We start from the raw sequence: 56,234 nt of genomic DNA on the forward strand, positions 1-56,234 counted from the left end.
AACAGTTTGGCAGGTGGCGGTTGGACCGATCATCCCTCTGCACGCAGATCAAATTCTTCATCCGGGAAGTACTTGGCGAGACGGACATCAGCCGCCCTTGCATGCCCCTCCATCCCTTCCACGCGCGAAATTCTGGCTGTGGCCAGGGCTATGGGTTTTGAACCTTCCCGAGTCGCTCGCTGCCATGTCACGATTTTCATGTATTTGTGGACGCTCAGCCCGCCCGTGTAGCTGGCCGCCCCCGATGTCGGGAGTACGTGGTTGGTTCCCGTCGCCTTGTCCCCGTAAGATACCGTGGTCTCTTCCCCCAGAAACAACGAGCCGTAGCAGGTCAGACGGTCCAGCCACCATTCCAAGTCATCGGCCTGAACGGTTAGGTGTTCCGGCGCGTAGTCATCGGAGCAGGCGGCCATCTCTTCGCGATCCGAACAAACGATGACCTCGGCATAGTCGCGCCATGCAGCAGCCGCGTTTTCTCGGTTCAGGTCAGGAAGATCTGCGATCAGTTCGGGCACCAGTGTCATGACATTCTGCGCAAGCGCCCGGTCATCTGTCACCAGCCAGACAGGAGAATTGTAGCCGTGTTCCGCCTGGCTGACGAGATCGGTCGCCACTACAAGCGGATCTGCACTGCTGTCGGCGAGGACCAGACTATCGGTCGGACCTGCGATCATGTCGATGCCAACTTCACCGTAGAGGATGCGCTTGGCCTCGGCGACGAACTGGTTCCCCGGCCCCACAAGGATATTTGCGCGTGGCAGGCCGAACAGACCGTATCGCATCGCGGCGACACCCTGCACCCCTCCCATTGCCAGAATACTGTCGGCCCCACAGATATGCGCCGCATAAACTACTGCAGGCGCAACGCCTTCATCTGATTTCGGAGGAGAACACGCGATGATGTGGCGGCATCCGGCAACTTTGGCTGTCGTCACGGTCATGATTGCACTGGCGATATGGCTGTACCGGCCGCCGGGCACATAGCAGCCCGCCGCATCCACAGGGATCGCCTTTTGACCAGCGATCACGCCGGGCACGATCTCGGTCTGTACGTCGGTCATCGTGGCCTTCTGCGCCTCGGCAAAATGGCGGACGTTGTTATGGGCGAAACGGATATCCGCCTTAAGCTTTTCAGGCACAAGCGTAATGGCGGCGTCAATCTCGTCCTGCGTCATCAGAACGTTGCCGTCGAACCTGTCGAACTTGGCTGCATATTCCAGCGCCTTCGCGTCGCCGCCGGCTTCAATCTCGGCCAGGATGGTCTTGACCGTATCGTGAACCTCGGGCGCATCAGATTGCGCCGTCAGCATCGCCTTTTTGAGATAGTCGCGCGCCATAGTCAGCCCCTGCTCCCGGTTCTTGCCCGGCCACTCTGTCAGAGGCGAAATCGCCTTTGCAAGCGTTTGTGGAGCCTCAGACGAAACTCTTTTCGATCTTCTAACCCCATTTAAGAAAAGACAAATTTTGGGATTGGGAAAGCTGAAACTCGGCCTCGCAAGACGACCTCGGCGCCGTTGTTGCCTACGGATTCAGCGGGACCTACGACCCTCTTCAAGGCGTGAGGTAACCGGTCGAACTAGGCGATTCGCAGATTCACTTGAGCAAAAGAAAACGCCCCTGACGAAGGTCAGAGGCGGTTCCAAAAGTATTTTCAGAGGGCGGTTAGCCGCGCTCTTCGATGATTTCAACCAGATGCGGGATCTTGTTGACCATGCCGCGAACCGAAGGCGTATCCTCCAGCTCACGGGTGCGGTGCATCTTGTTCAGGCCCAGGCCGATCAGGGTTGCGCGCTGTTCGGCGGGGCGACGGATCGGAGAACCGATCTGCTTTACGACGATGGTTTTTGCCATTGCTCGCTACTCCTTACGCTTCGGCTTCAGCCGGTGCTTCGTCCCGCTTGGGCAGGATGTCGGCAACTTTTTTACCACGACGCGCGGCAACCGAACGCGGGCTCTGCTCTTTCTGCAGGCCGTTGATGGTGGCGCGGATCATGTTGTACGGGTTCTGCGAGCCCAGCGACTTGGAAACAACGTCCTTAACGCCCAGCATTTCGAACACAGCACGCATCGGACCACCGGCGATGATACCAGTACCTTCAGGTGCGGTGCGCATAACCACTTTACCAGCGCCGTGACGGCCCTCGATGTCGTGGTGCAGAGTACGACCTTCGCGCAGTTGCACGCGGATCATCTGACGCTTGGCTTGCTCAGTCGCCTTACGGATGGCTTCAGGTACTTCTTTCGCTTTACCTTTGCCAAAGCCGACGCGGCCTTTCTGATCGCCGACAACCACCAGAGCGGCGAAGCCAAAGCGCTTACCACCTTTTACGGTTTTCGACACGCGGTTGATTGCGACCAGGCGATCTGCAAATTCCGGTGCTTCTTCACGGTCGCGGCCACGGCCCCGACGGTTTTCACGTTCTGCCATTTGGCATCCCTTTTCTCATGTGGCGCATACGGCGCCGTTTGCTTCAATCCCAGTGAGCCCCGACTGTTGCCGAGGCCCCCGGATCATCGGGGCGGATCGAAACCCGCCCGCAAGTCTTAGATCTTCAGACCACCTTCACGCGCGGCGTCGGCAACTGCCTTCACCTTGCCGTGGAACAGGAAGCCACCACGATCGAAATAGGCCTCTTCGACGCCTGCCTTCTTGGCACGCTCGGCGATGGCCGCGCCCACTTTGGTGGCCGCTTCGACGTTGTTCTTGCCAACAACACCCAGATCTTTTTCCAGGGTCGAGGCCGATGCCAGGGTCACACCACGAACGTCGTCGATCAGCTGAACGCTGATGTTCTTGTTCGAACGGTGAACCGACAGGCGTACACGGCCGGCGTTGACTTTGCGAAGTTTGTTCCGAACGCGCAGGCGGCGCTTCAGAAACAGGGTTCTTTTGCTGTTTGCCATTGTTTGCGTCCTTACTTCTTCTTGCCTTCCTTGCGGAAGATGAACTCGCCCTTGTAGCGGATGCCCTTGCCTTTGTACGGCTCGGGACGGCGCCATTCGCGGATTTTGGCCGCGACTTCGCCCACCTGCTGCTGGTCGATACCTTCCACAACGATCTCGGTCTGCTTCGGCGCGGTGATGGTGACACCTTCCGGAGCAATGAAATCAACATCGTGGCTGTAACCCAGGTTCAGCTTCAGGGTGTTGCCCTGCATCTGAGCCCGGTAACCAACACCCTGGATCTCCAGCTCTTTTTTGAAGCCTTCGGTCACACCAGTTACCAAGTTGGCAACCATGGTGCGGCTCATGCCCCACTGCTGGCGGGCACGCTTGGACATGCCACGGGGGTCGATCTTGACCACGTTGTCTTCAACCGACAGCGTCACGTCGTCGGTGGCGGTGAAGCTGCGGGTGCCTTTCGGACCTTTAACTTCGATGGTCTGGCCAGACACAGAGGCGGTAACGCCGCTGGGCAGCTCGACCGGTTTTTTACCAATACGAGACATTGCAGACCTCCTTAGAAGACGGTGCAGAGCACTTCGCCGCCAACATTGTTGGAGCGAGCGTTTGCGTCCGACATCACACCTTTCGGAGTGCTGACAATCGACACGCCCAGACCCTGACGGACCTGCGGGATGTCATTGACGCCCATGTAGACGCGACGACCGGGTTTCGAAACCCGCTTCAGCTCGCGAATAACAGGGGTGCCTTCGTAGTACTTCAGGCTGATTTCGATGGCCGGATGACCGTTTGCACCGGTCGTCTTTTCATAGCCACGGATGTAGCCTTCGTCCGCCAGCACGTCCAGAACCCAACCGCGCAGCTTGGAAGCCGGGGTGGAAACGGTGGACTTGCCGCGCATTTGCGCGTTGCGGATACGGGTGAGCATATCGCCGATAGGATCATTCATATCTATGTCTCCCTTACCAGCTCGATTTCACCATGCCGGGGATCTGACCAGCAGAACCCAGCTCGCGCAGCGCGATACGGCTGACCTTCAGCTTACGGTAGTAAGCGTGGGGACGACCGGTCAGCTGACAACGGTTGTGCAGACGGGTAGCCGAGCTGTTGCGCGGCAGTTTCGCCAGTTTCAGACGCGCTTTGAAACGCTCTTCCATCGGGCGGCTTTCGTCATTCGCGATTTCTTTCAGCTCGGCACGCTTTGCGGCATATTTGGCCACCAGGCGTTCGCGCTTCTTCTCGCGTTCGATCATTGCTTTTTTAGCCATGTCTCAATCCTCCCGGCGCTTACGCGTTGAACGGCATGTTGAATGCTTTCAACAGGCTCTTCGCTTCAGCGTCGGTTTTCGCTGTGGTGGCAATTACGATATCCAGGCCCCAGACCTCGTCGACCTTGTCGAAATCGATTTCCGGGAACACGATGTGCTCTTTCATGCCCATGGCAAAGTTGCCCTGACCATCGAAAGAAGGCTTAACACCGCGGAAGTCACGAACGCGCGGCAGCGCGATGGTGATCAGGCGATCCAGGAATTCGTACATCCGATCACCGCGCAGGGTCACTTTCGCGCCCAGCGGCATGTCTTCACGGACGCGGAAACCCGCGATCGACTTCTTCGCCTTGGTTGCAACGGCCTTTTGACCAGCAATCGCAGTCAGATCTTCGACAGCAGCTTTGGCTTTCTTCGAGTCTTTGACCGCCTCAGCACCACAACCGATGTTCAGAACGATTTTGTCCAGCTTGGGCAGCTGCATGTCGTTCTTGTAGCCGAACTCTTCTTTCAGAGCGGCACGGATGGTTTCAACGTACTGAGCTTTCAGACGCGGGGTGTAGGTTGCGGAATCAAGCATCGATCACGTCCCCTGTGGTCTTGGCGAAGCGGACCTTCTTGTCACCTTCCATGCGGAAGCCAACGCGGGTTGCTTTACCGTTCTTGTCCAGCAGCGCCAGGTTCGACAGCTCGATCGGGTTTGCCTGAGGCAGGCGACCACCTTGCGAGGTTTGCGACTGACGTGTGTGACGGATGGCAATGTTGATGCCTTCGACAACAGCTTTACCGGCTTTGGGGTCAACCGAGGAAATGGTTCCCTCTTTGCCCTTGTCCTTGCCGGCCAGCACGACGACCTTGTCGCCTTTGCGGAGTTTAGCAGCCATGATTACAGCACCTCCGGAGCCAGCGAGATGATTTTCATGAAGTTCTTGCCGCGCAGTTCACGAACAACGGGGCCAAAGATACGTGTACCGACTGGCTCGTTGTTGTTGTTCAGGATGACGGCGGCGTTGCGATCAAAACGGATCGCGGTGCCGTCTTCGCGACGGACTTCCTTGGCGGTGCGTACGACGACGGCCTTACGGACGTCACCTTTCTTTACGCGGCCGCGCGGGATGGCTTCCTTCACCGAGACGACAATGATGTCGCCAACGGAGGCGTATTTACGCTTGGAACCACCCAGGACCTTGATGCACTGAACTCGGCGAGCGCCGGAGTTGTCAGCGACATCCAGATTGGTCTGCATCTGGATCATGTGGTTTCTCCCGACCTGTGGGGGCTGGTCTCGTTAGATCCCCCAGGGTTTCGACAAATGGGAAAATCCCGGAGGCTTACGCTTCCAGAACTTCCCAACGTTTCGTCTTCGATTTCGGCGCGCATTCGATGATGCGGACTGTGTCACCGACCTTGAAGGCGTTCTTTTCGTCGTGAGCCCGGTATTTCTTGGACTTACGAACGGTTTTGTGCAGCAGCGGGTGCTTGAAACGACGCTCAACCGAAACGGTTACGGTTTGCTCGTTGGCGTCGCTGGTGACCACGCCGGACAGGATACGCTTGGGCATAGGATTACTCCTCCGATGCCGCGGCAGCGGCCTTTTCGTTCAGAATGGTTTTGACGCGGGCAGCGTTGCGGCGAGCCGCTTTGATGCCAGCAGTGTTTTCCAGCTGACCGGTTGCCTGTTGAAAGCGCAGGTTAAAGCTTTCTTTCTTCAGGTTGGCCAGTTCCTCGCGGAGCTGGTCCGGGGTCTTGTCACGCAGTTCTTGGGCGTTCATCGCCTTTTTCCTTTGCTCAAAACACCAGAAGGCCCCCTGACAGGGTCACCTTGGACCTGGTGGATGAATGATAGACATGCGAATCCCCCGACTCGGCCGGGGGACTTGCAGGATGCCGCCGTATAAGGGTTTAAGCGGTGGGTGGCAAGAGGAAGTTGAAACGCACCCGCAAGACATAGAAACAAGACTAGTTCAAAGTCTGCCTACAAGCTTCCATCGCCTGGAAGACAACATAAAGTGTCGCGCCCAAAGTCGCGGCCAAAACCATTAGTTCAAGCACCGATTTATTGGCAAGCCCGCGAAATCCAAAAATCTCCAAAACAGTTTCGCGAATATCCCAATCTGTTCGATAGAATGTCAGAAAAGTAAGCAATGCAACTCCACCCCAAAGAACAGGGGTCGAAGCTTCGACAGCGTATTTTACGCAAGGATTAATCCCACTTGTAGTTAAAGCTAACACTGATCCGCTCTTCTTCCGCCATGTTCATCGGCACCTCGTGACGCAGCCAGCTTTCCCACAGCAACACATCCCCCACCTGCGGCTTCATATAGATGAACGGCTGCAAATCGCGCCGTCCGCCTTTGATCCGCGTCGGCGCGGCCATCATGCGGCCTGAGCGGGGGTCCTCCAGCTTCAGCGCGCTCGCCCCTTCGGGCATGGCCACATAGGTTGTGCCCGAGATCACACTGTGCGGGTGCAAATGGCTGGAGTGCATCCCACCCTCCGGTAGGATATTGATCCAAAGGTCCTCCAGCTTCAGCTCCCCCTCGCCCAGATCGAACTCCAGATCCTTGGCAAAGGCCGCGACGTGCTGATCCAGCGCCTTTACCAGATCGTTAAAGATCGGGAAGCGCCAGGGCAAATCGGTCAGCGAGGCGTAGCTGGTGTAGCCGGGATAGCCATTCTCTTCACACCATTCCTGCCCGGCTTCATCATCCTCGGCGATAACAAGACAGGAGTTTTCCAGCTCGCCCGCGTCGATCTTGGGATCGAACTCGGACAAAGCTGCGCGATAGAGACGGGTAACGAAGAGTGATTCAATCTGTGCCATGCCCCGGCTATATCCCAGCCGAAGCACAAGGGCGAGAGCAGCCGCCTCAGAAAAGCGGCTGCTCGGGTGCGATCTTTCGTTTGGCGCTTTAGTAGAAGTAGCGCAGCCAGAGATAGACGTTGGCGATCATCAGGGTCAGGATCATGATCGGGAACGCCATGAGCGCGAATTTGACAAAGCCAATCGGCTGCTTGGCCTTTTCGGCAAAGGCCGCAACCGTCAGGTTGGCGCTTGCACCCAGCAAGGTACCGTTACCGCCCAGACAGGCGCCCAGAGCCAGCGACCACCACAGAGGCTCGATCGCGTCAGGCCCGCCAAACGTGTCGGCAGTGGACTCGATCAGAGGGATCATCGTCGCCACGAAGGGGATGTTGTCCAGAATGGCCGACAAGATGCCCGAGGCCCAGAAGATGAAGAACGCGGTCCACATCATGTCGCCTTCGGTCAGCTCCAGTACTTTCTCGCCGAAGAATTCAAGCAGGCCGACATGCTCGACACCTGCAACGATGACAAACAGACCGCCGAAGAAGAAGATGGTGATCCACTCAACCTCGCCAAAGATGTGGTGAACGGATTCGGACTGTTCTTCTCCGTGCTGGTGCCCATAGGCCAACAGCATCAGCAGCGCGGCGCCAGCCAGCGCCGAGGTGCCCGGCTGGATGCCGTAGCCATGGCCAAGCGTGAAACCAAGCAGGGTCAGCGCCAGAACCGACAGGGATTTGATCATCAGACCGACATCGGTGATCGCTTCGTTTTCATTGAAACGCATGATCTTTTCGCAGGCCGATTTGGGGATGGCGGCCAGCGTGCGGCGGTTCATCAGGTAAATGATGCCAGTCAGCACCACCAGACAGATGGCCGAGATCGGCGCAAGATTGACCACGAAGTCATTGAAGCTGAGGCCCGCGGCCGAGCCGATGATGATGTTCGGCGGGTCACCAATCAAAGTGGCCGTACCGCCCACATTCGAGGCCAGAATCTCGGCGAAGAAGAACGGGTAAACGCGCGTTTCCAGTGCGTCCGTAATCAGCAGGGTAATCGGTGCGATCAGCAGAACAGTAGTCACGTTGTCCAGCAGAGCCGAGAACACCGCCGTGATCAGCGTCAGCATGATCAGGATGCCAGTCGGATTGGCCTTGACCACCTTTGCGGCCTTGATGGCGACGAATTGGAACAACCCACATTTACTGGTGATCCCGACGATCACCATCATGCCGATCAGCAGTGCCAAGGTGTTGGCATCAACGCCCGCGACGGCCTGTTCCTGGTTGATGATGCCGAACAGCACCATCAGCGATGCCCCCAGCATGGCCAAAATGGCGCGGTTTACTTTTTCGGTCACCAGGACGGCATAAACTGCAATCAGGATACCGGTGGCGACCCACAGAGGGTCAATCCCCAATAGCTGAGGAACGGAGAACGCGTGTTCTCCATGCGAAACGGAATGGTCGGTCAATGGTCTGATCCGGTCTTTAGGGGTTAGCTCAGCGCGTGATCAATCAACGAGTTCGGGCTGACAGAGCCGACGAAGCGATTGGTCTCGGGTTCCACGAGGAAAACGTGGCGTTTGAATTTGTGGATCAGGAAAATACCCTCCATCACCGGGGTATCGGGTGCGAGAACCGGGATGTTGGCTGGGTTCGACATGTGATCTCCGACCCGCTCTTCGTGCAAGCGCTTGATCTGTTCACTGATGTCTTCCTTGGTCAAATCCATAAAGCTGAGATGGCTGATTGCAACGCGCGACGTCTCATCGCTGACACCAATACGGGCCGCACGCGGCAGGATCATCTTGATCAGCGTGGGCGCGGTGAAAACGCCTTGGAAGCTACCGTCATCCCCCACCACCGGCAAGAACCGGGCGCGGCTGTCGCGGATGATCTCAAACGCCTTGGCGACTGTGTCATCGGGATGAATTGTCTTCTGTTTTTCAGGGGGGACCATGACGTCCCGGCAAGTAAGGCCCATACGTGTCCTCGGTCTTTCAGCGGGGTTTCAGAGCCAAGGCACGGTTCGTGCTCAAGCCGTATCGTAGGATGATCGACCCAAGCTCTGATTGAGAAGGTTTTGCGAGCGCTTCTTTTCACCAGATGAGAGAATATGCCACCCCTGAGCCCCATCTTTTTTGCAATGCCGGTATTGAATCTCGGAATTGGGCGCCTAACGGGTTTGCGAGAGGCCATAAACGAAAAAGCCCCCACCGATTGCTCGGCGGGGGCAATTCTGTTCGGGTTTCCCCGGACTGATTACCAGTCTTCGCGAACCACGACGCGAGTCTTGATCGGCAGCTTCATCGCGGCCAGGCGCAGGGCCTCGCGGGCGATGTCGTCATTGACGCCGTCGATCTCGAACATCACGCGACCAGGCTTGACTTTGCATGCCCAGCGGTCGACCGAACCTTTACCTTTACCCATACGAACTTCGATCGGCTTGGCCGTGACCGGAGTGTCGGGGAAGATGCGGATCCAGACGCGACCCTGACGCTTCATGTGACGCGTCATGGCACGACGTGCAGCTTCGATCTGGCGTGCAGTTACACGCTCAGGCTCAAGAGCTTTCAGGCCGTAGGTGCCAAAGTTCAGATCAGAGCCGCCCTTGGCGAGACCCTTGATCCGGCCTTTGTGCATCTTGCGGAATTTAGTACGCTTTGGTTGAAGCATATCTTTCCCTCCTTAGCGACGACCGCCACCAGCACCACGAGGTGCAGGGCCGTCCTGGAGTTCCTGTGCTTTACGGTCACGTGCCTGCGGATCGTGCTCCATGATCTCACCTTTGAAGATCCAGACCTTGATCCCGATGATCCCGTAGGGGGTCATCGCTTCGGCATGTGCGTAATCGATGTCGGCACGCAGAGTGTGCAGAGGCACGCGGCCTTCACGGTACCACTCGGTCCGTGCGATTTCGGCGCCGCCCAGACGACCAGCGACGTTCACCCGGATACCCAGGGCGCCCATGCGCATGGCGTTCTGAACCGAGCGCTTCATTGCGCGACGGAACGAAACACGACGTTCCAGCTGCTGAGCGATGGACTCGGCAACCAGCTGCGCGTCAAGCTCGGGCTTGCGCACTTCGACGATGTTCAGGTGCAGTTCGCTGTCGGTCATGCGAGCAAGCTTTTTGCGCAGAACTTCGATGTCTGCACCTTTCTTGCCGATGATGACACCGGGACGTGCTGTGTGGATCGTAACGCGGCACTTCTTGTGCGGACGTTCGATGATCACACGGGCAACACCGGCCTGCTTGCACTCTTTGTTGATGAACTCACGGATCTTGAGGTCTTCCAGCAGAAGATCACCGTAGTCCTTGGTGTCGGCGTACCAGCGGCTGTCCCAGGTGCGGTTGACCTGCAGGCGCATGCCGATCGGATTTACTTTATGACCCATTAGGCTTGCTCCTCAACTTGACGCACCTTGATGGTGATCTCCGAGAACGGCTTCATGATCTTGCCGAAACGGCCACGGGCACGCGGACGACCGCGCTTCATGACCAGGTTCTTGCCAACCCATGCTTCGGCGACGATCAGCTCGTCAACGTCCAGGTTGTGGTTGTTTTCGGCATTCGCGATTGCGGACTGCAGGCACTTCTTAACGTCCTGCGCGACACGCTTGTTGCTGAAAGTCAGGTCGGTCAGAGCCTTCTCGACTTTCTTGCCGCGGATCATTTGCGCAACCAGGTTCAGTTTCTGCGGGCTGGTGCGAAGCATGCGCGTTTTCGCCATTGCTTCGTTTTCAGCCACGCGGCGGGGGTTCTTTTCCTTGCCCATGACTTACTTCCGCTTCGCTTTTTTGTCTGCGGCGTGGCCATAATAGGTGCGGGTCGGCGAGTATTCACCGAACTTCTGACCGATCATGTCTTCCGAGACGTTGACGGGAATGTGCTTCTGGCCGTTGTACACACCAAAGGTCAGACCCACGAACTGGGGCAGAATGGTGGAACGACGCGACCAGATTTTGATGACTTCGTTGCGGCCCGACTCGCGCGCTGCTTCGGCTTTTTTCAGCACGTAAGCATCGACGAAAGGACCCTTCCAAACAGAGCGAGACATAGATTAACGTCCCTTCTTCTTGGCGTGCCGCGAGCGGATGATCAGCTTCTGGGACGCTTTGTTCTTGTTACGGGTACGCTTACCCTTGGTGTCCTTACCCCACGGCGTAACCGGCGTTCGGCCACCCGAGGTACGACCTTCACCACCACCGTGCGGGTGATCGATCGGGTTCATTGCAACACCACGAACCGACGGACGAACGCCCTTGTGGCGCATACGACCGGCTTTACCGAGGTTTTGGTTCGAGTTGTCGGGGTTGGACACAGCACCGATGGTGGCCATGCATTCCTGACGGACCATGCGAAGCTCGCCCGAGCTCAGACGGATCTGAGCGTAGCCGCCATCGCGACCAACGAATTGCGCGTAAGTACCGGCCGCACGTGCGATCTGACCGCCTTTGCCAGGCTTCATCTCGATGTTGTGGACGATGGTACCGATGGGCATACCCGAGAACGGCATTGCGTTGCCCGGCTTGATGTCGGCCTTGGCGGATGCCACGACTTTGTCACCAACAGCCAGACGCTGCGGAGCCAGGATATATGCCTGCTCGCCGTCTTCGTATTTCACCAGTGCGATGAATGCGGTCCGGTTCGGGTCATATTCGATCCGCTCGACGGTTGCCGCGACATCAAATTTGTTCCGTTTGAAGTCAACGATCCGGTAGAGACGCTTTGCGCCACCGCCGCGGCGGCGTGAAGTGATCCGTCCGGTGTTGTTCCGGCCGCCCGATTTGGTCAAACCCTCAGTGAGAGACTTGACCGGACGTCCTTTCCAAAGCTCCGAACGGTCGATCAGCACCAGCCCGCGCTGGCCCGGCGTCGTCGGCTTGTACGACTTGAGTGCCATGCTTTCTGTCTTCCGTTTAGCAAGTGCAGGGGCTTTCCCTGCTATGTGATAGGCCCCCGTAGGTGCCCGAGGTGAAGGGCCCCGAAGGTCCCCGGTTACAAATATCAGAGGCCCCGGAACGAATCCGAGGCCGCAAGATTGGGAGCGTGTAACAGGGTTGGGGGTGGGTGTCTATAGGTGGTTCCAGATTAAAACTTGTATTGAAGATCCAAACTCAGTGGGCTGACGCTTTACTAAGCAACAACACTGTTTGGTAGTCGCGAACGACAGCCCTCAAGAATACTTCACTACAACGAATTTCTGGCTTCAGACCGTTACTTTGACTGGCACTTTTTATTTAGCTTTGCCAACATCGACAAGCATTCGACTTTTTTGAATTACAAAGGGCAAGACCACCGTGGATAAAGTCTTCCATGTCTTCGTAAGTTCGACATATCTCGATCTTGTAGATGAGCGCAAAAAGGTAAGCGAAGCAGTAGCCAAAGCTGGATACGTAGCCGAGGGAATGGAAATATTCCCAGCCTCAAGTCAGAAACAGATGGACTTCATAAAACGTGTAATCGACCGGTGCGACTATTACATTCTGATTGTTGCTGGCAGGTACGGTTCGCGAGATGATGATGGGTTGAGCTATACCGAAAAAGAGTTTCGGTACGCCTCAAGCAAAGGAATTCCGGTATTAACCTTCCTTCGCAGTGACTGCGAAACTTTGCCATCGAACATGGTTGACACAAGCGCGGAACAAATTCTGGCACTTCAGAACTTCAAAGAGTATCTGCAATCAAACTCTGTTGTTGACTACTGGTCCGGTTCGGATGAATTGGCTACTAAATCTCTTGCGGCTTTGTCTCAAGCGAGAGTTTCACACGAGGGAACTGGCTGGATTCGTGCCAATCGCGCCGCAGGAGAAGAGCTACTGGAAGAAGTTAACAATCTCCGAAAACAAAACTCTGAGATGGAAAAGAAGTTGCTCGAGTTCGAGGCGAAGCCGAATCTGGATGGGATCAACCTTGCAGGGTTGGACGATGACTTTACATTCGAGTTTCTCGCAAAACACTCTCGTTATGCAAACTTAAAACAAACCGTTACAATGCCATGGAGAGCAATCTTGGGGGCGATTGGCCCCAGCTTTCGCACGCCATCAAATACCAGTGGCATTAAGTATCAATTTGATAAAAAAGTTCTTGAGTACTCCGGGCTTTCAGATGGCTACTCGCCTGTTATCGACATAACAATCAAACAACAAATCCTAATGCAAATGGAAGCGCTTGGGTTGATGTCAGCTGCCGAGTATCAGTTGAAAAACGGCGGCAGCGCGATCTTTCACAAACTTACTCCTCAGGGCTTGCAAACGATGTTAGCAGAAAACGTAGCTGTAGTGTCTACCAAAGCCTAGCCACTAAGTTAACAAAAAACCCAGCTTTCGCGGGGGCCCTTATCTCTCTCCAAAGATGGGTTCGATCAGCCGCCAATGGACAAGTCAATGGTGCTGCCCTCATCCAGGGTCACATATGCTTCATTGACGTCGGGAACTTCCCAAGCACGGAATAAAGCCGCCGCGCCAGCGACTGCCCGTCCCGGCGGGCTGGCGCTTTGGGGACGTTTGCGCCTCGCTAGGAATTCGGATGTCTTTGGCAACATAAAGCGCACTGATCACGCGTTGCAGCGCCATCCCACGGGCAGTCTCCGGCGCGGCTTGCGCGCTTATCCGAGGGACCGCCTGCGGCAAAGCGGCTCGGACTCCACCGCGATCCTCTGCTTGAGCTTGATATGCCCCAGCACCTCGCGAAAGGCGCGGTGTTTGGGTTTGCCTTCCAGATAATCCGCCAGTTTGAGCAGGTTGATTGGGTGCTTCGCAATCAGCGCCTCGATCCGCCGCACCGCGTCGTCCAACTCATAGTGATCCACGTACTGACAGGCCACCTGCGTGGGCGTCAGCAGGCAGTAATCTTGCGGGCGTTTCTCGGTATAGCGCGCGATGTCGAAAGGCGACGCGCCGAGGGCGTGGAACTTGGGGATGTGCACGCGCATATCGGCCTCGGCGTGCTCCAGCACCGTACCAGAAGTCTGACGAAACCCCAGCGCACCAAGCTTGCCAACCACATGCTTGCGCATCGCCGGAGAGATCATATCCACATCCGCCCGGTCATATTTCAGATCATCGAAAACCGACAGCAGCCCCAGCTTTTCATCAGCGATCTGAAAATAAGGCTCAGCACTGAACGCCCGCATCTTCTCCAGCACCTGCGCACGCACAGTTTCAGGGTCTGAAACGAAATCGGCCCCGGCGGGTTGAACCGCCGAGGCCGTGAATAGTCGCAGTAAGCGTCGGATCAAAGACCGGTGCTCACGTCGATTGTGTTACCCTCTTCCAGGGTCACATATGCTTTTTTGACGTCTTTCCGACGGCCCAGCTGGCCGCGGAACCGCTTGACCTTGCCTTTGGTCACGGTGGTGTTCACCGCTTTGACCTTCACACCAAACAGCGCCTCAACGGCCTCTTTGATTTGCGGCTTGTTGCTGTCGATCGCCACCTCAAAAACAACCGCGCCGTTTTCGGACGCCATGGTCGACTTTTCGGTGATGATCGGCTTGCGGATCACGTCGTAGTGTTCTGCCTTCGCGCTCATTTCAGACGAGCCTCCAGTGCTTCGACAGCCGCTTTGGTGAGCACCAGAGTGTCACGCTTGAGGATGTCATAGACGTTTGCGCCCATCGTCGGCAGGATATCCAGACCTTCGATGTTCTTGGACGCTTTCAGGAACCCTTCGTTCACGGTCGCGCCGTCGATGACCAGAGCACGTTTCCAGCCCAGGTTTGCAACCTGTTTGGCCAGAGCAGCAGTCTTGCCTTCGGCTTCGGCGTTCTCGATCACAACCAGTTCACCTGCCTTGGCTTTGGCCGACAGAGCGTGGCGCAGGCCAAGCTTGCGGAACTTCTTGGGCAGATCGTGGCCGTGCGAACGCACGACGGGGCCTTTGTAGATACCACCACCACGGAAGATCGGCGCGTTGCGGTCACCATGGCGTGCGCCACCGGTGCCCTTCTGGCGATAGATCTTCTTGGTCGAGTAGCTGGTTTCCGAGCGGGTCTTGACCTTGTGGGTGCCGGCCTGCGCGTTGTTGCGCTGCCAACGGACCACACGGTGCAGGATGTCCGCACGCGGCTCGAGACCGAACAGATCGGCGTTCAGCTCGATGTCGCCGGCTTTGCCGCCGTCCAGTTTGATTACATCAAGTTTCATGCTTCACCACCTTCCGCGGGAGCTTCTTCCGCAGGTGCTTCGGTTGCAGCCGATTTCACAGCAGCTGGGAAAGGCAGGCCTTCCGGTGCTTTCTTCTTCACGGCGTCCTTGACGGTGACCCAGCCCGATTTCGGTCCGGGAACGGCGCCTTTGATGAAGACCAGGTTCCGGTCGGCGTCGGTTTTGACGACTTCCAGGTTCTGGGTGGTTACACGAGCAGCACCCATGTGACCGGCCATCTTCTTGCCTTTGAAAACCTTGCCCGGGTCCTGACACTGACCGGTTGAACCGTGCGAACGGTGGCTGATCGAAACACCGTGCGAGGCGCGCAGACCACCAAAGTTCCAACGCTTCATCGCACCGGCAAAGCCTTTACCGATCGAGGTACCCGAAACGTCAACTTTCTGACCTTCCAGGAAGTGTTCTGCCGAAATCTCGGCACCTACTTCGATCAGGCCATCTTCGGAGACGCGGAACTCGGCCAGCTTACGCTTGGGCTCAACCTTTGCAGCGGCATAGTGACCGCGCATGGCTTTCGAGGTGCGTTTTGCCTTGGCGGCGCCGGCGCCCAGCTGAACGGCGGTGTAGCCGTCTTTGTCAGCGGTACGCTGTGCAACGACCTGCAGGTTTTCCAGGTGAAGAACGGTCACAGGGATCTGCTTGCCGTCTTCCATGAACAGGCGGGTCATGCCGACTTTTTTTGCGATAATACCAGAGCGCATAATCTATACCCTCCGATCTTACGACTGCAGCTTGATCTCGACGTCCACACCAGCAGCGAGGTCGAGCTTCATCAGCGCGTCAACGGTCTGGGGGGTCGGATCAACGATGTCGAGCAGACGCTTGTGCGTACGGATCTCGAACTGGTCGCGGGATTTCTTGTCAACGTGAGGGCCACGGAGAACCGTGAACTTCTCAATCTTGTTCGGCAGCGGGATCGGGCCGCGCACGTTCGCGCCGGTCCGCTTGGCAGTGTTGACGATCTCTTGCGTGCTGGCATCCAGAACGCGATAGTCAAATGCCTTCAGCCGAATACGGATGTTTTGGCTTTGCATATTAACAGCCTTTTTTAGGCGTTGAGGTTGAGAGGAGGACAGACGCGCATCGCCAACCCTCTTCGAACCCAAAAGGCGGGAATCACCCCGCCTAGACGTTCTTATCGAGAACTCGCGCGTATTAGTGGGGTTGGTGGGGTTTGGCAAGGGGTTTGTTGGCTTTGTCCCACCTCAAAGAGCGACACGACCCAGCACCAAGAACTGACCTTCAGGACCAACTTCGCAACAAGAACGCGCTAAAGAATTATGGGCGAGGTGTAAAGCCAACACGCGACAATTGAGCATTCAGAGAAAACCGACTTGGTCTGGAAGGTTTTCACCCCACGCTACAGTGAATACGCTGGTTGACGACACAGGTTCTGGACGTGCTTTAGCGCTTCAGATTCTGTTAGGCTGCTCGGCAAGCCGGACGTTGAACCGCTTACGCTCGCGGCTAAACTCACTGATATCACAGTCGACTTCCTGGTCGTCGTCACTAAGGATCGCAGCACGCATGTCCTCCAGATCCTTGCTGTGAAGGATTTGTGTTCCATAGTTCAAGAATTCAAAACCTAACATGATTTCCTCCTGATCGCGTCAGCGGATCGGCCTGCGCACGCCCCGCTTTTTGTTTCAGATCACATGTGGGTTTCCTGTCTTTGGGTGAAGTGGAGTTTGGATTAAGAAACCTCAATCCGTTTTGCCCTTAACGACGGCGAACTTTCCAAGCGTCATCTCGGTTCGAACACGTTTTGGCCCACCCCGGAACCGTATAGCTCAAACGAAAAAGGGCGTCCCGAGGGACGCCCTTTCCGTCTGATCATTCGCTTGCGCGACTTATTCAGTGATTTTCGACACAACGCCGGCGCCGACGGTGCGGCCGCCTTCGCGGATCGCGAAACGCAGGCCCTGCTCCATCGCGATCGGCGCGATCAGCTCAACGCCGAACGACACGTTGTCGCCGGGCATGACCATCTCGGTGCCTTCCGCCAGGGTCACGGTGCCGGTCACGTCAGTTGTACGGAAGTAGAACTGAGGACGGTAGTTCGCGAAGAACGGAGTGTGACGACCGCCTTCTTCCTTGGTCAGGATGTAGGCTTCGGCTTCGAACTTGGTGTGCGGTGTAACCGAACCCGGCTTACACAGAACCTGGCCACGCTCAACGCCGTCACGGTCAACACCACGCAGCAGCGCGCCGATGTTGTCGCCTGCTTCACCGCGGTCCAGCAGCTTGCGGAACATTTCAACGCCGGTGCAGGTGGTTTTCGAAGTGTCGCGGATGCCGACGATTTCGATCTCGTCACCAACGTTGATCACGCCACGCTCAACACGGCCGGTCACAACGGTACCACGACCCGAGATCGAGAACACGTCTTCGATCGGCATCAGGAACGGCTGGTCAACAGCACGCTCAGGGGTGTCGATGTACTCATCAACAGCCGCCATCAGTTCCTTGATCTTCTCTTCACCGATCTCAGGCTTGTTGCCTTCCATCGCGGCCAGAGCCGAACCTGCGATGATCGGAATATCGTCGCCAGGGTATTCGTAGCTGGACAGCAGTTCGCGAACTTCCATCTCAACCAGTTCCAGCAGCTCTTCGTCGTCAACCTGGTCAACTTTGTTCAGGAACACGACCATCTTCGGGATGCCAACCTGGCGGCCCAGCAGGATGTGCTCGCGGGTCTGCGGCATCGGGCCGTCAGCGGCGTTCACAACCAGGATCGCGCCGTCCATCTGAGCAGCACCAGTGATCATGTTCTTGACGTAGTCGGCGTGGCCGGGGCAGTCAACGTGCGCGTAGTGGCGGTTCTCGGTCTCGTATTCCACGTGGGCGGTCGAGATGGTGATGCCGCGCGCTTTCTCTTCCGGCGCACCGTCAATCTGGTCATACGCTTTGAAGTCACCAAAATACTTGGTGATCGCTGCGGTCAGCGTCGTCTTACCATGGTCAACGTGCCCAATCGTGCCGATGTTGACGTGCGGTTTTGTACGCTCAAACTTTTCCTTTGCCATGATGGCCTCCTTTTTCGGTAATGAAGGGAGCGTGATACCCACGCTCCCTCAAATCTTTGGTTATGCGTATTTCGCCTGGATCTCGTCCGAGATGTTCTGCGGAACCGGATCGTAGTGGTCGAACTGCATTGTGAACTGGGCACGGCCCGACGACATCGAACGCAGAGTGTTGATGTAGCCGAACATGTTCGCCAGCGGAACGAACGCATCGATCGCGATCGCGTTGCCGCGCGGTTCCTGACCAGACACTTGGCCACGACGCGAGGTCAGGTCGCCGATGATACCGCCGGTGTATTCTTCCGGGGTGATCACTTCGACCTTCATGATCGGTTCCAGCAGTTTCGCGCCAGCTTTGCGCATGCCTTCACGCATACACATACGGGCTGCGATTTCGAACGCCAGAACGCTCGAGTCAACGTCGTGGAACTTACCGTCCAGCAGGGCAACCTTGAAGTCGATCACAGGGAAGCCAGCCAGAGGGCCGCTGTCCATAACCGACTGGATGCCCTTTTCGACACCCGGGATGTATTCCTTCGGAACGGCACCACCAACGATGCGGCTTTCGAACGAATAACCTTCGCCCGGCTCGGTCGGGGTGATCTCGAGTTTAACCTCACCGAACTGACCCGAACCACCCGACTGTTTCTTGTGGGTGTAGGTGTGCTCGACCGGCATCGAGATGGTTTCACGATAGGCCACCTGCGGTGCACCAATGTTCGCTTCAACCTTGAACTCGCGCTTCAGACGGTCAACCAGGATGTCCAGGTGAAGTTCGCCCATGCCCTTCATGATGGTCTGACCCGATTCCAGGTCGGTTTCCACACGGAAGGACGGGTCTTCGGCGGCCAGACGGGCCAGACCCTGGGACATCTTCTCTTGGTCGCCCTTGGTTTTGGGCTCAACCGCGATCTCGATCACCGGATCGGGGAAGGTCATGGTTTCCAGAACCACCGGCTCTTTCGCGTCACACAGGGTGTCACCGGTGGTGGTGTCTTTCAGACCCGCCAGCGCGATAATGTCTCCTGCAAACGCTTCTTCGATCTCTTCCCGGTTGTTCGAGTGCATCATCATCATACGACCGATGCGCTCTTTCTTACCTTTGGTCGAGTTCAGGATCGAGTCACCTTTGTTCATGGTGCCCGAGTAGATCCGAGTGAAGGTCAGCGAGCCAACAAAGGGGTCGTTCATGATTTTGAACGCCAGACCCGAGAAGGCCATGTCGTCGTCTGCACGACGGGCGATGTCACGAACTTCTTCTTCGTCGCCGGGTTTGAAGCCCATGTAATCAACAACGTCCAGCGGGCTGGGCAGATAGTCGATCACCGCGTTGAGCAGAGGCTGAACGCCTTTGTTCTTGAACGCCGAACCACCCAGAACCGGAACGAACGCGATGTCCAGCGTACCTTTGCGCAGCAGGGCGCGCAGGGTCGGAACGTCGGGCTCATTGCCTTCCAGGTATTCCATCATCGCGTCGTCGTCCATTTCGACGGCCGCTTCGATCATCTTGCCGCGCCATTCGTCAGCCATGTCTTTCAGGCTGTCGCGGATTGGAGCTTTGATCCAGCTTGCGCCCAGATCTTCGCCCTGCCACAGCCACTCTTCCATGGTGACCAGGTCGATCAGACCTTCCAGCTCAGACTCGGCGCCGATCGGAATACCAACCGGAACAGCGCGTGCGCCGGTGCGGTCTTCGATCATGCGGACACAGTTGAAGAAGTCTGCGCCGATCTTATCCATCTTGTTGACGAAAACCATACGCGGAACTTTGTAGCGGTCAGCCTGACGCCACACGGTTTCGGTCTGGGGCTCAACACCTGCGTTTGCGTCCAGAACGCAGACGGCACCGTCGAGAACCGCCAGCGAACGCTCAACTTCGATGGTGAAGTCAACGTGGCCGGGGGTGTCGATGATGTTCAGGCGGTGCTTGGGGGTATCGGCGGTTTGACCGTCCTCGGTGCGCTCCCAGAAAGTGGTGGTCGCAGCCGAAGTGATGGTGATGCCGCGTTCCTGCTCCTGCTCCATCCAGTCCATGGTGGCTGCACCATCGTGCACCTCACCGATGTTGTGGGATTTACCAGTGTAATACAGGATACGCTCCGAGCAGGTGGTCTTACCTGCGTCGATGTGCGCCATGATACCGAAGTTACGGTATAGTTCGAGCGGATATTCGCGTGCCATTTTTGATAAGCCTCTGAATTACCAACGGTAGTGGCTGAAGGCTTTGTTCGCCTCGGCCATCTTGTGGGTGTCTTCGCGCTTCTTCACGGCGGTACCGCGGGACTGTACAGCGTCCAGCAGCTCGCCGGCGAGGCGTTCTTCCATGGTGTTTTCGTTGCGGCCACGCGCAGCAGTGATCAGCCAGCGGATGGCCAGTGCTTCGCGGCGCTCGGGGCGCACTTCGACCGGAACCTGATAGGTTGCACCACCAACCCGGCGCGAGCGAACCTCAACCGACGGTTTGATGTTGTCGAGCGCCTCGTGGAACACTTCGACAGGTGCGCGCTTGATCTTGTTCTCAACGCGGTCAAAGGCGTTGTAAACGATGCGCTCTGCAACCGACTTCTTGCCGTCGATCATCAGGTTGTTCATGAATTTGGTCAGTACCTTATCGCCAAATTTGGCGTCAGGCAGGACTTCGCGTTTTTCGGCGGCGTGACGACGTGACATATCAGCCTCTCCTTCTTACTTGGGACGCTTCGCGCCGTATTTCGAACGACGTTGCTTACGATCTTTGACGCCCTGAGTATCCAGAACACCGCGCAGGATGTGGTAACGCACACCGGGAAGGTCTTTTACACGGCCACCACGGATCAGAACAACCGAGTGTTCCTGCAGGTTGTGGCTTTCACCGGGGATGTACGAGATGACCTCGAAACCGTTGGTCAGGCGCACCTTGGCAACCTTACGCATAGCCGAGTTCGGCTTCTTCGGTGTGGTTGTATATACACGTGTGCAGACGCCGCGTTTCTGCGGGCACTGCTCCAGGTGCATGGACTTCGAGCGTTTTACTTTGGGCTGCCGCGGCTTGCGGATCAGCTGTTGAATAGTTGGCATTCCGGTTTCTTCCCCGTTTTGCAACACACATGACATGCACGCGCATTGCGTGCGGTTAAATTTGCTGCACTTATGCGTCCACAAGCGCAAAATCCGCGAGCGTTCCCATTCCGAGGTGAACGTCGCGGTTGGTTATCAGAGGACGCGAACTGCAAAATTGTCCGGGTCTTGACCAGTTCATTACTGAAATCGGTTTTGGGGCGGCCCCCGGTACCGAGATGACGCGCGTAATAGGGGGAGTCGGCCCAAGTGTCAACAGCACTTACCCCAGTGCGCAAAACTGGCCGGATTGCGCTGTGATATCAACGATTGCGGACACCGGCCAGCCTCTTCCGGCGTTGCGGGTACAGGGATAGCCCGGCATAGTGCGCGCAGAACAATTATGCGATGGATGACAGATGCAGGTAATCGGCCTTTGCCGCTTTTCCTTTCCGGCCCTTGGCAGCTTTCAGACCGAACATGAAACCCTTGATGATCGGCGTCGTCACCTCTACAGCCCTGCCCGTCTGGAAGAGAGATTCCGGCTGTTCGAATCCTCGACCCTGCCCTGTTTTCGCGAACACACCGACGAGGATTTCGAGCTGCTGGTGGTGACCGGAGACTGCCTGCCGAAAGATGCCTATGACCGGCTGCACGACCTGACAGCAGATGTGAAACAGGTCCGGATCGTTCAGGAATCGCCTCGGGCCGACAAATCGCATCGCCATATCATGAAAGATATCCTGAACGCGGCCCGCAAGGACCCGGCTCAGCCTTGCATCCAATTCCGCCACGACGATGACGACGCGGTATCCGTGGATTTCGTTGAACGTCTGCGCGAATCCGCCCACGACAGCAAGGGCCTGATGGAGCGCAACACCATTGTCGGCATTGATTTCAACCAAGGCTTCTTCGCCCGGCTGAATGCCGATGGGATCACGGCGAAACCGACGCATAAACCGCTTTTGGGCGTGGGTCTTGGGATGCATATCGCAGGCGGCTGCAAACAGACGATCATCAGCTTTACCCATCATCGCATGGGCCGCTTCATGCCCATCGTCAGCTATACCGATGCACCAATGTGGGTGCGTTCGCTCAACGGGTTCAACGACTCACGCGGGGCTCGCAACTATGACCGCGAACTCTCGGCCCTCAGCCCCGAGCTTGAGGGAGAGTTCATCGCCCGTTTTGCCATTGATCAAAGCATCGTCCGGCAGGTTCACGGCGCGCCCTGAGTTGTCCTTTCGCGGAACAGGGTAAACAAGCCAGCCCCGACAACCAGCCCGGCGCCGAACAAGGTCACCGCATCAGGCCATTCGCCAAACACCACCCAGCCCAGCCCCAAGGCCCAAATCAGGCTGGAGTATCGGAAAGGGGCGATAAACCCAACCTCGCCTTCTCGCATCACCATCACGCTGCATAGATATCCGATCAGGACAAATGCAGCCGCCGAGGCCACCAGAACAGCATTGCCGCCGGACAGGTTGACCCAGCCCTCAAACGTCGACACCAAACCCGCCGCGACCGAGATCGACAGCGAAGTGGCAAGGGTCACCACCAGTGATGGAACCTGCGGTGACATGCGCCGGGTGATCAAGTCTCGGATCGTCACCGAGACCACGGCCAGCAACGCATAGATCGCATAGACGCTGAACCCGTCGGGCCCGGGCCGTACGATCAGCAGCATGCCCATGAACCCGACAACAATCGCCATGATGCGACGCCAGCCGATATGTTCCGAAAAAAACAGGACCGCCCCCAGCGTCACGGTCAACGGCAATACCTGAAGAACCGCAGTCACATTCGCCAACGGCATGTTCTTGAGAGCGGTCAGGAAGAAGAATGTCGCGGAAAGCTCGGCAACACAGCGAATTGAGACCAACCATTTGTCGTGCCGCGAAAAATTCAGATGCAACGCTCCAAGATGGCGCGCCAACCCGTAAACAAGCAGAGTCGCCAAAGCCCCTCGGATCGCAACCAACTGAAACAAGGGCAGTTCTCGCAGCGCGATTTTTACCAGCGTGTCATTCACTGTAAATGCGGCCATGCTGGCCATCATCAGCAGCGCGCCTTTAACATTCGGACTCATTCAAACAATACTCGGCCTTCAAACAATGGCGGTATTCACGCTTCAATCGGGCGCAAAGTCAATTCGCGCGTCTCAATCCAAAAAATTTTTTCACGAAGAGCAACTGTAACCGGTTGTTTTCCAGTCGCTTCAGTCCGTCATCTGAGCCGATGGCGTCGATTTGGAGATCGCGATCTCCTCATCTGTCATCTCTTCCTCCACCCCTTCGAACAACGGGGTCGAAAGATACCGTTCACCGGTATCTGGAAGCATCACCAGCATCACCGATCCGTCCGGCGCGGTCTCAGCCAGTTTCATAGCCACCGCAAATGTGGACCCGCCCGATATGCCGGTGAAAATCCCCTCTTCCGCAGCCAAACGGCGCGACCAGGCAATACCGTCTGCGCCGGGCACAGGGATCAACTCATCATAGAAGCCGTTGTCTATGGCCTCCTGCAGGACCCAAGGAATGAAATCAGGCGTCCAACCCTGGATCGGATGCGGTTCGAAATTTGGATGGCTTTCGGTCGGCTGGTGCGTGTCGTTGCGGGTATTCACATAGCCTGACGAGACAATGGCCGCATTCGCAGGTTCCGTCAGGATAATCTTTGTCTCCGGGCGTTCTTTTCTTAGAACCCGCGCCACGCCGGAGACGGTCCCGCCGGTGCCATAGCCCGTCACCCAATAGTCGAGCCTTTGCCCGTCGAAATCCGCCAGAATCTCTCGCGCGGTGGTGTTTTCATGAATGTCGGCATTGGCCGCGGTTTCAAACTGGCTGGCGAGGAACCAGCCATTCTGTTCGGCCAGTTCCTTGGCTTTGGTATACATGCCGAACCCTTTCTGGGCGCGCGGTGTCAAGACAACCTTGGCCCCCAGGAACCGCATCAGCTTGCGCCGCTCGACCGAGAAACTGTCGGCCATGGTCACAACCAATGGATAACCCTTGGCCGCGCAGACCATCGCCAACCCGATCCCGGTATTGCCCGAGGTTGCCTCGACAACCGTTTGACCCGGTTTCAGCCGACCGTCTCGCTCGGCCGCTTCTATGATGTTCAGCGCCAGGCGGTCCTTGACGGAACTGGCCGGGTTGAAGGCTTCGAACTTCACGTAAACAGTCACGTTTGAGGGCGCGATTCTGTTGATGCGCACGCAGGGCGTGTCTCCGACAGTGTCCAGAATGCTGTCATACAGGCGCTTGCGCCCTTGCGTTTGCCGAGTTGTCATGGCGGCCGCCTCCTCTGCTTTGCGCAACCATGCCACAAACCGGGTCACATTGATAATTTTCTTTGCGACAGCGCACTTCGGGGGGCGCAAACAAAAAGGCCCCGCGAAATCGCAGGGCCTTTTCTATCTCTCAGATCCGAGGGTTACTCGCGGCTTTCCGGTGTTTCCACCAGAACGTCCAGCTCATCCCCGACCATGTCGTCGTCAAAGCTAGGCGCGGCCAGAGCAGCGGCTGCTTCGGCCTCTTCCCGGCGGGCTTCGATAACCACGTTGTCACGCGACTGCGCGATGTGGCGAACGGCCTGAGTTGCACCACCTGTACCGGCAGGGATCAGGCGACCAACGATGACGTTCTCTTTCAGGCCAACCAGCTTGTCTTTCTTGCCCTGAACCGAAGCTTCGGTCAGCACGCGGGTGGTTTCCTGGAACGACGCCGCCGAGATGAACGAACGCGTCTGCAGCGAGGCTTTGGTGATGCCCAGAAGGATCGGCTCGCCCTGTGCCGGACGACCACCGCGGGCGATGGTCTTCTCGTTGGCTGCGTCGAACTCTTGCTTGTCGACATGTTCGCCTTTCAGCAGAGTGGTGTCGCCTGAATCCAGGATCTCCCACTTCTGCAGCATCTGGCGCACGATGACCTCGATGTGCTTGTCGTTGATCTTCACGCCCTGCAGACGATACACGTCCTGCACCTCGTCGATCATGTAATCCGCCAGCGCTTCGACACCCATGATGGACAGGATGTCATGCGGAGCCGGGTTACCGTCCATCAGGTATTCACCCTTCTGGATGAAGTCCCCTTCGGCGACCGGGATGTGCTTGCCCTTGGGCACCATGTACTCGATGGTCTCCATGGACTCGTCAGCCGGTTCGATGCTGATGCGGCGCTTGTTCTTGTAGTCGCGACCGAAGCGCACGTACCCATCGGCTTCTGCGATGATCGCGTGATCTTTCGGACGACGCGCTTCGAACAGTTCGGCCACACGCGGCAGACCACCGGTGATGTCCTTAGTCTTGGCACCTTCGCGCGGGATACGCGCAACAACGTCACCGGCTTCGACCTTCTGACCGTCTTCGACCGACAGGATCGCATCCACCGACATCGGATAGTGAACCGGGTTGCCTGCATCGTTGCGGACCGGTTCGCCATCTTCGCCGACCAGAATGATCTCGGGCTTGAGGTCGCTGCCTTTGGGGGCCGCGCGCCAATCGATCACGATCTTCTGAGTCATGCCGGTTGCTTCGTCGGTCTCGTCGCGGACAGCAAGGCCCGAAACAAGGTCGACATATTTCGCAGTACCGGCTTTCTCGGCGATGATCGGCAGGGTGTAGGGATCCCACTCGAACAGCTTGTCGCCACGGGCCACCTTGGTGCCGTCCTTGACGAACAGTTTGGAGCCATAGCCCAGCTTGAAGCTGGCCCGCTCTTCGCCGTGTTCGTCGTTGATCACCAGCTTCATGTTCCGGCCCATGACCAGGCTTTCACCTGCGGCATTGACCAGGATCTGCGGGTTCTCGAACGCGACAACACCTTCCTGGTTGGCTTCCTGGAACGACTGCTGACCACCCTGCGCAACACCACCGATGTGGAATGTCCGCATGGTCAGCTGTGTACCGGGTTCACCGATCGACTGCGCGGCGATGATACCGACAGCTTCACCTGTGTTCACCATAGTACCGCGGGCAAGGTCACGGCCGTAGCAGGTTGCGCAGACGCCTTCCTCGGACTCGCAGGTCAGAGGCGAGCGGATGCGCATCGAGGCAACACCGGCCTCATCAATGGTGTCGGCCATACGTTCGTCGATCAGCTGACCTGCAGCCACGATCACCTCATCGGTGCCCGGACGCAGAACATCGTCAGCAGCGACACGGCCCAGCACACGTTCGGCCAGCGAGGCGACAACCTCACCGTCGTTCACGGCAGCTTCGGCAGTGATCGCACGCTCGGTGCCACAGTCGATCTCACGAACGATACAGTCTTGTGCCACGTCCACCAGACGACGGGTCAGGTAACCCGAGTTCGCCGTCTTCAGAGCGGTATCCGACAGACCCTTACGGGCACCGTGGGTCGAGTTGAAGTACTCGAGAACGGTCAGACCTTCTTTAAAGTTCGAGATGATCGGCGTCTCAATGATGTCACCGTTCGGCTTGGCCATCAGACCACGCATACCTCCCAGCTGTTTCATCTGAGTGACCGAGCCACGCGCACCGGAGTGGGCCATCATGTAGACCGAGTTCGGTTCCTGCTCGGAGCCGTCCTCAGCCCGATCCGACGACGAGATCGTGCTCATCATCGCTTCGGTCACGCGGTCGTTACACTTCGACCAGGCATCGACAACTTTGTTGTACTTTTCGCCCTGAGTGATCAGGCCGTCCATGTACTGCTGTTCAAAGTCCTTCACCTGACCACGGGTGTCATCAACGATGCCCCACTTGTCGTCCGGAATGACCATGTCGTCCTTACCGAACGAGATGCCCGCCTTGAACGCTTCTTTGAAGCCCATCGACATGATCTGGTCACAGAAGATGACCGACTCTTTCTGACCGCAATAACGGTAGACGGTGTCGATCACCTGCTGCACTTCTTTCTTCCGCAGCAGGCGGTTGACCAGATCGAACGGCGCTTTGTTGTTCATCGGCAGCAGAGCACCCAGGCGTAGACGGCCCGGAGTGGTCTCATAGCGCTTCTGAACTTCGTTGCCTTCGTCGTCGATCTGCGTGATCCGCGCGGTGATTTTCGAGTGCAGATGCACTTCGCCGGAATCCAGCGCGTGCTGAACTTCGTTGATCGACCCGAACACCTTGCCTTCGCCCGGCATGCCTTCACGTTCCAGGGTCACATAGTAGAGACCCAGGATCATATCCTGCGACGGAACGATGATCGGCGCGCCGTTTGCAGGCGACAGAACGTTGTTCGTCGACATCATCAGAACACGGGCTTCCAGCTGGGCCTCAAGGCTCAGCGGGACGTGCACGGCCATCTGGTCCCCGTCGAAGTCGGCGTTAAAGGCCGAGCAGACCAGCGGGTGCAGCTGGATGGCTTTGCCTTCGATCAGGACCGGTTCAAACGCCTGAATGCCAAGACGGTGCAGCGTCGGCGCACGGTTCAGCATGACAGGGTGTTCGCGGATCACCTCGTCGAGGATATCCCACACTTCGGGACGCTCTTTCTCGACCAGCTTCTTCGCCTGTTTCACGGTCGAAGACAGACCCTTGGCTTCAAGGCGCGAGTAGATGAACGGCTTGAACAGTTCCAACGCCATCTTCTTGGGCAGACCGCATTGGTGCAGCTTCAGCTCGGGGCCGGTCACAATGACCGAACGGCCCGAGAAGTCGACGCGCTTACCCAGAAGGTTCTGACGGAAACGACCCTGCTTGCCTTTCAGCATGTCCGACAGCGATTTCAACGGGCGCTTGTTGGCGCCGGTGATCACGCGGCCACGACGGCCGTTGTCGAACAGAGCATCCACGGATTCCTGCAGCATCCGCTTTTCGTTACGGACGATGATGTCAGGTGCGCGCAGTTCGATCAGACGCTTCAGACGGTTGTTCCGGTTGATGACGCGGCGATACAGATCGTTCAGATCCGAGGTCGCGAAACGGCCACCATCCAGCGGAACCAGCGGACGCAGTTCCGGCGGAATGACCGGGATCACGGTCATCACCATCCACTCGGGCCGGTTGCCCGACTCGAGGAAGGATTCAACAACCTTCAGACGCTTGATGATTTTCTTGGGCTTCAGCTCGCCGGTTGCTTCGGCCAGATCAGCGCGCAGCTGCTCGGCTTCGGCTTCCAGATCGATCTGGGCCAGCATCTCACGGATGGCTTCGGCACCGATATTGGCGGTGAACGCGTCCATGCCGTAAGCATCCTGCGCATCCATGTACTCTTCTTCGGTCAGCATCTGGCCATAGGTCAGGTCGGTCAGACCGGGCTCGATGACGACATAGTTTTCAAAGTACAGAACGCGTTCCAGATCACGCAGCGTCATGTCCAGCATCAGACCGATGCGGGACGGCAGCGATTTCAGGAACCAGATATGCGCGACGGGCGCGGCCAGCTCGATATGGCCCATACGCTCGCGGCGGACTTTCTGCAGGGTGACTTCCACACCGCATTTCTCGCAGACAACGCCACGATACTTCATCCGCTTATATTTGCCGCACAGACATTCGTAATCTTTGATCGGGCCAAAGATACGCGCGCAGAACAGACCGTCACGCTCGGGCTTGAACGTCCGGTAGTTGATGGTTTCGGGTTTCTTGATCTCACCGTAGGACCAAGACAGAATCCGCTCGGGCGACGCCAGCGAGACCTTGATCTCGTCGAAAACCTTCGGGGGCGTCAGCGGGTTGAACGGGTTGTTGGTGATTTCCTGGTTCATTTGTTACCTCAAATCTTGCGGAAGGGGGGACGGGAGAAAGGGCAGCGCTCTTACTCCTCAACCTCCGCATCCAGGAGTTCCATATTCAGGCCGAGGCCACGGACTTCTTTCACCAGAACGTTGAACGATTCCGGTACGCCCGCTTCAAAGTTATCCTCGCCCTTGACGATCGACTCATAGACCTTGGTCCGGCCGGCGACGTCATCCGATTTCACCGTCAGCATCTCCTGCAGGGTGTAGGCGGCGCCGTAAGCCTCCAGAGCCCAGACCTCCATCTCACCAAAGCGCTGACCACCGAACTGCGCCTTACCACCCAGCGGCTGCTGGGTCACCAGGCTGTACGGCCCGGTCGAACGCGCGTGGATTTTGTCGTCCACAAGGTGGTGCAGTTTCAGCAGGTACTTGATGCCCACGGTCACCGGACGTGCAAATTGCTCTCCAGTACGACCGTCGAACAGAACCGACTGACCGCTTTCCGAGAAGCCCGCACGCACCAGCGCGTCGTTGACGTCGGCCTCTTTGGCACCGTCGAAGACCGGGGTTGCGATCGGAACACCGCGGGTCACGTTGCCCGCAGCCTCGATCAGGCCATCCTCGTCCAGACCGGTGATGCCTTCTTCGTAGACATCTTCGCCATAAGCCAGCTTCATCGCTTCGCGCACCGGGGTCAGATCGCCGGAGCGGCGGTATTCACCCAGAGCGTCGTCGATGTTCAGACCCAGACCGCGTGCGGCCCAACCCATGTGGGTTTCAAGAATCTGACCAACGTTCATACGCGAAGGCACGCCCAGCGGGTTCAGACAGAAGTCGACCGGAGTACCATCGGCCAGGAACGGCATGTCTTCCATCGGAACAACCTTGGAAATCACACCTTTGTTCCCGTGACGACCGGCCATCTTATCGCCCGGCTGCAGCTTACGCTTCACGGCGATGAAGACTTTGACCATCTTCATCACACCCGGCGGCAAGTCGTCGCCACGGCGGACTTTCTCGACCTTGTCTTCGAAACGGGCGTCCAGAGCACGCTTTTGCACTTCGTATTGCTCGTTCAGAGCCTCAACGATCTGTGCGTCCTGCTCGCCTTCCAGTGCCAGCTGCCACCACTGACCACGGGTCAGGGTTTCCAGTAACTCCTCGGTGATCACCGACCCTGCCTTGACGCCTTTCGGGCCTTTGACAGCGGTTTTACCCAGGATCAGGCCCTGGAGACGCGCATAGATGTTGCGGTCGAGGATCGCCAGTTCGTCGTCCCGGTCACGGGCCAGACGTTCGACTTCCTCACGCTCGATCTGCAGCGCACGCTCGTCTTTTTCAACACCGTGACGGTTGAAGACGCGGACCTCAACGACCGTACCGTAATCGCCCGGCTTCACGCGCAGCGAGGTGTCGCGCACATCAGATGCTTTTTCACCAAAGATGGCGCGCAGCAGCTTTTCTTCCGGGGTCATCGGGCTTTCGCCCTTCGGAGTGATCTTGCCGACCAGAATATCGCCCGGCTCAACATCCGCACCGATGTAAACGATGCCCGCCTCGTCGAGGTTGCGCAGCGCTTCTTCACCGACGTTCGGGATGTCGCGAGTGATCTCTTCCGGGCCCAGCTTGGTGTCACGGGCGGCGACTTCAAACTCCTCGATATGAACCGAGGTGAAGACGTCATCACGCGCGATACGTTCCGAGATCAGGATCGAGTCTTCGTAGTTGTAACCGTTCCACGGCATGAACGCGACGACCACGTTCTTACCAAGCGCCAGTTCACCCATATCGGTCGACGGACCATCGGCAATGACCTCGCCCTTCTGGACGGTGTCACCCACCTTGATCAGCGGACGCTGGTTGATGCAGGTGTTCTGGTTCGAACGCTGGAATTTGCGTAGACGATAGATGTCAACGCCAGCATCGCCCAGTTCCAGATCTTCGGTGGCGCGGATAACGATACGCTGGGCATCGACCTGGTCGATGATACCGGCGCGTTTCGCCTGAATCGCAGCGCCCGAGTCAATAGCAACCTTTTCCTCGATCCCGGTGCCGACCAGCGGCGCCTCGGCGCGCAGCAGCGGAACCGCCTGACGTTGCATGTTCGAGCCCATCAGAGCGCGGTTAGCGTCGTCATTTTCAAGGAACGGGATCAGCGATGCAGCAACCGAGACCAGCTGTTTTGGCGACACGTCGATCAGGTCCACATTCTCGCGCGGGGCAAGCGTGTAGTCACCGGCCTGACGGGTCGACACCAGATCGTTGATGAACTTGCCATCAGCGTCCAGCGTCGCGTTCGCCTGCGCCACGGTGTGACGCATTTCCTCGGTCGCAGACATGTAGTGAACCTCATCGGTCACCTCGGCGTCTTTCACGACGCGGTACGGTGTTTCGATGAAGCCATACTTGTTCACGCGGGCAAAGGTGGCCAGCGAGTTGATCAGACCGATGTTCGGACCTTCCGGCGTTTCAATCGGGCACATCCGGCCATAGTGGGTCGGGTGTACGTCGCGCACCTCAAAGCCCGCACGCTCACGTGTCAGACCACCCGGGCCAAGCGCCGAGAGGCGGCGTTTGTGGGTAACTTCCGACAGTGGGTTGGTCTGGTCCATGAACTGCGACAGCTGCGACGAACCAAAGAATTCGCGAACAGCAGCCGCAGCCGGTTTCGCGTTGATCAGGTCCTGAGGCATGACGGTGTCGATCTCGACCGACGACATACGCTCTTTGATCGCGCGCTCCATGCGCAGCAGGCCAACGCGGTACTGGTTTTCCATCAGTTCGCCGACCGAACGCACACGACGGTTGCCGAGGTGGTCGATATCGTCGATGTCGCCTTTGCCGTCACGAAGTTCCACCAGCGCCTTGATGCAGGCCACGATGTCTTCGCGGCGCAGGGTGCGCAGGGTGTCCGGCGCATCCAGAGCCAGACGCATGTTCATCTTCACGCGACCAACAGCGGACAGGTCATAACGCTCGCTGTCGAAGAACAGGGCGTCAAACAGGGCCGACGCAGCTTCGACGGTGGGCGGCTCGCCCGGACGCATGACGCGGTAGATGTCCATGAGCGCGCTTTCGCGGTTCATGTTCTTGTCCTGCGCCATGGTGTTGCGCATGTACGGACCAACATTGACGTTGTCGATGTCCAGAACCGGAATGTCGGTGATACCCGCGTCGATCAACTCTTTAGCGGTGCCGCCGATCAGATCGCCGTCCTTGTCATATTCCAGCGTCAGCTCATCACCGGCTTCGACATAGATCGCACCGGTTTCTTCGTTGATGATGTCCTTGGCGACATATTTGCCAACGATGTGATCGAACGGAACCAGCAGGTCGGTAACGGTGCCCTCGTCGATCAGCTTCTTGACCGCGCGCGGAGTGACTTTCTTGCCCGCTTCGGCAATCACTTCACCGGATTTGGCATCAACCAGATCATAGGTCGGACGGGTGCCGCGTACACGCTCGGGGAAGAACGGCGTGACCCAGCCCTTCTTCTTGTCCAGCTTGTAGGACACGGTGTTGTAATATGCGTCCATGATCGCTTCCTGATCCAGACCCAGCGCGTATAGCAGGGTTGTCACAGGCAGTTTGCGGCGACGGTCGATACGGGCGAAAACGATGTCTTTGGCGTCGAACTCAAAGTCCAACCAGCTGCCGCGATACGGGATGATGCGGCAGGCAAAAAGCAACTTGCCCGAGGAATGGGTTTTGCCCTTGTCGTGGTCAAAGAACACACCGGGCGAGCGGTGCATCTGGGACACGATCACACGCTCGGTGCCGTTCACGATGAACGTCCCGTTCGGTGTCATCAGGGGCATATCGCCCATGAACACGTCCTGTTCTTTGATGTCTTTGACCGATTTCGCGCCGGTGTCCTCATCGACATCAAATACGATCAGACGCAGAGTGACCTTCAGCGGGGCGCTGTAGGTCATGTCGCGCTGCATGCACTCTTCGACGTCGTATTTCGGTTTCTCCAGATCGTATTTCACGAACTCCAGAACGGACGTTTCGTTGAAATCCTTGATCGGGAAGACCGACTGGAACACACCGTTGATGCCTTCGCCGTCTGTGGGCTGTTCTGCATCGCCGGAGCGCAGGAAAAGATCATACGAAGATTTCTGTACCTCAATGAGGTTCGGCATCTCCAGCACTTCGCGGATTTTGCCGTAATATTTACGAAGACGTTTCTGGCCAAGGAACGTTTGAGCCATGTCAGATGTCACCTTTCGATGTTCTCAGCGGGCAAAGACACCGTCGGGCCCCGGCATCTTGCACATTCGAGACGACACGCCCGGATCAATTCGTGGCCACCGTCCCGAAGGCGGCCTCCCGATCCGAAAACCGTGTCTTAGAAAACGCCCCACGGCATGAGGCCCTTTCTAAGACAGGTTCGGCTGGACCCGGATTTCTCCGGACCCAGCCAAATTTTTCAGCACATCAGCGATGCGCCAGAGACTAAGCTTAGGCCAGCTCGACTTCGGCGCCAGCTGCTTCCAGCTTGGCTTTGACGTCTTCTGCTTCTGCTTTGTCTACGCCTTCTTTGATCTTGCCGCCGGCTTCGACCAGTTCCTTGGCTTCTTTCAGGCCCAGGCCGGTGATGCCGCGAACTTCTTTGATGACGTTGATTTTCGATGCGCCGGCGTTCTTCAGAACGACGTCGAATTCGGTTTTTTCTTCCTCAGCTGCGCCACCGGCGTCGCCACCAGCTGCAACCATGACGGCGCCGCCAGCTGCGGGCTCGATGCCGTATTCGTCTTTGAGGATGGTTTTCAGTTCTTGTGCTTCCAGCAGGGTCAGACCCACGATGCTTTCTGCGAGTGCTTTCAGATCAGCCATTTTATCAGCTCTTTCCGTTTACAGTGTGTGTTCCAACGTCAGGGGGTATCCCCTACGCAGATCATTCAGTGCCAACCGCTTACGCAGCTTCCGCCTTCTCTTCGATGGTGGAAAGGATGCTTGCGATGTTGCTTGCAGGTGCGCCAATTGCACCGGCGATGTTCGAAGCAGGCGCGCCAAGCATACCAGCGATCGTAGCAATAAGCTCTTCACGCGACGGCATTTTCGACACGGCTGTAACACCAGCCCGGTCCAGAGCGTTCTCGCCCATTGCACCGCCAAGGATTTCGAACTTTTGGTTCTCTTTGGCGAAGTCCTCGGCCACCTTGGCTGCTGCCACGGGGTCCTCGGAATAGGTCAGAACGGTCATCCCTGTCAGCAGGTCGGCCATGCTTTCACACGGCTTACCCTCAAGGGCGATTTTGGCGAGCCTGTTCTTGGCAACACGCACGGAGCCGCCCGCGTCACGAGCACGTGCGCGAAGGTCCTGCATCTCGGCAACTGTCAGACCGGCGTAGTGAGCAACCACTACGACGCCAGAGCTTTCGAAGATTTGGCCGAGTTCCTCGACCACTTTCTCTTTCTGGGCTCTATCCACAGTTCTCTCCAAGTTTGGGGCGATCACTCACCCCGGCTCATATTTGCCGAGGGGTTAACCCCGGCGTTCAGGTCCGTTGTTACGGGATTGGCCAAAATGCGCCCGAGGGTGGGACCCTCAGAATTCTTTGGTCTTACCCGTCTCAGGCAGGGAATTAAGGGGCCATATGGCACCACCCACCGTCTTGGACGAAACGAAATAAAGCGCACGACGAATCGCACGCTTTACTTCGCAGCCCTACTTAGGGCAGATGGAGGGGGTTTCCAAGGGGTAAATTGCCCTATTTGCACTTGCGGCTTTATGGCGGAATACGCCTTTTGTATGCTGGACGATCTACCCAGTGGTCAATGGACGCCAGCAATGTCATTGACAGTGCGTTTCAGCTACGGTCACCTCCGGTATGAATGCCCGATATCACTCCGGGCTTGAGGCAAAATGACAGCGGTTACTCTGGAAGAATTCGATAAGGCCAGCGCCTGCGCCGATGAGCTGGCGCAGTCCTGTTTGGACATGCCCATCACACAGATCCGCTTTCACTGTCGATCCCACGCCTTTCCCGATACCCGTCTGGTTTGGAAGGTCGAAACATCGAACCGTTCCTATGCACTGAAGCTTGATACCTTGTCACCGGAAACGGGACGCCTCCGCAAAGAGTTCGACCTGCTGGAGCAACTGACCGACCACTTCAAGACGTCCAAAAACAACCGGGTCGTCCGCCCTGTCTACATGTCGCCAAGCGGCGCGTTCATGGTGACCGAGTTTGTTGCGCGCCCGACCGCAACGGATATCATATACAATAGCGACGATGACAATCAGGTGGCACAAGTCTATCGACGGGCGGGGTCGTGGCTGCATGACCTGCACGGGGTTCAAAACGCCACGGACTACGCATTTCGGCCGCGTTGGATGATCGACAGCATACGCGAGCAGTCCACCCAAGTTCCCTCGCATATCTCGGACATCAGCCAGCCCTTGGTCGAGGAATTTCTGGCCGAAGCTGCATCCTTGAAAAACCGCCCCGACCTGCGTGTGTTTTCACATGGGGATTTTCACGGCCTGAACCTGATCATGGGCCAAGGCACCGCCATCGGGCTGGATTTCACCGAGGCCCGCGACAAACTTGCCGTATATGATATCGTCGACTTTCTGAAAGCGGACATCTTCCGGGACGGGGCGGACAAAGACGTTGACCGAAGCGGCGCTCTGACCCGCAACAAGGAGATGTTCTTCCGCCAGTATCGCCACCCGGTCGACACTCAGATTCTCGATTGCTGCCTGCAAGGCCGATTGCTGAAGGACTGGCTGCGTCTCTGGCAACCCGACATCACCTGCAGCGAGTTCGAACTACGCAAACGCGACCGGCTGCAAGTGCGACTGCAACAAGCCTTTCGCTAAGACAGCAAAAAACCCGAGCAGCTTGCGCCACTCGGGTTTCAAAGATTTCTACGTCTGCTTTAAGGCTTATTCGCCTGCTGCAGCCGCCACGTCCAGGGTCACACCCGGGCCCATGGTCGAGCTGAGCGCGATCTTCTTCATGTAGGTGCCTTTGGCGCCCGACGGCTTGGCTTTCGCAACAGCCGAGATGAAGGCACGGACGTTTTCAGCCAGCTTGGCTTCGTCGAATGACGCTTTGCCAACGCCTGCGTGCACAACGCCACCTTTTTCAGCTTTGAACTGAACTTCACCACCTTTGGCTGCTTCCACGGCCGCTTTCACGTCCATGGTCACGGTGCCAACTTTGGGGTTCGGCATCAGGTTGCGCGGGCCCAGAACTTTACCCAGACGACCAACGATCGGCATCATGTCCGGGGTGGCGATGCAGCGATCGAATTCGATGGTGCCGCCCTGGATGGTTTCCATCAGGTCTTCTGCGCCAACGATATCTGCGCCAGCTTCTTTCGCTTCGTCCGCCTTGGGGCCGCGAGCGAAAACAGCAACGCGCATCGCTTTACCGGTGCCGTTCGGCAGGCCGACTACGCCACGAACCATCTGGTCCGCGTGACGGGTGTCAACACCCAGGTTCATCGCGATTTCGATGGTCTCGTCGAATTTCGAGGTCGCGTTGCCTTTTACAAGGGCAACTGCTTCTTCAACAGACAGGTTTTCCTTGCCGGCGACAGCTTCGCGCGCAGCGCGGGTACGTTTACCGAGTTTTGCCATCTTACTTCACCTCGATGCCCATGGAGCGGGCCGAGCCCAGGATGATCTGCATTGCGCCTTCGACGTCGTTGGCATTCAGATCTTTCATTTTGGCTTCGGCGATTTCGCGAACCTGCTTGGTGGTCACGGTGGCCACGGTCTCACGACCGGGGTTTTCCGCGCCACGAGGACGGTTGCGCTTGCCGACCGGCTTCAGACCAGCTGCTTTTTTCAGGTAATAAGACGCGGGCGGCGTCTTGATGTCCATGGTGAAGGACTTGTCCTGATAATAGGTGATCACGGTCGGGCAAGGAGCACCTTGCTCCATGTCTGCGGTCTTGGCGTTGAACGCCTTGCAGAATTCCATGATGTTGATGCCGCGCTGACCCAGCGCCGGACCAACTGGAGGCGACGGGTTCGCCTGACCTGCAGGAACCTGCAGTTTCATCGTACCAGCAAGCTTCTTAGCCATTTGGTTTTCCTTTCAACGTAGGTGAAACGCGTTCCACCCGGTTTATGTTGCGTGGTCCGATCCGGGATCGCGATCCCTGAAACCTCCCACGAGAGAATCTCGCCTGAAGACGATAGAGGCGGCGTTTATAGGGGATTGGTGGGGTTGGCAAGTGGCTGGCTATGCAATTTGGAACGACCAGTTATGGTCCACTCTGGTCGCTACAACCCGCCACAAGATCGTCGAGTACAGGCCAATTAAAGACAAATCTGCTTATCGAGGTGCAGGCCTGATTTTCTGCCGCAGTAGTTTCAACCAACCCACCAAGTCTGTTTGGACGGTCGGAAGCGGTCCAGACATTCCAACATTCACGGGAGGCAATTCTCCATTCACCGACGCCCTCGCCAACTGATTGGAAGAGTTAAGAAACTCCTTGAAGTCACCGCCATGCCGAGGGTCAGTAAACCGGATTTGTACTTTGTCGCAAACGCGGTCTACAAACGGCCCTGAGTTTTTTGCCTTTGTTGCCTCAGCCACGATCCCGAGAGAAAAAATTTGTCGCTTCTCGAGTGTACGCATATTGAGTTGAGCAAAGCTGCATCGGCTTTGGGTACTATAGCAGACATCTACATCTCTATAGCTTCTCTTCTCGAGAGGATTATCCGTATTGTCGTCATACGGATCGTAGATGTTTATCTGCTTTAGTCGCCACCCGCGGGGGAAAATGGCAGCGAAGTAGCCATGGAAAACAGGAATATGAAAATGATCATATTGAATGAATAGATTGCCGTTGGAGCCGAGGGAGATGTTTCTAATCGAAGAAGCCGCGTAATTAACCTTGAAGTCATCGTTTTCGTAGACCCTCAGCGGACCTATATCTTCGATAACAGATGAGTCTCTAAAGGACTCATCAATGTTCTCAAGGAGATCCGCGAGAATTGTGTCTCCTTCTTTTTGGGGGCGAAGCTGTATCGTTTGAAGCGCCCCATTGGACCCAATCTTGTCAATTACAACAGCATCTAACCACATAATGAGTTTCCTATCGCTCAAACACTTTTTAAGCAGTTTATCATTTTAGCAAGTTGACACGATCATTCTTCGTAAATTCTCAGATGAGTACGTTGCCCCGCAAGGGTAGCGCACATAAAACGCCGCGCCGCCAGTGGCAACGCGGCGTCCAAAACTCTGATAGAAGCGACTCAGCCCTGCTTGGTCACCTGCGTAAAGTCCAGTTCCACAGGCGTCTCGCGGCCAAAGATCGAAACCGAAACTTTCAGCTTCTGGTTCTCGTCGTCTACGCCCTCGACCATGCCGTCGAAATCCTCGAACGGGCCGTCGTTGACCTTGACCTTCTCGCCGACCTCGAAGGTGATCATCAGCTTCGGCGCTTCTTCACCTTCCTGAACGCGGTTCAGGATCTGGTTCACTTCGGCGTCGCGCATCGGCATCGGGCGGCCTTGGGGACCAAGGAAGCCGGTGACGCGGTTGATCGAGTTGATCAGGTGATAGCCCTGATCCGACATTTCCATATGCACCAGAACGTAACCGGGCATAAAGCGGCGTTCGGTGGTGACTTTCTTGCCGCGACGGACTTCGATCACCTCTTCGGTGGGGACCAGTACTTCGTCGATATCGTCCTCAAGGCCCTGTTCAGCCACCGACGTGCGGATCTGCTCTGCGATCTTCTTTTCGAAATTCGAAAGAACGCTGACCGAGTACCACCGTTTCGCCATGAACCTGTCGTCCTTGTTTGCCTTGGGCCAAGCCCCGCGTTGCGGGTTCGCCCTGTATTGAAATCCTGTCGCGGCCTGTCCGCGTGTTCCGGAATAAAAAGCGGCGCGCAGCCCGAATCGCCACACGCCCATTCCGAATAGTCCCGTGTGAACTACTCTGAGATTCCGCGCTGTGCAAGGGGGGCTGCGGTGTTTCCGCGCCTGAGGGCAGTTAGCTGAACGCGCCCAGGATCAGTTGCAAGCCGCCACGAATGCCCAGATCGACCAGAGCAAAGAAAACAGCGGTCAGGGCAGCCATGATGAACACCATGACCGTGGTCAACAGCACCTCGCGCCGGGTCGGCCAGACGACCTTGGAAACTTCGGCTCGAACTTGCTGAATGAACTGGATCGGGTTGGTGGTGGCCATTTGGCGGGATCTCTCTGCTAGCGGATAGGCCGGACATAGCCGGGCATTGCGGCAATTTCAAGGGCGGTTGGGATCAACTGTGATTTTGCATCCTCAGCCAGCTACTGCTTGGGTTTGTCATCCCATTCATCGCTGAGGATACGGCGCGCATCGCCCTCGGGGTCTTCGTATTGGTTCGAGCGGACCGTGTAGACAAAAGCAACCAGACCAATTCCGCCCAGAAAAAGGGAAATCGGGATCAGGTAGGCGAGCACTTCCATAACAGTTACCTCAGCCGCAAGGCGTTCAAAGATACGGTAATCGACGAGGTCGACATCGCCAAGGCCGCGATCAACGGCGTTGCTAGTCCGATCACCGCCAGCGGCACCGCAATCACGTTATAGACGGTGGCAATACGGAAGTTCTCGCGAATCCGTTTTGTGGCTTTTACGGCAGTGTCGCAGGCATCGGCGATGGGGGACAGGTCGGTTCCCAGCAGAACGATGTCAGACGCAACCCGCGCCGCATCCAGGGCCGAGGCTGGCGAGATCGACACATGTGCCGCCGCAAGGGCTGCCGTATCATTCAGGCCATCGCCCACCATCAGGACCTTGTGGCCCTGTTCGCTGAGGTCCTGAATGCGCTGCGCCTTGTCCTGAGGCAGCGCTTCGGCAATCCAGTTCTCGATCCCCAGTTTCTCGGCCAGCGCTTTCACCGCACCCGTCGAATCGCCCGAAATCAGGATCACCTGCTTTCCGGTTTTGGCGAAGCCCGAGACGGCCTCGGCCGCGCCTGGTCGCAGGGCATCGGTGAATCGGAAGGCCACCGGCGCGTTCGATCCAACCGAAAGCCAGGCGCAGGTCTCGACCCCTTGTTCCGCACCGACCCAAGCCGCGCGCCCCAGACGCACGCGCTGGCTTCGATACTGGGCCTCTGTGCCAAAACCCGGAACCTCGGTAATGTCGCGCAGCGTGGCGGGTTTGATCCCGGCCTCACGCGCCGCTTTGGCCAGAGCGACCGACAAGGGGTGCGCCGATGCCTCAGCCAGAGCCAGTGCGATCTCAAGATCGGCCGTGGTGTGATCGCCCAGATTGATCACCTCGGGCGCGCCGGAGGTCAGAGTGCCAGTTTTGTCGAAGACGACCGTGTCGACCTCGGCCAGACGCTCCAGCGCGGTGGCGTGTTTTATCAGCATCCCCTTGCGGAACAAACGACCCGAGGCCGCCGTGGTCACCGCAGGAACCGCCAGCCCCAGCGCACACGGGCAAGTGATAATCAACACCGCTGCCGCGATATTAAGGGCCGTGCGCATGTCGCCGGAATAGATGTACCAGCCCACAAAGCTGAGCGCCGACAGGATGTGAACGCCGGGGGCGTAAAGCTTGGCCGCTTTGTCCGCTAGCGAGGTGTATCTAGACCGGCCGGATTCGGCGATGGCCACGAGATCAGCCATACGATGGAGGGATGTATCTTCGCCAACCGCCGTGGCGCGGATGGTCAGAGGGCCGGTCAGGTTGACCTCGCCAGCGCTGACGATCTGGCCTGCCTCAGCAAATACAGGCAGGGTCTCACCCGTCAGCAGGGAGCGGTCCAATTCAGACTGGCCTGAGACAATCTGGCCATCCACCGGCATCCGCCCTCCGGGCCGCACAAGGATCAGGTCTCCGACGGCCAGGGCGGATACAGCGACCTCTTCTTCAGAGCCGTCGATCAGCCGAAGGGCACGAGGGACCTCTAGCGCTGTCAGCTCCTCAGCCGCGGACCGCGCGGCGGCGCGGGTGCGGTAGTCTAAGTATCGACCTGCCAGCAAGAAGAAGGTCAGCGTCAGCGCGGCGTCGAAATAGGCATGCTCGCCGCTGAGTGCTGTTTCCCAAAGCGACGTCACCAGCGCCAGCAAGATCGCCAGAACAATCGGCACATCCATGTTCAGCCGACGCACGCGAAGGGCTGACCACGCATTGGCAAAGAAGGGCTGCGCCGAGAAGGCGATCGCAGGCAGGGCGATCGCGGCAGAGATCCAGTGGAACATATCCCGCGTCGCATCCGTCGCCCCCGACCAGACCGAGACCGACAGCAGCATCACGTTCATCGAGGCGAACCCGGCCACCGCCAAGCGCATCAGCAGATCGCGGCCCGCCTTGTCTGCGTTGGTGGCCGACAGGGCTCCGGCGTCTAGCTCATGCGCCTCATAGCCCGCGCGCTCCAACACCGGGATCAGATCAGTAGCGCGCATTTCAGGCGCGGCTTTGATCATCGCACGCTTCAGGGTCAAGTTGACGCGCGCGTCCTCGACCCCGGGATGGGCGTTCAAAGCCCGCTCAACATTCGCAATACAAGCCGAGCAATGGATGCCGGGCAGAGACAACGCGATCTGCACATCCTCTGGGATTGGCCGCGCAGGTTCCGCCGGGGCGGCGATACACCCCGGACACGCCGCCGTACCTGAGGATAGCTGAGCCGTCACCGCCCTACCCTTTCACGTACAAAGGAACCCGCTGAGCGAACTCGGCCCCTGTATGATCGCGAGCGACCAGACGGATATTCCAGTTCCCCTTGCCCAGCGTCGCAGGCGTTGCATAGGCAAGCCCGTCAAAGGTGAAATCGGGCGAGAAATCATCGCGCACATGGGTTGCGCGGCCCACGACGGCCTGCAACTCGGCCACTTGAACCGGCGCTCCGGTGGCGTCGGTGATGTGCAGGATCAGCAGACCGCCCGTGTTTTCTGCACGTACTTTCCAACCCAATGCCTGATGCTCCTTCAGACGGTCGTTGAACTCCTGACTTGCAACGTAGGAGTTTTTGACCTCCAGCCCCGGGAAGGTTTTGACCGCGCTATAGGCCAAGATCAGGTTCACCGTGATGATCACACCAAAGGCACATACGAACACCGCAAGGGCGTGTTTACCGGTGAATTTCCGCTCGGACATGATCAGTTCCCTCGTCCGTTGAAGCTTGTGTCTTTATAGGCGCGTTCGCCGCTGTCGATATCCTCAACCCAGATCCGGACGGCGGACGTATCCGCACGCGCAGGCCCCGTGTCAGGCGCCGCCGTAATGTAGACGCGTACCAGTTGCGCGGTATCGGGGGCTACAGTTACAGTTTGCCCGTCAACGCCTTCGATTTCCAGTAACATGGCCGGATCGCCGGTTAGAGACAGATTGAACGGACGTTCTTCGCCATGTTTGTTGCGCAGGCGCACGTCGTAGGTGTTGCGGATGGTGCCGTCCGACATAGTAACAAAGGTCGGATTGCGCACAGGCGCGACCGTCAGGTCGATATCGGACCGGATGAACAGGGCAAACAGCAGCGCGAAACCGACCAGAGACCACAACGCGGTGTACATGATCGTGCGCGGACGCAGAATGTGCTTCCAGATATTCTTAGGTGGCTGACCTGCGCGCTCATGCGCCTCATCACTCAGCGCCATATAGTCGATCAAACCCCGCGGTTTGCCGATCTTGGCCATCATGTCGTCGCAGGCGTCGATGCAAAGGGCGCAGGTGATGCACTCCAACTGCTGACCATCGCGAATGTCGATACCAACGGGGCAGACATTCACACAGGCCATGCAATCGATGCAATCACCCAGCTCGGAATCGGCCGTGCGCTTACCTTTGCCGCGCGGCTCACCGCGCCATTCGCGGTAGCCGACGACCAGAGTGTCCTCGTCCATCATCGCGGCCTGAATGCGCGGCCAAGGGCAAGCATAGATGCAGATCTGTTCGCGCGCGAAGCCACCAAATAAGAAGGTGGTACCGGTCAGGATCAACATGGTCGTGTAGGCGACGGGGTGTGCGTTGCCGGTCACCAGATCCCGCAGAAGGGTCGGCGCGTCGGCAAAGTAGAAGACCCAGGCCCCGCCGGTTGCGAGGCCGATCAGGAACCATGCGGTCCATTTTGTCAGACGCAAACGGGCCTTGCGGAGGTCCATTTTCTTTTGCCGATGCAGGCGCAAGCGGGCGTTGCGGTCGCCTTCAATCCAGCGTTCGACCAGAATGAAAAGGTCGGTCCAGACGGTCTGCGGGCAGGCATATCCGCACCACACCCGGCCCAAGGCCGATGTGAACAGGAACAGGCCAAGGCCGGCCATGATCAGCAGGCCCGCAACAAAGTAGAATTCATGCGGCCAGATCTCGATCCAGAAGAAATAGAAGCGGCGGTTGGCCAGGTCCAGCAGCACAGCCTGATCCGGCAGGCTGGGACCGCGGTCCCATCTGATCCATGGGGTGACGTAGTAGATCCCCAAGGTCACAATCAGGATAATCCATTTCAGGTTCCGGAACGGACCTGAGACACGCCGAGGAAAGATGGGTTCTCGGGCGGCATACAAGCTGGGGGCGGGATCGGAATCGCTCACTGGCTGGCTCCAAGGATGGGTCTTATGGAAGTGTGTTCTTCCAGATCATGGACGCGCAAACATTGACATGGGTCAAAACGCGCATCGGACAAACACCTTTTACCGCGCGTCACCCGCCTGCCGCCTTAGCCAGCTGACAAAGGTCTTTACTGCCGGCCTAAGAGGCGTTTTGGCCGTCAAAACGTGGTATCCGCTGCTTTCCGGCTCAGTATGGAGCTCGACAAGGCGGCCCGCCTTGATGTCCTGCTCGACGAAATGTCGCACCGTAGCCGTGACGCCCTGCCCCGCACGCAGCCCTTCAAGCAGCAAGGTCCCCGGCAGCGAGATGCGCCGCCCCTGTGGCGGGTGATCCACCCCACGTCTGGCCAGCCATGTCGAGGCCTCGGTGGTTCCGAACTCTTCCAGCCAAGGCAGCTGGCTCAACTCTTCCGGCGTCCAACCCGATCGACCGCCCAGCAGGCTGGGGGCCGCGACGACAACAAAAGGGGTTTCAAGCAGCATTTGGCAGTCCACACCGGGCCACCCCCCGGACCCGTACCTGATCGCGACATCGACGCCGCCCGGCGTCAGTTCCACCAGATGCGGAGAAGGGTCGATCGTCAGGCTGATTTCAGGGTATTTGGCCTGAAATTCCGGCAATCGCGGCATCAACCACGAGGCGGCGAAGGTTGGTGTCAGAGACACGTGAACCGGACGGGCGCTGCCTGCGCTCATCACCTCTTCCACGGCAGCGCCGATTGAGCCGAACCCAAGCTGCACCGCACGCGCCAGATGCGCGCCTTCGGGTGACAGGGAAAGCGACTTTCCATCGCGCCGGACCAGAGCCACACCCATGTGCTTCTCCAGCACGCGCAACTGCTGGCTTATGGCAGCATGGCTCACATTCAGCGCAGCACCTGCCTGCACCACACCACCCTTTTCGGCAAAGGCCGAAAAAGCGCGAAGGGACGAGAGTGGAGGCAGTTTCAACCAGTTCATATGTAATCCTAGCTTACATATAGAAATAGCAATTGGCTCGCATCCTGTACAGGGAAACATCATCCTTGATGCATACAGAAAACGCGAAAGGAAAGCGCCATGCTGAGTGTTTTTGCGAAATCGTTCATGACCGCGACACGGATCAACGAGCCCCATCTCAGGGACGCACCAAAACTAGCCCGCAACAAAGCGCGCTGGTTGCCCGAGCATCATTGGTGGAGGAAACACCCGCGCACGGTCGATCTTGAAGACCTTTGAAACGCGGTCTGTTCTGGATTGGCCAATGGCCCTATGATGGTTTTGGAAATAGGCACCGGCTGTTCAGGAAACGCGCGAACAGATGGAACAGCCGGTGCCGGGACCTGGGGTCAGCAAGCCGCCCCAAGGTATTCTTTTAGCCTTACTGACCGCCACCCAGTTGGTGGACATAGGCGGTCACGGCACGGATCTGCGCCTCGGTCAGGCGGGTATCCCAGTTGGGCATCACACCAAAGCGGCTATAGGTCACCGTCTCAGTGAGGGCCTCTTCGCTGCCGCCATAGAGCCAGATGGCATCCGTCAGGTTTGGCGCGCCCTGGAAGACGTCGCCTTTGCCGTCCTCGCCGTGACAGGCGGCACAATTGTCTTCGAAGACAACCTTGCCTGCCTGCGCGGCCGCATCATCGGTCTGCGCATTGGTCAGCGACATCACGTACTGAACCACCTGAGTGATTTCTTCGCCTTCGAGGATCTCACCAAAGGCCGGCATCTCGGAATAACGCGCATCGTCGCTTTCCTCGTTCCGGATCCCGTAGCTGACGGAGAAGTGGATATCCTCCATCGTACCACCCCACAGCCATGCGTCATCCAGCAGGTTCGGGAAGCCCGTCGCGCCCTGCGCGCCCGAGCCATGGCACTGCGCACACCAGGTGCGGAACACGGCGCTGCCTGCGTTGACGGCATATTGCTGCAACTCAGGGTCTGCCGAGATTTCCTCGAGCGGGGTCTCGACCAGCTTGGCGTTCCACGGGGCGTTGGCCTCTTCGAACGAGACCAGCTCCTGCTGGACTTCGGCCCGAGATGACCAACCCATGACGCCTGCCGTTGCCGACTGAACCAGTGGCCATGCGGGATACATGATCGTGTAAATTACACCCCAGAAGATCGTGGCGTAGAAGGTCCACAGCCACCAGCGGGGCATCGGGTTATCAAATTCTTCGATGCCGTCCCAGCTATGACCGGTTGTATTCGGGTCACCCGGCTGTTTTTCAGGTGTCTTAGTCATTTCCGCGCCTCCTCGGATGTGGCGGGTTGGTCTTGCTGCGGTGCGGGTGCATCAACGTGCCGGAAAGGGATGTTGGCTGTGTCGCTGTATTCCTTGCTGGCGCCTGGGCGGAACACCCAGATGATGATGCCAACAAAGAAGGCGAACAGCAGAAGCAACATCCAGCTATCTGCAAACTGCCTCAGGAGAGTATATTCTTCCATTGCACCCTCCCTCAGCGGTTTGCGTCAGGCGTGAAGGTCGAGAAGTCGACCAGCGTACCCAGCATCTGCAGATAGGCGATCAGCGCGTCAGCCTCGGTCAGGTCGGATTGACCATCGAAGTTACGCACGTTGACCTTGTCACCGTAGCGCTCCAGCAGCCCGTCATAGTCGCTGTCGGGATCGGCCTGAGCGCGGAAGTCGGCTTGCGCGTTCTCCAGCATCTCGTCGGTGTACGGTGTACCGACTACCGCGTTTGCCGCCATGATATCGCCGATATACTTGCCGTCGATCTTGCGGTTTTCGAGGAAGCCATATTTCGGCATCACCGATTCCGGCACCACCGATTGCGCATCGCGCAGGTGGCGTACATGCCAATCGTCCGAGTAACGGCCGCCGACACGTGCCAGATCAGGTCCGGTCCGCTTGGACCCCCACTGGAACGGATGGTCATACATCGACTCGGCCGCCAGCGAGTAATGGCCATAACGTTCGACCTCGTCCCGCATGGGGCGAATCATCTGGCTGTGGCAGACATAGCAGCCTTCGCGGATGTAGATCTCACGGCCCGCCATCTCGAGAGGGGTGTAAGGGCGCATGCCCTCCACCTTCTCGATGGTGTTCTCAAGATAGAACAGCGGGGTGATCTGAACGATGCCACCGATGGTCACGACCAGAAAGCTGAAGATCAGCAGAAGGGTCGCGTTGGTCTCAAGCACTTTGTGTTTGTCAAGAATTGCCATTGCTCCGGCCTCCTTTATTCAGCCGGGACTGCGACGGTCAGGCTGGCCTCTTTGGCCGGTGCCTTACGCACAGTCATCCACAGGTTGTAGCACATGATCACCGAGCCAGCGAGGAATAGAACCCCACCTAGACCGCGAACCACATACATCGGGAACTTGGCGGCAACGGTGTCAGCGAACGAGTTCACCAGGAAGCCGTTGGCATCCACTTCGCGCCACATCAGGCCTTCCATGATACCGGTGACCCACATCGACGCGGCATAGAGAACGATGCCGATCGTGGCGAGCCAGAAGTGCCAGCTGACCATCTGCAGGGAATACAGACGCTCACGCTTCCAAAGGACAGGCACCAGATAGTACAGCGCACCAAAGGTGATCATGCCGTTCCAGCCCAGCGCGCCCGAGTGTACGTGACCAATTGTCCAGTCGGTGTAGTGGCTGAGCGAGTTCACCGCACGGATCGACATCATCGGACCCTCAAAGGTGGACATGCCGTAGAAGCCGACCGAGATGACCATCATACGGATGATCGGGTCGGTGCGCAGCTTGTCCCATGCGCCCGACAAGGTCATCAGACCGTTGATCATACCACCCCAGGACGGCATCCACAGTACGATCGAGAACACCATGCCCAGCGTCGAGGCCCAGTCAGGCAACGCAGTATAGTGCAGGTGGTGCGGACCGGCCCAGATATACAGGAAGATCAGCGCCCAGAAGTGGATGATCGATAGCTTGTAGGAGAATACGGGACGTTCGGCCTGTTTCGGGATGAAGTAGTACATCATGCCCAGGAAGCCCGCAGTCAGGAAGAAGCCCACAGCGTTGTGGCCATACCACCACTGGATCATGGCATCTTGCACACCCGACCAGACGATAACCGATTTCGAACCCCAGATGCTGACCGGGATGGTCATGTTGTTGACCAGATGCAGCATCGCGACAGTCACGATAAAGGCCAGGTAGAACCAGTTGGCCACATAGATATGCGGCTCTTTCCGTTTGATGATCGTACCCAGGTAGACAGCCAGATAGGCGACCCAAACGATGGTCAGCCACAGGTCCACATACCATTCAGGCTCGGCATATTCCTTGGACTGCGTGCCACCCAGAACATATCCGGTCGCTGCCAGAACGATGAACAGCTGATAGCCCCAGAACACGAACCAGGCCAGGTTTCCGCCCCAAAGGCGCGCCGCGCTGGTGCGTTGGACCACGTAGAACGAGGTCGCGATCAGAGCGTTACCGCCAAAGGCAAAAATTACCGCAGAGGTGTGCAGCGGACGCAACCGCCCAAAGTTCAGATAGCCTTGCGCCCATTCGAAGTTGAGCGTCGGAAATGCCAGCTGGAACGCAATAAAGGTTCCCGCCAGGAACCCGACCACGCCCCAGAAGGCAGTTGCGATCACGCCGTAGCGGATCACGCCGTCCATGTACTCGCCCGAGTGATCGACAAGAATATCTGGCTCATCCGTGTTTCGAAGCGTCCAGATGAACAGACCACCGGCGATGATCATCACCAGTATCGCATGCACCTGATACGCCAAATCGCGTGCATAATTGGACCCGATCGCGGCAAACAGCACGATCAGACCAAGCACGATCAGCTTGATGTAATTCGACATATTGCGTCCCTTTACCCTGCCCTGCGCGATTTACGTGCCGCACAGAACCTTTTTGACTGTGGTTCGTAATGTAGAAGAACGTCCTCTGCCGCTTTGATCTGAGTCAAGACAATCCGTTGTTTTCTGTGACACCCATAGTCAAGTGGAGGGGCGCTGGTCGCATTGGATCGGCTGCTCGAAAGACGAGGTCGATATGGCTTACAAATCAATTCTCACAATAATGACGGAAACTACGAATGCGCAGGCAGCACTGTCTCAGGCGGCGGCATTGGCCGAGGCGCAGGATGGTCATGCCGAGGCCTTGTGCCTGGGTGTCGATCGCAGTCAGACAGGGTATTACTACGCCGGGGCGAACGCACTTATCCTTCAGGAAACCCTCAGCCGGGCCAATGCCGAGGCCGAAGAGTTGCTTAGCTATGCCGAGGATTTTCTGGGAAAAACCGGTGTGCGGTGGTCGGCCGAAAACGGAGTCGCCCAGATCGCGGACATAGGACGCCACGTTGCCCATCGGGCGCGGTTCTCGGATTTGGTTGTCCTGCCTCACCCGTATGGCGAGGGGCGCGGTGCCGAGGCGGAACCAATTGTCGAAGCCGCAATGTTCGAAGGTCACGCTCCGGTCATGGTCGTCCCAAACGCGGGGCAACCTGTTTCGAAGCCCATGAACATCATGATCGCCTGGAACGAAAGCGTCGAGGCCATGCGAGCGGTGCGCTGCGCCCTGCCGTTTTTGAAAGACGCCGATCTGGCGCGTATCGTGGTGATCGACCCGCCACGGCATGGGCCCGACCGCTCTGACCCGGGTGGCATGCTGTCCCAGATGCTCGCGCGGCACGGTGTCCGGTGCGAAATCGAAGTCCTCAGCAAAACCATGACCCGGGTGTCGGACATTCTGAACCGCCACGCTATGGACACTGAATCAGACATGATTGTCATGGGCGCCTACGGCCATTCTCGCTTTCGCGAAGCGATCCTTGGCGGTGCCACGCGCAACATGCTGGAACAATCCGCTGTACCAGTCTTCATGGCGCACTGATCGCGTGCTGACCCGAACAAAAAGCCGCCCTGCGGGGCGGCTTGATCACCTTGGCATATGCCTGTCAGGTGGCGTCGCTAAACCAAGAAACCTCCGTCCGAGTCATCCCCGGCCTCTTCCATAAGGCGACCCAGATCGGGGATGGTCACGTGGCGCTTGCCTTCCAACACGATAACCTCGTCCTTTTTCAGGGCCGAGATCTGTCGGCTCACCGTCTCAAGTGTCAGACCGAGGTAATCCGCCATCGCCTCACGCGTCAGCGGCAGGTCGAACACGAGCGGGCCTGACAGCCCTTTCTGCGTGATCGACGCATCCCGGCGCGCAATGATCGAAAGCAGGCTGGCGATCTTCTCCCGCGCCGTCTTGCGGCCCAGAACGAGCATCCATTCCCGCGCTGCGTCCAGCTCATCCAGAGTCATCTGCAAAAGCCGATGCGCGATATGAGGAGTCTCACTCAACAACCCTTCGAACGGCTTCTTGCGAAAGCAGCACATCACCACATCCGTGGTGGCCTGAACGTCATATGGCGCAGAATCACGTCCGGGACGCCCGACGAAATCGCTGGGCAGCAGCAGACCCACCATCTGGGTCCGCCCGTCCTCCATCGTCTGGGTCAGGGACGCGATACCCGATACGACCGAGCCGACAAAGTTCATCTGATCGCCGGACCAGATGATCGTCTGACCCGCTTCGAAACTGCGATAATATTTAATCTCTTCAAGGGACTGTAGCTCGTCCGCATCGCACCGGGCACAGACGGCTCGATGACGAATCGGGCATTCATCACAGTTGGAATGATCAAACTTTAGCTCTACTGACATTCGCTTTCCTACTTGATCTCTATCAAAGCAACCAAGACTTGGGTCCCTTAAAGGTATCTCCATGATAGATAAATCACAATTGGCAAGGCTTGGACTTTTTGACGCGAAGGTGCCTCGCTACACCAGCTACCCGACCGCCCCCCATTTCAGCAATGACGTGGGGGCTGATCTTTTTGGTGACTGGATCGCCCGGATTAAACCCGGCAGCGCCATCTCGCTCTATGTTCATGTCCCCTTCTGTCGGCGTCTATGCTGGTTCTGCGCCTGCCGCACGCAAGGCACGCAAACCGACAGCCCAGTTGTCGCCTATGTGGACGTACTGAAGGCCGAGCTGGACCTGTTGGCCGCGCGCCTGCCCGAGGGGGTGGTTCTATCTCGCCTGCATTGGGGCGGTGGCACCCCGACCCTGCTGAATGCCGACCTGATGCGCGATCTGGCGCGCTACATTCTGGATATCGTGCCGCTAGGGCCGGATGCCGAGTTCTCGGTCGAGATCGACCCGAATGAGATTGACGAAGCGCGGCTGGATGTCCTCGCCGAAGCGGGCATGAACCGCGCCTCGATCGGGGTGCAGGATTTCGATGATGAGATCCAGAAAACCATTGGGCGCATCCAAAGCTACGACACCACGCGGGATGCGGTGGATATGATCCGCGCGCGAGGGATCACCAGCCTGAATGCCGATATCCTGTTTGGTCTGCCACACCAGACCAAGGCGCGGATGACCGAAAGTGTGCAAAAGCTGTTGTCGCTCAGCCCGGATCGCGTCGCGCTCTACGGCTATGCCCATGTTCCATGGATGGCGAAACGACAGCAACTGATCCCGTCCGAGGCGCTGCCAACGCCCGAGCAGCGTCTGGATCTTTTCGACACCGCCCGCCGCCTGTTCATGTGGGACAACTACGCCGAGATCGGAATCGACCACTTCGCAACGCAAGAGGACGGGCTGACCAAAGCGTTGAAAGCGGGCCAACTGAAACGCAACTTCCAAGGCTATACCGATGATCAGGCCGAAGTTCTGATCGGCGTCGGTGCAAGCTCGATCTCGCGCTTTCCGCAGGGCTACGCGCAAAACAACCCCGCGACCTCGGCTCATACAAAGGCAATCCGCGACGGTCAGTTCTCGACCTCGCGTGGGCATGCGTTCAAGGGACAGGACGTGCTGCGTGCCCGCTTAATCGAAGCGTTGATGTGCGATTTTCGGGTCGACTCGGCCGAGATCCTGCGCAGCCATGATGTATCCATCGCAGAGCTGAACAAGATGTATGCCGAGGTGAACGCAAGATTTGACGGCCTTTTGCGATTCACCGAAGACGGGCTGTTCATCCCGCCCGAGGCGCGTGCTTTGACCCGAATGATCGCGCGCAGTTTCGATGCCTATGACCTGAGCAAAGCCGGACATAGCTCTGCGATCTGACCTTGGGTTTCAGGGTCGGGTTTCGGCACCTCCAAGCCGATCCCGAACGGGGGCTTGACGCAACACTGGTGTTTTCTCCACACTCGGGGCGTGGGTCTTCGATCAGATCCACAGCCCGAGGCAGGCAAATCCGCAGACAAACCATGCCAACGCATTTGCGCAAGGCAGCCCCTTTCGTGCAGCCACTCTGCAACCTGAAAGAGGGACAGCACATATGCGCGTTTTCACCGTCCTAGGCCCCAGTCAATCGGGCAAATCCACTCTGGTCGAGGCCATCAGCCGCCTCGACGGGCGCCCGACAACATTCGACATCTCCGGAACCGTGCATTTGCACGGTTTTTCTTATTTGGACGAACCGTGGTGTGCGGTTGACGTGGATGGCGGCGGCGATGCGCTGGCCTATGTGGGACCAGCCATGGCGATCTCGGACGCCGCCGTGGTCGTCGTCCCGCCAGACCCCGATGCGGCCGTACTATGCGCGCCGTACCTGCGGCTCGTGGAAGAGGCAGGCATTCCTTGCTTTCTGTTCATCAACAGAATGGACAACCCCAATGGCCGTATCCGCGACATCATCGCGGCCTTGCAGACCTATTGCACCCATCACATCGCCTTGCGGCAGGTCCCGATCCGTGACGGCGATACAATCATAGGCGCGGTCGATCTGATCTCGGAACGCGCTTGGAAGTATCAGGAGGGCCAGCCCTCGGCCTTGATCGAACTGCCTCAATCCGTCGAGGACCGTGAACAGGAAGCGCGTACTGAATTGTTGGAAACGCTCTCGGATTTCGATGACCATCTGCTGGAGCAGCTTATAGAAGACAAGCAGCCCCCTAGCGCCGAGATTTACGATCTGGCCGCTCAGGTCCTGCAAAATCATCAGCTGATTCCGGCCTGCCTGGGGGCCGCGCAACATGGCAATGGGCTCACCCGCTTGATGAAAGCGCTGCGACACGAAGCGCCCGAGTTCGATATCGCCGCCGGCCGAGATGAGGCCGCGGACAATGCACGCGCGATTGCGGGCTTTGCCGATGTGAAGAAACATATTGGCAAGATCACCGTGCTGCGCGGGCTGGGCGATGGTGTCAAAGCGCATGAAGCACTTGGGGGCGAAACGGTCGGCAATTTGACGAGCCTCGACGCCAAAACACAGATTGGCGCGTTGGAGGCCGGACAAATCGGGCTTGCAGTTAAGTCTGACCACCTGAACCCCGGATACATATACGACAGCCGTTCGGCTACGCCACTTCCGGATTGGGCGTCTTCGCACCCAGTTGCGCATCGGCAGGTCGTCTCACCCGCGCATGAGCGCGACGACGTACGCCTATCAAACGCTCTGAGCCGTTTGGTCGAGATCGACCCGGGGTTGCATATGGAACAAGACGAGCTGAGCGGTCATTCCGTACTGGGTTCACAGGGTCCGCAACATATGCGGCGCGTGACGGCAAAGCTGCTAGAGGATTTCGGGATCGAGATCGAAACCGACCCGGTCGAGACCGCCTATCGCGAAACCATCCGTACGCCGGTCGAACATCGCCACCGTCATCGCAAGCAATCGGGCGGCGCCGGACAATTCGCCGACGTTGTGATCTCGGTCGCGCCTCTACCCCGTGGCTCGGGCTTTCAATTCGAAGAGGTTGTGAAGGGCGGTGCGGTGCCGAAGAACTACATCCCATCAGTGGAGCACGGGGCCAAAGACGCTTTGGTACAAGGCCCCGAAGGCTTCCCGGTCGTGGATGTCAAAATCACCCTCAACGACGGCAAACACCACAATGTCGATAGTTCGGACTACGCGTTCCGGACGGCGGGCAAGAACGCAGTGCGTGAGGCACTGCCGCAGGCCAAGCCCGTGGTACTGCAGCCGATTCTCACGGCCGAGATTCATCTGCCGTCTGATTTCGTCGGAGATCTGGTTCCCACGATCAGTTCGCTACAAGGGCAGGTTTTGGGGTTCGAGGGCAATCCGAATGCCTCAGGTTGGGAAATCTTCAACGCCCAACTTCCCGCCGTAGCACAGGATGAGTTGCACCGAACTCTCGCCAGTGCCACGCGGGGAACGGGGTGGGTCAATCTGAGCTTCGATCACTATGAAGAGCTTCGCGGACCGGTCCCCAAATCCGCCGATCGCGAGAAAGCCAGCGCCTGAAGGAAACGCGAGGCGGGCCTTAGCCCGCCGCCGCAATCAGTTCACGGGTGTAATCTGTTTGCGCATTTTCAAACAGATCCTCGGATGCGCCCATCTCGACCACGTCGCCGTTACGCATGACGATGACGTTGTGGGACATCGCCCGCACAACTTTCAGGTCGTGGCTGATGAACAGATACGCCAGCCCGTATTTCCGCTGCAGATCTCGCAGGAGATCAACGATTTGCACCTGCACCGTCATGTCCAGCGCGCTTGTCGGCTCATCCAGTACCAGTAGTTTCGGGCGCAGCACCATGGCCCGCGCAATCGCAATCCGCTGACGTTGCCCGCCCGAAAACTCATGCGGGTAGCGGTCCATTGAGGCCGGGTCCAAGCCCACCTCTGTCATCACTTCGGCCACTAGCTCGCGCGGGGCACGATGGGGGTCGACATTGTGAATGGACAGCCCCTCGGAGATGATCTGCTGGCATGTCATACGTGGGCTCAGGCTGCCGAACGGGTCCTGAAATACAATCTGCATGTCCTTGCGCAGACGCCGCAACTCTCGCGTGGACCAGCGGCGAACATCCTGATCGCGGAAGGTGATCCCACCCTCGGACGCGATCAACCGCATGATGGCCAGCGCCATCGTCGTCTTGCCCGAGCCACTTTCGCCGACAATCCCAAGGGTTTCCCCGGCCCTGACGCTGAACGTCGCATCGTTGACGGCCTTCACATAACCGACCGTGCGTTTCAGAAAACCGCGCTGGATCGGGAACCAGACCTTCAGATGGTCGGCCCGGGCGACCTCTTCCGCGTCTGCGGCGACGGGGTCGGGATGCCCCGAAGGCTCGGCCTCCAGCAGTTTACGCGTATAGGGATGCTGTGGGTTGTTGAAAATCTCAGCCGTGATTCCGGTTTCGACAATCTCACCATCCTTCATCACACAGACCCGGTCGGCGATCCGACGCACAATTCCAAGGTCATGGGTGATGAAGAGCATCCCCATGTTCTCGGATTTCTGCAGCTCGGCCAGAAGTTCTAGGATCTGCGCCTGAATGGTCACGTCCAAGGCGGTCGTCGGTTCATCCGCGATCAGAACATCCGGTTTGTTGGCCAGCGCCATAGCAATCATCACACGCTGCCGCTGCCCGCCCGAAAGCTGGTGCGGATAGCTGTCCAGACGATCCTCAGGGTCGCGAATGCCAACCTTGTTCAGCAACTCCACAATTCTGTCGCGCGCGGCATCCCCGGCCAAGCCCTGATGCAGAGCCAGCGATTCCGCCATCTGTTTCTGGATCGTGTGCAGCGGGTTGAGAGAGGTCATCGGCTCCTGAAAGATGAAGCTGATATCGTTGCCGCGCACCTCCATCAACTTGTCCTCGGACGCCCCGATCATCTCGGCCCCGTCATATTTGACCGAACCTTCGACCATGGCGCTGTCGCCCAGCAGCGACACTGTCGACAATGCCGTCACCGACTTGCCCGAGCCGGACTCACCCACCAGTGCCACCGTCTCACCTCGATCCACGGTGAAGGAGACGCCTTTGACCGCAGCCGATACCTCGCCGTCCTGGCGGAACGAGACCTTGAGGTTGTTTACATCCAAAAGGCTCATGAGAAGGTCTTTCTGGGATCAAACGCATCGCGGACGCCTTCAAAAATGAAGACCAACAGCGACAGCATGATGGCGAAGGTGAAAAAGGCGGTGAAGGCCAGCCACGGGGCCTGCAGGTTCTGTTTGGCTTGCAGAGTCAGCTCACCCAGAGACGGGGCCGAAGAGGGTAGACCGAAGCCAAGGAAATCCAATGAGGCTAGCCCGCCAATTGTACCAGTCACGATGAAGGGCATGAAGGTCAGCGTCGCAACCATCGCATTTGGCAGCATGTGACGGAACATGATGGTCATGTTACCGACGCCCAGCGCCCGCGCGGCGCGGACATATTCCAGATTGCGCGCCCGCAGGAACTCGGCCCTTACAACGCTGACCAAGCCGGTCCAGCTGAACAGGATCATCAGGATCACCAGAAGCCAGAAACTTCGACCCAGAATGGCGAACATAATGATGATGACATAGAGCGACGGAGTCGCGGACCATATCTCGATGACCCGTTGAAAAATCAGGTCGAGCCAGCCACCAAAGAAACCCTGAATAGCCCCGGCGAAAATACCGATCAGGCTGGCCACGCCGGTTACCATCAGCGTGAACAGGATCGACAGACGGAAACCATAAATCACCCGCGCCAGCACGTCCCGTTTGGTATCATCCGTCCCCAGTAGGTTCTGACCATTCGGCGGCAAGGGGGCCGCTCCAGGGCGATCGACACTGGTGTTGTAGGAATAGGGGATCAGCGGCCAGATCGCCCAGCCGCGCTCGAACCCTTCGGCCTGATAAGTCCCTGCCTCGATCTGCTCGATTATACCTTCGGGGTCGTCGAAACAGTCCTCAAGCCCGCCACTGTCGATCAGGCAGCGTACCTCGGGGTCGCGATAGATCGCCTCGGTCTGGAAATCGCCACCAAATTCAGTTTCCGGATAGAAGTTAAAAATCGGCGTGTAGAATTGACCACGATATTGCACGAGGATCGGTTTATCGTTGGCAATGAACTCGGCGAATAGGGACAGACCGAACAGCACCGAAAAGATGATCAGAGACCAAAAGGCTCG

The 56,234-nt window shown here is 57.8% G+C and carries 60 protein-coding genes (1 of these 60 only partly in view); 7 read left to right on the forward strand and 53 right to left on the reverse strand.

Features of this window, described 5'->3' with window-relative positions; all coding sequences use genetic code 11:
* Positions 1–29 precede the first annotated feature (29 nt).
* The 20 genes from hisD to rplB form a co-directional block, all read right to left on the reverse strand.
* Positions 30–1,337, reverse strand: a complete 1,308-nt coding sequence (gene hisD / locus ACXAH8_RS20010) for a histidinol dehydrogenase (RefSeq protein ID WP_475220360.1) — start codon at positions 1,335–1,337, stop codon at positions 30–32.
* Positions 1,338–1,662: 325 nt separating this feature from the next.
* Positions 1,663–1,851 (reverse strand): 50S ribosomal protein L30, encoded by a 189-nt coding sequence (gene rpmD, locus ACXAH8_RS20015; protein ID WP_074736195.1) that lies wholly within the window; start codon positions 1,849–1,851, stop codon positions 1,663–1,665.
* 13 nt (positions 1,852–1,864) lie between these two features.
* Entirely contained in the window at positions 1,865–2,428 is a 564-nt protein-coding gene (gene rpsE, locus ACXAH8_RS20020) for a 30S ribosomal protein S5 (protein WP_170356677.1), read from the reverse strand.
* A gap of 116 nt (positions 2,429–2,544) precedes the next feature.
* Entirely contained in the window at positions 2,545–2,904 is a 360-nt protein-coding gene (gene rplR / locus ACXAH8_RS20025) for a 50S ribosomal protein L18 (RefSeq protein WP_039523386.1), read from the reverse strand.
* Positions 2,905–2,915: 11 nt separating this feature from the next.
* Positions 2,916–3,449 (reverse strand): 50S ribosomal protein L6, encoded by a 534-nt coding sequence (gene rplF, locus ACXAH8_RS20030; protein ID WP_475220361.1) that lies wholly within the window; start codon positions 3,447–3,449, stop codon positions 2,916–2,918.
* A gap of 11 nt (positions 3,450–3,460) precedes the next feature.
* Complete coding sequence (gene rpsH / locus ACXAH8_RS20035; protein ID WP_170373360.1) at positions 3,461–3,853, reverse strand: 30S ribosomal protein S8; 393 nt, start codon at positions 3,851–3,853, stop codon at positions 3,461–3,463.
* A 13-nt stretch (positions 3,854–3,866) separates the two neighbouring features.
* Positions 3,867–4,172, reverse strand: a complete 306-nt coding sequence (gene rpsN / locus ACXAH8_RS20040) for a 30S ribosomal protein S14 (RefSeq protein WP_068340744.1) — start codon at positions 4,170–4,172, stop codon at positions 3,867–3,869.
* Between the two features lie 19 nt (positions 4,173–4,191).
* Positions 4,192–4,752: a 50S ribosomal protein L5 gene (gene rplE / locus ACXAH8_RS20045; protein WP_170356680.1), complete on the reverse strand. Its 561-nt coding sequence runs from the start codon at positions 4,750–4,752 to the stop codon at positions 4,192–4,194.
* Positions 4,745–5,056 (reverse strand): 50S ribosomal protein L24, encoded by a 312-nt coding sequence (gene rplX, locus ACXAH8_RS20050; RefSeq protein WP_068340764.1) that lies wholly within the window; start codon positions 5,054–5,056, stop codon positions 4,745–4,747. Before rplX ends, rplE begins: the two co-directional genes overlap by 8 nt.
* A 2-nt stretch (positions 5,057–5,058) precedes the next feature.
* Entirely contained in the window at positions 5,059–5,427 is a 369-nt protein-coding gene (gene rplN / locus ACXAH8_RS20055) for a 50S ribosomal protein L14 (RefSeq protein ID WP_008757934.1), read from the reverse strand.
* A gap of 76 nt (positions 5,428–5,503) precedes the next feature.
* Positions 5,504–5,734 (reverse strand): 30S ribosomal protein S17, encoded by a 231-nt coding sequence (gene rpsQ / locus ACXAH8_RS20060; protein ID WP_152459158.1) that lies wholly within the window; start codon positions 5,732–5,734, stop codon positions 5,504–5,506.
* A gap of 4 nt (positions 5,735–5,738) precedes the next feature.
* Positions 5,739–5,945 (reverse strand): 50S ribosomal protein L29, encoded by a 207-nt coding sequence (gene rpmC / locus ACXAH8_RS20065; protein WP_010437082.1) that lies wholly within the window; start codon positions 5,943–5,945, stop codon positions 5,739–5,741.
* Between the two features lie 431 nt (positions 5,946–6,376).
* Entirely contained in the window at positions 6,377–6,997 is a 621-nt protein-coding gene (locus ACXAH8_RS20070) for a 2OG-Fe(II) oxygenase family protein (protein WP_475220362.1), read from the reverse strand.
* A gap of 88 nt (positions 6,998–7,085) precedes the next feature.
* The gene (locus tag ACXAH8_RS20075) at positions 7,086–8,453 is read right to left on the reverse strand and encodes an ArsB/NhaD family transporter (protein WP_170380523.1); all 1,368 of its coding nucleotides are present in this window, start codon (positions 8,451–8,453) and stop codon (positions 7,086–7,088) included.
* 23 nt (positions 8,454–8,476) lie between these two features.
* Positions 8,477–8,941 (reverse strand): CBS domain-containing protein, encoded by a 465-nt coding sequence (locus tag ACXAH8_RS20080; RefSeq protein WP_170380522.1) that lies wholly within the window; start codon positions 8,939–8,941, stop codon positions 8,477–8,479.
* Between the two features lie 302 nt (positions 8,942–9,243).
* Positions 9,244–9,657, reverse strand: a complete 414-nt coding sequence (gene rplP / locus ACXAH8_RS20085) for a 50S ribosomal protein L16 (protein WP_058283513.1) — start codon at positions 9,655–9,657, stop codon at positions 9,244–9,246.
* Positions 9,658–9,669: 12 nt separating this feature from the next.
* Positions 9,670–10,380 carry a 30S ribosomal protein S3 gene (gene rpsC, locus ACXAH8_RS20090; protein WP_008758042.1) on the reverse strand — a complete coding sequence of 237 codons (711 nt, stop codon included), beginning with the start codon at positions 10,378–10,380 and terminating at the stop codon, positions 9,670–9,672.
* Complete coding sequence (gene rplV / locus ACXAH8_RS20095; RefSeq protein WP_039538267.1) at positions 10,380–10,760, reverse strand: 50S ribosomal protein L22; 381 nt, start codon at positions 10,758–10,760, stop codon at positions 10,380–10,382. The genes rpsC and rplV overlap by 1 nt, the downstream gene beginning before the upstream one ends.
* Before the next feature lie 3 nt (positions 10,761–10,763).
* The gene (rpsS, locus tag ACXAH8_RS20100; protein ID WP_005980699.1) at positions 10,764–11,042 is read right to left on the reverse strand and encodes a 30S ribosomal protein S19; all 279 of its coding nucleotides are present in this window, start codon (positions 11,040–11,042) and stop codon (positions 10,764–10,766) included.
* Positions 11,043–11,045: 3 nt separating this feature from the next.
* Positions 11,046–11,888, reverse strand: coding sequence for a 50S ribosomal protein L2 (rplB, locus tag ACXAH8_RS20105; protein WP_120633917.1), 843 nt, complete (start codon positions 11,886–11,888; stop codon positions 11,046–11,048).
* Between the two features lie 397 nt (positions 11,889–12,285).
* Here rplB and ACXAH8_RS20110 point away from each other — a divergent pair, with 397 nt between their 5' ends.
* On the forward strand, positions 12,286–13,284 hold the full coding sequence (locus ACXAH8_RS20110) for a DUF4062 domain-containing protein (protein ID WP_475220363.1): 999 nt from the start codon (positions 12,286–12,288) through the stop codon (positions 13,282–13,284).
* A gap of 308 nt (positions 13,285–13,592) precedes the next feature.
* Here ACXAH8_RS20110 and ACXAH8_RS20115 read toward each other — a convergent pair whose 3' ends face one another.
* The 10 genes from ACXAH8_RS20115 to rpsL form a co-directional block, all read right to left on the reverse strand.
* The gene (locus ACXAH8_RS20115; RefSeq protein ID WP_475220364.1) at positions 13,593–14,225 is read right to left on the reverse strand and encodes a hypothetical protein; all 633 of its coding nucleotides are present in this window, start codon (positions 14,223–14,225) and stop codon (positions 13,593–13,595) included.
* Positions 14,222–14,518 carry a 50S ribosomal protein L23 gene (locus ACXAH8_RS20120; protein WP_008757532.1) on the reverse strand — a complete coding sequence of 99 codons (297 nt, stop codon included), beginning with the start codon at positions 14,516–14,518 and terminating at the stop codon, positions 14,222–14,224. The genes ACXAH8_RS20115 and ACXAH8_RS20120 overlap by 4 nt, the downstream gene beginning before the upstream one ends.
* Positions 14,515–15,132: a 50S ribosomal protein L4 gene (gene rplD / locus ACXAH8_RS20125; protein WP_170463489.1), complete on the reverse strand. Its 618-nt coding sequence runs from the start codon at positions 15,130–15,132 to the stop codon at positions 14,515–14,517. Before rplD ends, ACXAH8_RS20120 begins: the two co-directional genes overlap by 4 nt.
* On the reverse strand, positions 15,129–15,854 hold the full coding sequence (gene rplC / locus ACXAH8_RS20130) for a 50S ribosomal protein L3 (RefSeq protein WP_475220365.1): 726 nt from the start codon (positions 15,852–15,854) through the stop codon (positions 15,129–15,131). The genes rplD and rplC overlap by 4 nt, the downstream gene beginning before the upstream one ends.
* Before the next feature lie 18 nt (positions 15,855–15,872).
* Positions 15,873–16,187, reverse strand: a complete 315-nt coding sequence (gene rpsJ, locus ACXAH8_RS20135; RefSeq protein WP_008756422.1) for a 30S ribosomal protein S10 — start codon at positions 16,185–16,187, stop codon at positions 15,873–15,875.
* Positions 16,188–16,565: 378 nt separating this feature from the next.
* Positions 16,566–16,745, reverse strand: coding sequence for a hypothetical protein (locus tag ACXAH8_RS20140; RefSeq protein WP_475220366.1), 180 nt, complete (start codon positions 16,743–16,745; stop codon positions 16,566–16,568).
* A gap of 258 nt (positions 16,746–17,003) precedes the next feature.
* Positions 17,004–18,179: an elongation factor Tu gene (tuf, locus tag ACXAH8_RS20145; RefSeq protein ID WP_170381019.1), complete on the reverse strand. Its 1,176-nt coding sequence runs from the start codon at positions 18,177–18,179 to the stop codon at positions 17,004–17,006.
* A 60-nt stretch (positions 18,180–18,239) separates the two neighbouring features.
* Entirely contained in the window at positions 18,240–20,357 is a 2,118-nt protein-coding gene (gene fusA / locus ACXAH8_RS20150; protein ID WP_170666004.1) for an elongation factor G, read from the reverse strand.
* Between the two features lie 18 nt (positions 20,358–20,375).
* Positions 20,376–20,846, reverse strand: a complete 471-nt coding sequence (gene rpsG, locus ACXAH8_RS20155; RefSeq protein WP_039529242.1) for a 30S ribosomal protein S7 — start codon at positions 20,844–20,846, stop codon at positions 20,376–20,378.
* Positions 20,847–20,861: 15 nt separating this feature from the next.
* Complete coding sequence (gene rpsL / locus ACXAH8_RS20160) at positions 20,862–21,233, reverse strand: 30S ribosomal protein S12 (RefSeq protein ID WP_005621086.1); 372 nt, start codon at positions 21,231–21,233, stop codon at positions 20,862–20,864.
* A 398-nt stretch (positions 21,234–21,631) separates the two neighbouring features.
* On the opposite strand from rpsL, the gene ACXAH8_RS20165 reads away from it, so the two are divergent.
* Positions 21,632–22,447, forward strand: a complete 816-nt coding sequence (locus ACXAH8_RS20165; RefSeq protein ID WP_475220367.1) for a putative rhamnosyl transferase — start codon at positions 21,632–21,634, stop codon at positions 22,445–22,447.
* Here ACXAH8_RS20165 and ACXAH8_RS20170 read toward each other — a convergent pair.
* The 6 genes from ACXAH8_RS20170 to rplJ all read right to left on the reverse strand — a co-directional run bounded on the left by ACXAH8_RS20170 (position 22,432) and on the right by rplJ (position 34,299).
* A complete protein-coding gene (locus tag ACXAH8_RS20170) occupies positions 22,432–23,301 on the reverse strand; it encodes a DMT family transporter (protein ID WP_475220368.1) in 870 nt (289 codons plus the stop codon). The genes ACXAH8_RS20165 and ACXAH8_RS20170 overlap by 16 nt on opposite strands.
* A gap of 129 nt (positions 23,302–23,430) precedes the next feature.
* Positions 23,431–24,504: a cysteine synthase A gene (cysK, locus tag ACXAH8_RS20175; protein ID WP_475220369.1), complete on the reverse strand. Its 1,074-nt coding sequence runs from the start codon at positions 24,502–24,504 to the stop codon at positions 23,431–23,433.
* Between the two features lie 143 nt (positions 24,505–24,647).
* On the reverse strand, positions 24,648–28,889 hold the full coding sequence (gene rpoC / locus ACXAH8_RS20180; RefSeq protein WP_475220370.1) for a DNA-directed RNA polymerase subunit beta': 4,242 nt from the start codon (positions 28,887–28,889) through the stop codon (positions 24,648–24,650).
* A 50-nt stretch (positions 28,890–28,939) separates the two neighbouring features.
* A complete protein-coding gene (gene rpoB / locus ACXAH8_RS20185; protein ID WP_475220371.1) occupies positions 28,940–33,076 on the reverse strand; it encodes a DNA-directed RNA polymerase subunit beta in 4,137 nt (1,378 codons plus the stop codon).
* 250 nt (positions 33,077–33,326) lie between these two features.
* A complete protein-coding gene (gene rplL, locus ACXAH8_RS20190; RefSeq protein ID WP_170446876.1) occupies positions 33,327–33,701 on the reverse strand; it encodes a 50S ribosomal protein L7/L12 in 375 nt (124 codons plus the stop codon).
* 79 nt (positions 33,702–33,780) lie between these two features.
* Positions 33,781–34,299 carry a 50S ribosomal protein L10 gene (gene rplJ, locus ACXAH8_RS20195; protein ID WP_170375385.1) on the reverse strand — a complete coding sequence of 173 codons (519 nt, stop codon included), beginning with the start codon at positions 34,297–34,299 and terminating at the stop codon, positions 33,781–33,783.
* Positions 34,300–34,734: 435 nt separating this feature from the next.
* Between rplJ and ACXAH8_RS20200 the strand changes: the two genes are divergently transcribed.
* Positions 34,735–35,694 (forward strand): phosphotransferase family protein, encoded by a 960-nt coding sequence (locus ACXAH8_RS20200; protein WP_475220372.1) that lies wholly within the window; start codon positions 34,735–34,737, stop codon positions 35,692–35,694.
* Between the two features lie 66 nt (positions 35,695–35,760).
* On the opposite strand, the gene rplA is transcribed toward ACXAH8_RS20200, so the two are convergent.
* From rplA to ACXAH8_RS20250, 10 genes are all read right to left on the reverse strand, one after another.
* Complete coding sequence (rplA, locus tag ACXAH8_RS20205) at positions 35,761–36,459, reverse strand: 50S ribosomal protein L1 (protein WP_170375389.1); 699 nt, start codon at positions 36,457–36,459, stop codon at positions 35,761–35,763.
* Position 36,460: 1 nt separating this feature from the next.
* Positions 36,461–36,910, reverse strand: coding sequence for a 50S ribosomal protein L11 (rplK, locus tag ACXAH8_RS20210; protein WP_113791694.1), 450 nt, complete (start codon positions 36,908–36,910; stop codon positions 36,461–36,463).
* A gap of 252 nt (positions 36,911–37,162) precedes the next feature.
* Entirely contained in the window at positions 37,163–37,918 is a 756-nt protein-coding gene (locus ACXAH8_RS20215; protein ID WP_475220373.1) for a hypothetical protein, read from the reverse strand.
* A 170-nt stretch (positions 37,919–38,088) separates the two neighbouring features.
* Positions 38,089–38,622, reverse strand: coding sequence for a transcription termination/antitermination protein NusG (gene nusG / locus ACXAH8_RS20220; protein WP_170427716.1), 534 nt, complete (start codon positions 38,620–38,622; stop codon positions 38,089–38,091).
* A 211-nt stretch (positions 38,623–38,833) separates the two neighbouring features.
* Positions 38,834–39,031, reverse strand: coding sequence for a preprotein translocase subunit SecE (gene secE / locus ACXAH8_RS20225; RefSeq protein ID WP_050605011.1), 198 nt, complete (start codon positions 39,029–39,031; stop codon positions 38,834–38,836).
* Positions 39,032–39,132: 101 nt separating this feature from the next.
* The gene (gene ccoS / locus ACXAH8_RS20230; protein WP_170375394.1) at positions 39,133–39,291 is read right to left on the reverse strand and encodes a cbb3-type cytochrome oxidase assembly protein CcoS; all 159 of its coding nucleotides are present in this window, start codon (positions 39,289–39,291) and stop codon (positions 39,133–39,135) included.
* A gap of 5 nt (positions 39,292–39,296) precedes the next feature.
* Positions 39,297–41,474, reverse strand: a complete 2,178-nt coding sequence (locus ACXAH8_RS20235; RefSeq protein WP_475220374.1) for a heavy metal translocating P-type ATPase — start codon at positions 41,472–41,474, stop codon at positions 39,297–39,299.
* Between the two features lie 4 nt (positions 41,475–41,478).
* The gene (locus ACXAH8_RS20240; RefSeq protein WP_475220375.1) at positions 41,479–41,937 is read right to left on the reverse strand and encodes a FixH family protein; all 459 of its coding nucleotides are present in this window, start codon (positions 41,935–41,937) and stop codon (positions 41,479–41,481) included.
* Between the two features lie 2 nt (positions 41,938–41,939).
* Positions 41,940–43,367: a cytochrome c oxidase accessory protein CcoG gene (gene ccoG / locus ACXAH8_RS20245; protein WP_475220376.1), complete on the reverse strand. Its 1,428-nt coding sequence runs from the start codon at positions 43,365–43,367 to the stop codon at positions 41,940–41,942.
* Positions 43,368–43,466: 99 nt separating this feature from the next.
* Positions 43,467–44,345, reverse strand: a complete 879-nt coding sequence (locus ACXAH8_RS20250; RefSeq protein WP_475220377.1) for a LysR family transcriptional regulator — start codon at positions 44,343–44,345, stop codon at positions 43,467–43,469.
* Between the two features lie 99 nt (positions 44,346–44,444).
* Between ACXAH8_RS20250 and ACXAH8_RS20255 the strand changes: the two genes are divergently transcribed.
* Positions 44,445–44,603: a hypothetical protein gene (locus ACXAH8_RS20255; protein WP_475220378.1), complete on the forward strand. Its 159-nt coding sequence runs from the start codon at positions 44,445–44,447 to the stop codon at positions 44,601–44,603.
* A gap of 142 nt (positions 44,604–44,745) precedes the next feature.
* Here the strand turns inward: ACXAH8_RS20255 and ccoP are convergent, their stop codons facing one another.
* Genes ccoP through ccoN form a run of 4 tightly spaced genes read right to left on the reverse strand, consistent with a single transcriptional unit; the run spans position 44,746 to position 48,174 of the window.
* Entirely contained in the window at positions 44,746–45,609 is an 864-nt protein-coding gene (gene ccoP, locus ACXAH8_RS20260) for a cytochrome-c oxidase, cbb3-type subunit III (protein WP_475220379.1), read from the reverse strand.
* Positions 45,606–45,812, reverse strand: coding sequence for a cbb3-type cytochrome c oxidase subunit 3 (locus tag ACXAH8_RS20265; protein ID WP_475220380.1), 207 nt, complete (start codon positions 45,810–45,812; stop codon positions 45,606–45,608). Before ACXAH8_RS20265 ends, ccoP begins: the two co-directional genes overlap by 4 nt.
* Positions 45,813–45,823: 11 nt before the next feature.
* Positions 45,824–46,552 (reverse strand): cytochrome-c oxidase, cbb3-type subunit II, encoded by a 729-nt coding sequence (gene ccoO, locus ACXAH8_RS20270; RefSeq protein ID WP_170375411.1) that lies wholly within the window; start codon positions 46,550–46,552, stop codon positions 45,824–45,826.
* Positions 46,553–46,566: 14 nt separating this feature from the next.
* Positions 46,567–48,174, reverse strand: a complete 1,608-nt coding sequence (ccoN, locus tag ACXAH8_RS20275; RefSeq protein WP_475220381.1) for a cytochrome-c oxidase, cbb3-type subunit I — start codon at positions 48,172–48,174, stop codon at positions 46,567–46,569.
* Between the two features lie 193 nt (positions 48,175–48,367).
* Here ccoN and ACXAH8_RS20280 point away from each other — a divergent pair, with 193 nt between their 5' ends.
* A complete protein-coding gene (locus ACXAH8_RS20280) occupies positions 48,368–49,207 on the forward strand; it encodes a universal stress protein (protein WP_475220382.1) in 840 nt (279 codons plus the stop codon).
* 77 nt (positions 49,208–49,284) lie between these two features.
* Here ACXAH8_RS20280 and fnrL read toward each other — a convergent pair whose 3' ends face one another.
* Positions 49,285–50,028, reverse strand: a complete 744-nt coding sequence (gene fnrL, locus ACXAH8_RS20285; protein WP_475220383.1) for a transcriptional regulator FnrL — start codon at positions 50,026–50,028, stop codon at positions 49,285–49,287.
* A 61-nt stretch (positions 50,029–50,089) separates the two neighbouring features.
* Between fnrL and hemN the strand changes: the two genes are divergently transcribed.
* Positions 50,090–51,445: an oxygen-independent coproporphyrinogen III oxidase gene (gene hemN / locus ACXAH8_RS20290; RefSeq protein WP_475220384.1), complete on the forward strand. Its 1,356-nt coding sequence runs from the start codon at positions 50,090–50,092 to the stop codon at positions 51,443–51,445.
* 214 nt (positions 51,446–51,659) lie between these two features.
* A complete protein-coding gene (locus ACXAH8_RS20295; protein WP_475220385.1) occupies positions 51,660–53,588 on the forward strand; it encodes an elongation factor G in 1,929 nt (642 codons plus the stop codon).
* Between the two features lie 19 nt (positions 53,589–53,607).
* On the opposite strand, the gene ACXAH8_RS20300 is transcribed toward ACXAH8_RS20295, so the two are convergent.
* Positions 53,608–55,185, reverse strand: a complete 1,578-nt coding sequence (locus tag ACXAH8_RS20300) for an ABC transporter ATP-binding protein (RefSeq protein ID WP_475220386.1) — start codon at positions 55,183–55,185, stop codon at positions 53,608–53,610.
* A protein-coding gene (locus ACXAH8_RS20305) for an ABC transporter permease (RefSeq protein ID WP_170719660.1) crosses the window boundary here: on the reverse strand, positions 55,182–56,234 show its 3' portion. It continues 54 nt past the right edge of the window; the window shows 1,053 of its 1,107 coding nt (coding positions 55–1,107); the start codon falls outside the window, past its right edge; the stop codon is at positions 55,182–55,184. Before ACXAH8_RS20305 ends, ACXAH8_RS20300 begins: the two co-directional genes overlap by 4 nt.

The sequence above is a fragment of the Ruegeria sp. ABV3_008 genome, from assembly GCF_056161185.1.

Coding starts and splice junctions, on each gene's coding strand:
- rpsN (WP_068340744.1), bottom strand. CDS start 4,172: ATGGCTAAAAAAGCAATGATCGAACGCGAGAAGAAGCGCGAACGCCTG.
- ACXAH8_RS20300 (WP_475220386.1), bottom strand. CDS start 55,185: ATGAGCCTTTTGGATGTAAACAACCTCAAGGTCTCGTTCCGCCAGGAC.
- rplP (WP_058283513.1), bottom strand. CDS start 9,657: ATGCTTCAACCAAAGCGTACTAAATTCCGCAAGATGCACAAAGGCCGG.
- rplF (WP_475220361.1), bottom strand. CDS start 3,449: ATGTCTCGTATTGGTAAAAAACCGGTCGAGCTGCCCAGCGGCGTTACC.
- rplN (WP_008757934.1), bottom strand. CDS start 5,427: ATGATCCAGATGCAGACCAATCTGGATGTCGCTGACAACTCCGGCGCT.
- fnrL (WP_475220383.1), bottom strand. CDS start 50,028: ATGTCAGTAGAGCTAAAGTTTGATCATTCCAACTGTGATGAATGCCCG.
- rplD (WP_170463489.1), bottom strand. CDS start 15,132: ATGAAACTTGATGTAATCAAACTGGACGGCGGCAAAGCCGGCGACATC.
- rpsH (WP_170373360.1), bottom strand. CDS start 3,853: ATGAATGATCCTATCGGCGATATGCTCACCCGTATCCGCAACGCGCAA.
- ACXAH8_RS20250 (WP_475220377.1), bottom strand. CDS start 44,345: ATGAACTGGTTGAAACTGCCTCCACTCTCGTCCCTTCGCGCTTTTTCG.
- fusA (WP_170666004.1), bottom strand. CDS start 20,357: ATGGCACGCGAATATCCGCTCGAACTATACCGTAACTTCGGTATCATG.
- rpoC (WP_475220370.1), bottom strand. CDS start 28,889: ATGAACCAGGAAATCACCAACAACCCGTTCAACCCGCTGACGCCCCCG.
- ACXAH8_RS20165 (WP_475220367.1), top strand. CDS start 21,632: ATGCAGGTAATCGGCCTTTGCCGCTTTTCCTTTCCGGCCCTTGGCAGC.
- ACXAH8_RS20140 (WP_475220366.1), bottom strand. CDS start 16,745: ATGTTAGGTTTTGAATTCTTGAACTATGGAACACAAATCCTTCACAGC.
- rplR (WP_039523386.1), bottom strand. CDS start 2,904: ATGGCAAACAGCAAAAGAACCCTGTTTCTGAAGCGCCGCCTGCGCGTT.
- ACXAH8_RS20240 (WP_475220375.1), bottom strand. CDS start 41,937: ATGTCCGAGCGGAAATTCACCGGTAAACACGCCCTTGCGGTGTTCGTA.
- rpsS (WP_005980699.1), bottom strand. CDS start 11,042: ATGTCTCGCTCTGTTTGGAAGGGTCCTTTCGTCGATGCTTACGTGCTG.
- rpmD (WP_074736195.1), bottom strand. CDS start 1,851: ATGGCAAAAACCATCGTCGTAAAGCAGATCGGTTCTCCGATCCGTCGC.
- rplV (WP_039538267.1), bottom strand. CDS start 10,760: ATGGGCAAGGAAAAGAACCCCCGCCGCGTGGCTGAAAACGAAGCAATG.
- nusG (WP_170427716.1), bottom strand. CDS start 38,622: ATGGCGAAACGGTGGTACTCGGTCAGCGTTCTTTCGAATTTCGAAAAG.
- ACXAH8_RS20215 (WP_475220373.1), bottom strand. CDS start 37,918: ATGTGGTTAGATGCTGTTGTAATTGACAAGATTGGGTCCAATGGGGCG.
- rplK (WP_113791694.1), bottom strand. CDS start 36,910: ATGGCTAAGAAGCTTGCTGGTACGATGAAACTGCAGGTTCCTGCAGGT.
- rpsJ (WP_008756422.1), bottom strand. CDS start 16,187: ATGCAAAGCCAAAACATCCGTATTCGGCTGAAGGCATTTGACTATCGC.
- ACXAH8_RS20280 (WP_475220382.1), top strand. CDS start 48,368: ATGGCTTACAAATCAATTCTCACAATAATGACGGAAACTACGAATGCG.
- rplX (WP_068340764.1), bottom strand. CDS start 5,056: ATGGCTGCTAAACTCCGCAAAGGCGACAAGGTCGTCGTGCTGGCCGGC.
- rpoB (WP_475220371.1), bottom strand. CDS start 33,076: ATGGCTCAAACGTTCCTTGGCCAGAAACGTCTTCGTAAATATTACGGC.
- rpmC (WP_010437082.1), bottom strand. CDS start 5,945: ATGAACGCCCAAGAACTGCGTGACAAGACCCCGGACCAGCTCCGCGAG.
- ACXAH8_RS20255 (WP_475220378.1), top strand. CDS start 44,445: ATGCTGAGTGTTTTTGCGAAATCGTTCATGACCGCGACACGGATCAAC.
- rpsQ (WP_152459158.1), bottom strand. CDS start 5,734: ATGCCCAAGCGTATCCTGTCCGGCGTGGTCACCAGCGACGCCAACGAG.
- ACXAH8_RS20200 (WP_475220372.1), top strand. CDS start 34,735: ATGACAGCGGTTACTCTGGAAGAATTCGATAAGGCCAGCGCCTGCGCC.
- ccoP (WP_475220379.1), bottom strand. CDS start 45,609: ATGACTAAGACACCTGAAAAACAGCCGGGTGACCCGAATACAACCGGT.
- hemN (WP_475220384.1), top strand. CDS start 50,090: ATGATAGATAAATCACAATTGGCAAGGCTTGGACTTTTTGACGCGAAG.
- rpsE (WP_170356677.1), bottom strand. CDS start 2,428: ATGGCAGAACGTGAAAACCGTCGGGGCCGTGGCCGCGACCGTGAAGAA.
- ACXAH8_RS20070 (WP_475220362.1), bottom strand. CDS start 6,997: ATGGCACAGATTGAATCACTCTTCGTTACCCGTCTCTATCGCGCAGCT.
- ccoO (WP_170375411.1), bottom strand. CDS start 46,552: ATGGCAATTCTTGACAAACACAAAGTGCTTGAGACCAACGCGACCCTT.
- rplE (WP_170356680.1), bottom strand. CDS start 4,752: ATGCTTGATTCCGCAACCTACACCCCGCGTCTGAAAGCTCAGTACGTT.
- rplB (WP_120633917.1), bottom strand. CDS start 11,888: ATGGCACTCAAGTCGTACAAGCCGACGACGCCGGGCCAGCGCGGGCTG.
- tuf (WP_170381019.1), bottom strand. CDS start 18,179: ATGGCAAAGGAAAAGTTTGAGCGTACAAAACCGCACGTCAACATCGGC.
- rpsC (WP_008758042.1), bottom strand. CDS start 10,380: ATGGGTCATAAAGTAAATCCGATCGGCATGCGCCTGCAGGTCAACCGC.
- ccoN (WP_475220381.1), bottom strand. CDS start 48,174: ATGTCGAATTACATCAAGCTGATCGTGCTTGGTCTGATCGTGCTGTTT.
- ACXAH8_RS20120 (WP_008757532.1), bottom strand. CDS start 14,518: ATGAGCGCGAAGGCAGAACACTACGACGTGATCCGCAAGCCGATCATC.
- hisD (WP_475220360.1), bottom strand. CDS start 1,337: ATGGCGCGCGACTATCTCAAAAAGGCGATGCTGACGGCGCAATCTGAT.
- ACXAH8_RS20080 (WP_170380522.1), bottom strand. CDS start 8,941: ATGGTCCCCCCTGAAAAACAGAAGACAATTCATCCCGATGACACAGTC.
- ACXAH8_RS20295 (WP_475220385.1), top strand. CDS start 51,660: ATGCGCGTTTTCACCGTCCTAGGCCCCAGTCAATCGGGCAAATCCACT.
- ACXAH8_RS20170 (WP_475220368.1), bottom strand. CDS start 23,301: ATGAGTCCGAATGTTAAAGGCGCGCTGCTGATGATGGCCAGCATGGCC.
- secE (WP_050605011.1), bottom strand. CDS start 39,031: ATGGCCACCACCAACCCGATCCAGTTCATTCAGCAAGTTCGAGCCGAA.
- rplL (WP_170446876.1), bottom strand. CDS start 33,701: ATGGCTGATCTGAAAGCACTCGCAGAAAGCATCGTGGGTCTGACCCTG.
- cysK (WP_475220369.1), bottom strand. CDS start 24,504: ATGACAACTCGGCAAACGCAAGGGCGCAAGCGCCTGTATGACAGCATT.
- rpsG (WP_039529242.1), bottom strand. CDS start 20,846: ATGTCACGTCGTCACGCCGCCGAAAAACGCGAAGTCCTGCCTGACGCC.
- rplA (WP_170375389.1), bottom strand. CDS start 36,459: ATGGCAAAACTCGGTAAACGTACCCGCGCTGCGCGCGAAGCTGTCGCC.
- rplC (WP_475220365.1), bottom strand. CDS start 15,854: ATGCGCTCTGGTATTATCGCAAAAAAAGTCGGCATGACCCGCCTGTTC.
- ccoS (WP_170375394.1), bottom strand. CDS start 39,291: ATGGAAGTGCTCGCCTACCTGATCCCGATTTCCCTTTTTCTGGGCGGA.
- rpsL (WP_005621086.1), bottom strand. CDS start 21,233: ATGCCAACTATTCAACAGCTGATCCGCAAGCCGCGGCAGCCCAAAGTA.
- ACXAH8_RS20265 (WP_475220380.1), bottom strand. CDS start 45,812: ATGGAAGAATATACTCTCCTGAGGCAGTTTGCAGATAGCTGGATGTTG.